Below are 57,671 nucleotides of genomic sequence, written 5' to 3' on the forward strand. Positions count from 1 at the left end.
ATTAAATCTGTTCGGAGATTGCTACTATTTGATTTTTGTAATTCTGGGAATTTGGGCAAAATAATTTCTTGATTGAGAGAGTGAGTTAATGCTATTAGGTAAGTAAAAGGACAAGTTTGAATGCAATTTGTATTTTTATCTAAGAGGGAAATATGTCCGGGTAGTTTGTCAACGTAACCCTGTAAAGATTGATTTAGGCTAGCAACATTTCTATGTATTCCTTGTTCTTGATTATCATCTTCATTTAAAATTGCACCAAAAATAAATAATGTGTTATTTTTTTTTATTGAATTTTTAAGAGATTCTGCAAGTGCTTTATCTTCATCTGTTGCGCGATCTAAGAGATAATCGATACCAATTATTTTGGCGTTATTTGCCGTCAATTTATCAATTATCTTTGCTAAATAGCTGCGATCGATAGGATTAAATTTGTCTGCTTTAACATTACCTTCATTGAGTGATTTTTCATCAACACGAACTACTAAGACTGGTGGTTGAGATACTTCTTTTGGTACTTGTTGGGTGATATGGCGATAAACTGCTTGTATTCCAATTTGCCAGTCTAATACAGTTTCCTGCACAGGTGTCAACAAGCTTAAAACTAATAACGTCAGGAAAGCCAATGATTCCCGGCGCGTTGGGAACCACTGCTTTATTTGGTGCTGAATCCCAAAGGGTTGCAACCGGAATAATTCAGCATCAGGATGGCGAAACAAGGAGGGAATTAAATAAGCACTGGGATAAGTAAGATTTTTTTCGATTTTTAGATAATCACACGCGGCTAATAATGCGTCATGAACATCTTGGTATAGAGCGATCGCATTCAAAAACTGAACAAATATCTCTTCTGCTACGCGATTATGTATTGGTTCGCGCATGACTGCAACTTGACTTAAACCCAATTCAATCAATTTACGAGCAATACTCAATCCATTGCAAGAATTGAACAATGCAAACTGCAATCCATTCTGAATAGCTGTAGTGAGTGGTTTTTCAATTTCACTTAATGATATAGTTGTATCTGGTGCAATTGATATTTGTCCTCCAGTCAAATTAGTTTCATTACCATGTCCAGCAAAAAATAATATATCCCAACCTTGTTTTGCAGTAAGCGTTTCCACTATTTCGCGTTTTAATTCATCAATATTTTTGCCTTGATTCCAACAAATAAAATGAAATTCAATCAGCTTTTGAAGGGATAATATAGCTTGTTGTTCTTTTTCAAAATTTAAACCTCTATCATCTCCAAAGATAGCTAACACTTTAGCTTTACCGGGACGATGTGGATATTTCTTTCCACTTGTTACGACATTAATCGGTTGACGTGCAATACGAACTTTTGCAGATGCAAACTGTGTACTAATTTCCCACGCCTCCCAAGGTAAATAGGTTAATTCTGAAGAATTACAACTAATAAAAACATCAGTAGCGGTAATTTTAGAGTTAGAATTTACCTCTTTGTTTATACCACTTGTGGTAATAGTTGAGCGAATTTCGTATAATTCTTTACTACGTAACCATTGATGAAATTCATATAAAAGTTTTGCTTCTGCTTGCACTAATTTTGCTTGCCAGTCAACAGTAGGTGGGGCTATACTGCCTACATTGACGACTTTTCCTCGCAATTCTTGTGTACTGTAAAAATTCTGATAGACTCGCTGCCATTCTTGATAGGATGAAATAATGGTTTCAGGATAGGGAATTTCGGCAGTTATTTGTTGTCCTGTACCCCACGAAAGTTGAAATAAACATTTTTTATCAACTTGTTGCACTTGGAGATAAAAATGACTCATGATTCAGCCTCTTCAACTAGCATCAATGCTTCTTGTTGTAACAGATAAGGATGTTTTTTCATGGTTTGTTAATTTACTTAGTGTCGTTTTTGCTCAGTATCCTTTTCCCTCCCCTTTCCAAGGGGAGGGTTAGGGTGGGGTAAAAAATATTTGATACATTAATCATGACTTATCAAACATCCTCTAAGCGATCGCAGCACTAACATTTCAATTTTGGTAAATTAACCTGGTTGCGTAATATCAAAGACGAATGGGGGTAAAGTGACTTCTACACCATCCGCTATACTCACACTCACAATAAATTTTTCATTCCAATCCCCAACGACGCAGGTATACAAATACGATTCAACTTGTTCTGGATTGACCCCTTTTTCTGTTAAAATACAAGTCTGGTCGCTGACTCGAAACTTCAAATTATGAGGTAGAGTATTTGGTGAGGGGACGCCTAAAACTAACAGCAAACTCCATGAGTTCGGGTTATTGTTTGTCGATAAATTCCATGCAACGGCGTATATTCTTAAAGGAATACCAGCTAAGAGAAAATTATGATACCCACACCGCGCTCCTGTTGGAATTTCTAAACCTTGTGCTTCTAGCTGCGATTTAATCGCTTCAAATTCTTCTACCGGGCTGCGGAATTCTCTAACAGGTGTCAATCTTGGTAATAATATCCATGAGAGCGATTCTCCTATTTCATCTAATTCATCCCATAACCACCGTCCTAAATTTATTGCTGGTTGTGTTATTAATTTGATAAAATCTGAAAGATAGGTTTGTAAGGAAGCAGAAGTTTGCGTCTCTATATTTTCTAACTCTAAATTGTTATTTTGCAATTTATATACCCATTCAAGCAATTCAGGAGAAGTTAAAACTGCGCGTCCCTGTTCCCAAGTTAAAATTTCCCAAAGTTCTTTTTCAGGTGCTTGTAACTGAGGTAATAATCTCACCAGTTCCCTCTCGCTCGCTGCTAACTGTTGCTTGCGATCGCTTGGTACAGTAGGTAAGGGAAGTGCTTCTGATTCTAGAACACGTAGATACAGTAATAAGCGCTCGCAGTCTTTTTCAAACCAAGTTAAAGGTATTTTATATGTCCAATCGAGTTGAGTATTTCTTTGGACATTCTCAAGATTCTCCCATAATTGTTGATAGTTAATAAAACCCCGAACCATCCCACATTCTTGTTCCTCTAAAACCTCCACTAATACATAGAAATGGGGAACATATTCCGGTAACTCGACGACTAATCTGGGTAAAGAAACTTGCTCTTCAAAGAGACTACCAACAGTAATCAGACAGAGGTTGAATTTACCAACTTGGAGGTTAGCAACACTAGATATTACATTTGCAAGTGCTCGATTTGCAATTGTAGATTCTTCCCAACTAACTGTCAAATTCTCATCCCGTTCTTCAAGCCATTTGGCGAATGTGAATAACCCTAAAGCGTTTATGTATGTTTGCCATTGACGTGAATTGTCTGGAATTTGGCTGCTAAGTTCTACCGCCTGATTCAATTCTTCAGACTCGAACAAGATAGATTCAGTTGGTAATCGTTCAAATTCCATTGACATTGTTAATATATTCATGGTATTTTTACTGGTACTTATTTTTGTGCTAAAAACCTGGGTTCTAATTTTCCCCTATCCGAGTAGTATTGATATTCAACTTTTTGCAAAGCCTTTCAGAAAAAGAACTCATTGCTGAGTGACTTTGTATACTTGCGGCTTCAACTTCTGCTTGGGATATGACATGAGTAATCTGTTCATCAAGCGCTTCAGTAATTTGCACTTCTAAATGCGCCAGACGTGTTAGAGTCAAATAATTTTGTGCTATCTCTAAGACAGACTCTTTCAATTTTATCAACATTTCCTGACGAACATCAGCACGAAATTCCTTAAGTTTTAATAGACGAGTGACTGCATCCTGTGCGCGTAAGCCTAATTTTTTAGCTATTGCGCTCATTGACAACCTTTCACAGTGAAATAAATGAAGCGCCTTCAGAAATTGATTTGCTTTATCTGCATCTTTTTTCTGTAGTTTTTTCACTCGCGATTGTGTCACTGCATTTAAGGCATTATCTAAACAATTCAACATTTGCAAGCGGTAGGTTTTCAAAAAATCTTTTGTTTCATCATTCTCTACAACTAGACTCCCCGAATTTGGAGCAGGTAATTGCTCAATTAATGTTGAATTTTCATGGAATTGTTCATCTAAAGAATCTGTATGAAATGAACCACCTCGTACATAAATTCGGTACTGACGTAGGTAAGTGGCAAGATGTTGTAACTTTTGCACCACTGATTTGGTCGATAAACTATAAATCCCCTTTGTCTCTAAAATCTCAGTCATTTCTTGTAATTGTTCAATTGTGGGTGGACTGCATCTTCCTCTGGTTTCTTTATTTGCTCGTTGTCGCCAGCGTTCAGTTCGGTAAATCGTGTGATACGCTTCAAGAAGTTTCTGTGCTTGCTCAATTTCTACTTTTGTCATTCCATGAAATTCTCCTAAAATATTTTGTAATTGTTGAGGTTTGGTGTCATTAAGTATTGCCCAGTCACTGACAAGATATAGTCCACACTCTAATAAATATGTATTAAGTTGCTTATGCTGTTTGACTTTTCGACTTGTCCAAGTACTAAGGCTACTTTTTTCAGGGTTAAACGTTTTTAAAATTTCCCTAGCAAAACATTGATAGGTAGTAGAAGGCTGCAAACCACCGTCATCATCAAGAACATACGGTAATAAATCGCGATGAGTAAAGCCGTGAAAATTACCAAATTGCTGTTCGAGACTTAAACACACTTTCTCAACTTGCCAAGAAATAAAGCAGAGTAAACAGCGTTGTGCTAATAAACTTTGTTGACTGGAATTATTATGAGATACCTCTAGTAATCGCTTTTGGATGAATGTATCTGATACTCGAGCTATATTGATTAAATCAGCTAAGGTATCAACAAAAAATGTCTTCGCTATCTGGATTTCTCTAAGTTGGCGATTTCCAGCGCTGTTAAGCATGACTAAAGTCCAGTATTCTACGTTGTTCATGACCTGGTTTTTAATTATGAGTTTTTACTTGGCTGTTCTCCCCAACTGTTGCTGTCATTGTTTTTTAACTCTGGTGCAGGTTGGGGATATGCATTTTTATGGAGGCTGGAGATGTTACGTAGCCCCTTTCAAGATGATTTTTCTGTAAAGTTTGGACTTGGTGTCAAGAATTGCATACCCCACATTCCTCCAGAAATATACATAGATGTAAGACAATAATCTAGTATTTCTACGCAAAAGCACTAGCGAGAGCTAAGTGTTTTTTATGTAACTCTGAATACCATAGAGGTGAACTATGAACTATCGGCTGAAGTTTGCTGTTTTGATTACGTCTTCCTTGCTTTTGTCTGTTGCTGTTCCTTCTCTACTAAAAACGGGCGAGACAGTTATCTCCCAAGCTTTTGCACAAACACCGACTCCTGAGAACCGTAAGGCGGAAGCGGATAAACTCTTCCAAGAGGGGGTACAGCAGTATCGACGTGGGGAATATCCGAAGGCGTTGCAGACTTACAACAGAGTGTTGGAAATGCGGAGACAATTGGGAGATAAAGCTGGAGTTGGACAAACCCTCAATAATATAGGACAGGTTTACAATGGGTTAGTTCAACAGGAAAAAGCATTAGAAGTTTTACAGCAAGCATTGACGATTCGCAGAGAAATTAAAGATCGTGTTGGAGAGGGAGAAACCCTAGATAATATTGGTGGGGTTTACCTTGCTTTGTTTAAAGACGAGGAAGCCTTAAAAACTTTACAGCAAGCTTTAGAAATTCGCCGTGAGGTGAAAGATAAAGCTGGAGAAGCGGTAACTCTGAGTAAACTTGGCTTTACTTACATTTTTTTAAAACAACAAGATAAAGGTTTGAAACTTTTACAAGAAGCGCTGGCTATACATAAAGAAGTGGGGGATAAATTCCAAGAGGGATTGACTTTATTTAGGATAGGGGCTGCTTACAACAATATAGATGATTATCCCAATTCTTTGGAGTGGTTCAATAAAGCTTTAGTGGTGAATCGCGAAGTTGGAAACCGTACTGGGGAAGGTAGCAGTTTGATGCAGATAGGGTTCGTTTATTTCAAACAAAAACAATATGTTAGTGCCTTGAAATTTTGGCAGCAAGCATTACCATTTATCCAAGTAGCAGGAATTCGAGATTTTGAAGCTACTATACTCACTAGTATAGGAGATACTTATTTTAATCAAAAACAGTATGATAAAGCTATTGAATTTTACCAACAAGCACTACCTATTGTTCGTGAGGTCAAAAAGAGGTCACAAGAAGCTTCCGTTCTCGCTAGTATAGGAGATAGTTACTTTTATCAAAAACAGTATGACCAAGCAAATAAATATTATCAACAAGCACTCCTTATTGCTCAAGAAGTAAAAAGTAAATCCCTTGAAGCAGATATTCTCAAGGTAATGGGAAATATTTACTATAATCAAAAACAATACGATCGAGCAATTAAATTCTATCAACAAGCATTACCTATTGCACGACAAGTAAAAAATAAATCCCTTGAAGCAGACATTCTCGCCATGATAGGGGTTATTTACTTTGAGCAAAAACAGTATGACCAAGTAATTAAATTCTACCAAGAAGCGCTACCTGTTGTACGAGAAGCAAAGAATCAATTACAAGAAGCTAATATTCTAACCGCCACAGGAGATGTTTACTTTATCCAAAAACAATATGACCAAGCAATTATTTTTTACCAACAAGCATTAGCCCTGCAAAGACAACCACTCAACAACCGTCCAGCACAACTGACTATCCTTACCCAAATCATGAGGGCGTATAATTTAAGTAGTATCTTTGCTACAGAACAAAAAGATTATTCTCGTGCGACAAATCAAGCTAACCAAGTCATTATCTTAGCTCCAGAAGCATTAAATATTTCCAGAGAACTGAAACAACCAGAAGTTGAAAAACAAGTTCTGGAGATACAAAGTAATGCCTATATTTGGATAGGGAATGGTTATATCGAATTAGGAGATTTACAGAAAGCGCAAGAATTTGCTGAACAAGGGTTAAAAATTGCACATCAATCTCACAATTTGACAGCACAAGATATTGCTGTATCTGTTCTGTCTAGTATTTCTGATGCACAAGGAAAGTATATTAATAAAATTGAATTAAACCAAAAAAAATTAGAAATCAGCCGCAAACTTCAAAACCCGGTCTCAGAAACATTAGCCTTGGGAGAGATTTCTGGTAGCTATATTATTCTCGGAGATTATCAGAAAGGCATGGAGTTTGCACAGCAAGCGTTAACTAAAATAGAAACAATTAACATTGCCAATTTACCTGAAAATATTCAAGCAAATGCTAGGCAAACAAAATCATTAATTTACTGGCTATTCAGCATATGTTATAATTGGATCGGTGAATATGATAAAGCTTTACAATTTGCCCAAAAGCGTTTTGATTTTGTTAACACCTCCAACAATCCAAAGTTAAAAGCAGAAGCATTAATTGGGTTAGCTAATGTCTATACTCAACAACAAGAGTTGGAAACAGCTATCAATTTTCTTCAGCAAGCCTTGGCGATCGGTAAGCAGAGTCAAAATTCTCGTATAGAAACGGAAGCTTTGAAACAATTGGCGCAAGTTTACACTGCGAATGGAAATTATAACAAAGCTACTGAAATTGCCAATTTAGTTTTAAAAATTGCTGATACAAATAAAAACATTCATTTAAAATTAGACTCTCTGATTATTCTGAAAGATATTTATATTGCTCAAGGAAATTACCAGAAAGCTTTAGAGCTACTAAAGCAAAGCTTAACGACTGCTAAGCAAAATAAAAATCCAATGAGTGAGTATAATTCACTAGCGTATCTAGCTGCATTTTACATAGAATTAGGAGAGTACAAACAAGGTATAGAATTCTCTCAACAAGCACTTGCTACATCCCAAAGAATGAAAAATTCTCAAGTAGAGGGAACGAGTTTGCTTTTACTTGGTTATGTATCTTTTTTAAAAGGAGAGCCTCAAGAAACTATTAGATTTGCTCAACAAGGACTAGCTATTTCTCAAAAGAGTAAACTGATTGGGCAGGAAATGATAGCCAATGTAGTATTAAGCCTAGGCTATGGTGATTTGAATAATGACCAAAAAGCGATGGAAGCAGCACAAACATTTTTAGCAATTACCAGGAAATCCCAAAGTCCTAAATATGAAAAAATAGCACTTACACTCTTAGGAAATATCCATCGCAAGTCTGGTAGAACACAGGAAGCAATACAAGCATATAATCAGGCTTTAGTAATTAAAATTTCAGCTAAAACTGTAGGTGAAAATTCAGGAATTTACGCCGGACTAGCTCGTATTTACCGCGATTTAAATCAACCTAACGTCGCGATCGCTTACTATAAAGATGCTATCAACAGCATTGAAGAAGTGCGTCGTGGGGTTAAAGGTTTAACGCCAGAAATACAAAAATCTTTCTTAAATGCAACGGTTGATTTTAATCGAGTAAAAACTGCTGATGTCTATAAAGAATTGGCAGATTTGTTAATTAAACAAGGTCAAGAAGCAGAAGCACAGGGGAGAAAAGATGACGCGCAAGTGCGATACGCACAAGCACAACAAGTTATGGATTTAATAAAAATACAAGAAGTAAAAGATTTTGCTCGTAATATAACTGGTAAACCACAATTACCACTAGCAAATGTCGAGAAGCAAATCCAGACAGGGAATCAAACAGTAATCGCTTTAGCCGGAAAAATCCGCGAGTGCGAACGGACAAAATGCCAACAACTTAGCCAACTTAATGACCAATTAACTGCATTACTGCAAGAGACTAACCGCAAGTTAAAGGAAATTGACAAAGAAATAGGCGATCGCCTCAGCAAAGATCCTAGCGCGTTCCGTCCCAACAGCCCAAAACCTCAGGAAGTCGTCAAAGCGCAATCTAATACAATCATGATTTATCCTTTTGTGAGAGAGGAAAAACTCTGGTTGCTGACGTATTTCGACAAAGGACGGATGGTTATAGAAGTTCCCGTGACTCGTAAAGAGTTAGACAATCAAGTCAAAGAGTTCCGCAAACTTATGGAAGAATGCGAGAAACGAATTTGTGGTTCCGCAGAGATTGCCAAAATTAAGCCTGTCAGTCAACAACTTAACACCTGGCTCATTAAACCCTTAGAATCCGAATTAAAGACTAATAAGGTAAAAAATTTGGTCTTCGCACTCGATAGCGCTATTCGTTACATACCAATGAGCGCTCTATTTAACGGCGAGCGCTACCTGATTGAAAACTATACTATTTACAACGTATTTTCCTCAGATTTAACCAACACAACCGACAAATTTCCACTAAACGCTTCTGTCTTGGCAATGGGACTCTCCGATGCTGCACCTCCCAAGTTTGGTTCGCTCCCAAACGTACCGCAGGAACTCAATGCGATCGCCAAAACTAACACTAGAGATAAGGGTATATACTCACGCCCCTTCCTCAATAATAACTTCACCTTCCTGACTTTGCGCGATAACCTAGCTGGACACAATATCTTACACCTTGCAACTCACGGTGAGTTTGTTCCTGGCAAAAAAGATGCATCATATATACTATCAGGAAAGGAAGAAATTTCAATTCTCAAAATAGCAACTTTAGGCTTAAGTGAAATTCACCTCGTGGTACTGTCAGCCTGTCAAACTGCGCTTGCTAGCTCGCTTCATGATGGTGTAGAAATTGGCAGTCTCGCTTATCATTTCCTGAATAGTGGTGCAAAATCCGTCATAGCTTCATTGTGGCAAGTTGCAGATCAAAGCACTGCTGAAACAATGCAAACTTTTTATAAGTACATGAGAACCAGCAGACAGCCAATTACTAAAGCTGAAGCACTACGTATGGCTCAACTCTCGCTACTTTATAGCAAAGAAGTCACACTGGAAGATATTAAACGTGGCGGCGGCATTATTCCAGAGGGAATACCAGGAAAACCAACTAAAAATCAAACCTCAAGAACAACTTATGCACATCCTTATTACTGGGCACCATTCATTTTAATTGGCAATGGACTTTAAAAATTAATATAGCATAACTAATACCAATAGTTATGCTATTGTTAGTTGTGGTAATATATCAGTCAATGATTGAATTAAAAATAAAACTTATGTTCAAACTTAAAGAAATTAGAAATTTGAGAGGTTTATCACAAAACGAGTTAGCACGTATTTGTGAGATGTCTGTCACCAATATTCAAAAATATGAACAACAAAAAATGCGTAGCATACCATTTGAAACATTGACATTATTTTGTCAAGCTCTTAATTGCCAACCAGGTGATTTATTTGAAAAAATTGAAACTTTAGAGGCTAATTAATTATGACGCAAGCACTACAAAAACTAGTCACATTCGATGAATTTGTAGAATTTTTAAAAACACAACCAGAAAATATTCGCTACGAATTATACGACGGTGATATTATTCAAATGCCACAACCCAAAGGAAAGCATGAAGAAATTATTGCTTTTTTAGCAGCGATTTTAGGATACGAATTTGTAAGACTTAAGCTCAAATACGGTATATCGAATAAGGCACTAGTACAGCCTGAAAATAAACACTCAGGATACTTTCCAGATATTCTTGTGATGAATCTTTCCAATTTAGTAAACGAACCACGCTGGCAAGAAGAGTCTATCTTAACTCAACATGAATCAATACCATTAGTGATAGAAGTAGTTAGTACAAACTGGCGTGATGATTATCACAAAAAGTTTGCTGATTATGAAGAAATGGGTATCCAAGAATATTGGATTGTGGATTATGCTGCTTTGGGTAGCAAGCTATTGATAGGCGACCCCAAACAGCCAACACTCACAATTTACTCTTTAAATAATGAGGGTGAATATCGTAGCAAACAATTTAGAGGAGACGACCGTATAGAGTCGTCAACATTTCCAGATTTAAATCTGACTGTAGAGCAAATTTTTTCAGCGCGTTATTGAAAAATCTGAAAAATGAACGATTATTTGAAGAAGGCATCTATGCTGGAGGCAGAGGGCATTTATGTTTCGTTATAGATGGGGATTCAACCCCCATCTAAACGAAAGCCACCAAATCAAGATGCGTGGTGGGGGACTTAAACCGCAAGGCTTCCCGCTGGTCGAGACCCTTGGGTTCGGGCAATCGGAGAAGGGATTTTCCCGAATGCCATCAGCACGGATGCCCTCTGCCTTTCTTGTTAAATTTCAGGTTATGGAACCACAAGAAAGACAGAGCATAGCTAATAACTTAAAAAGTTTGGAAGCAGAACAAAAAGCTAAAGGAGCCAATACAGAGGCGATCGCACTCGCCAAGACTAACTATTTTATACAACGAGAATTATAGGCTGATGCGTTACAGCAAGCTTACTCAGTAGAAAAGCCTTCCAGAGAGTTACTGAAGATACGTCAAGATATTCTGCAACAGATGAAAACAGAGTGCAACAAGTCGCAATAAGTAGAGAGTATTTCAATACTGTAGGATTTGCGAGAATTAGAAACCCGGTATCTTGGAGATACCGGGTTTCTGGGACTTCGACTATTGTTAACCGAGCAGTATTGGAGAGTATTTAAAGACCAGCAATCATATTTTTAGAAGATACTCAGATAAATTATCTGGGTATTTTTATGTTTTTCTGTGTGTTCGCAGTCCAGATTTTCAAAATATCTAAAAAACTTTGTTGAAAGAAAATATTTCCTAAAATTCTTAAAGAGCCTCAAGCCTTATTTTATAAGCATTTTGGGCTAATTTATCAGTTAGCTTACAAATAATTGCCAAAAAAGTCTCCAATTTTGGCATATCCTCTCAAACCTCAGAAATATATAAATACGAGCGAGCAAAGAGGAATCACCTCAAGTCAGAAATAACCTGTAATTCATGTATTTTAACAGGTTTAACCATTCGTCTTCTTAGAATTTTTCTCATCGCAAATATTAAGGAGTATACAACAATGAAGGCTCTCAAATCTTTAGGAACTATTTTTGCGGCTTCTGCGATCGCTTGCATTCCAATTTTATTTTCAACTCAATCAGCAAGTGCTGCAACTGGAATGGATGGAAGCTATATCGGAGTGGGAATTAACGGAGATGGAAGTGGTGTTCTACCTGCGGTGACAGGACGTATTGACTTTAAAAATTTACCAATTTCTATCCGTGCTACTGTAACAGGTGCTTGTGAAAGTGATGTCTGTGCAACTCTAGCGCTCCCTACAGTTACCTATGACTTTGGTGTGGCAAAAGATGTAAATATTTATGCAGGAGTCGGTGGTTCTGCGCTGACTGTAAACGATAGCGTTTCCTCAGTTTCCTTCGGTACAGGAGCAGTATTGCAAGGTGGTGCAGAAGGTGCAGTTAGCAAAGATGTCGTGCTGTATGCTGATGCAACTTATTTCATCAATGGGGGAGGAACACTTTGGAAAGCTGGTGTGGGCTATCGGTTTTAAAAATTTTAGTTAAAAAGAGATACATTTTGGCATATCCTCTTTTCCTCTAGAAATACATATCCCTGTGAGCGAGCAAAACATAATTTTAACGGGTGCATTTATTTATCTTAGTAAAACTTCATTCATCTAACATTAACCCAACATCAACAAATATCAAGGATTAGACAAAATGAAAAGCTTAAAATTAGCAGCAGTAATCGCAGTTGTCGGAACAATGCTTTTTATTCCCAAAACTTTTGCGGGTAGCCTAAGCGATTCTAATGCATTGCTTGTGACACAAGCAAATACTAAATTAAAACCCCAGTTAAAACTACCTAAAATCGAACCACTGTCCAAACTCAATTCTTCTCCCAAAGCTCGTAATGCTAATAATGTAGATGCGTTATTAACTCAAATATCACAAGATTTAGATAAAGGAGATTTTCAAAAAGCACTCGAAGGTTGTAATGCAGTCTTAAAAATTGATGCACATAACTTTGCAGCTTACTTCTTTCGAGGATTTACTTACACCCAATTAGGACAATATGAAACAGCAATTGCAGATTTTGAGCAAGCGATACGTATTGACCCTAGTTCCGCTTATCCTTACTTTGGCAGAGGATTTGCTCGCGTTCAACTAGAAAAATATCGCGACTCGCTTGCAGATTTTGAGCAAACCATCAAAATGGAACCAGAATTTGCTCACGCTTATTTTTGGCGAGGTATCGCTTTAGCGAATTTAGCTCAAACAGATGAAGCAAAATCTGATTTACAAAAAGCTGCCGAACTTTATCAAAAACAAGGAAACCCTGAAGCTGCGGAACAAGCTTTAAATGTGTTTAAAAAAATTCAAACGGCTTAAAAATTGTTTTTGCTGCTTTTGCCAGGACTTACTAGTTTTTGGCTCACGATTGAGCTTACGTCAACTCCCAAAAACCCGGTTTCTTCTGTGTTTGCTTAACGAAAAATTAGTCTTTTCTACGATAGAAACCGGGTTTTTCGCCCAACGAGTGAATACTGTACCGGCGCTCTAGCTTTTGGCTCACGCTCAAGCTTACTTCAGACGATGGACTATTAACAGCAAAAGAAATTCTCGATATGAAGATTACAAGCTTATGCCTACCACGCTCAAGGCAATATCAACCGTGCCATTGAAGTGAGAAATCGCAGTTTGGATATTAGCGATCGCAATCTCAATATTATCCTTGGTATCGGTTCAGAACGCCAAAAACAAAATTAACTGTTAACACCCAAATGAGGAGGAAGTATTTGTGAAACGTCTTATCTCCAGCATTGCTATAACCAGCTATCTTCTTGGTATTGGCAACGTAACAATTTTACCCCTGCAACACCAAGCTTCCGCGCAAGCCCAGAAAACTGATAAATTGTACTACACATTTTACGGTCAAACAATTCCTTTATCACTGCGCCAAGATACTGTAGCAGTGGCTTTTAAACCCGTAAGGACGCGAGGAAAAGCACTATTTCAGCAACTACAAGATGATTTGCGATCGCCTAGCAGTGGAACTCGCAGCACCAGTCAAGGAACTGGTTTAAACGTAGAGGTAAACCCTTTAGGTTCTAACTTTGCCTTAGTAAAACTGCCAACATCAACTCGTAGTTCTGTCGCAAACTTACAACAGCAAATCCAAAAGCAACCCTATGTCCAAGAAACTCTACCCGTCTTAACTCGGACTTTAGGTGATAGCCAGTCAGGAGAAACGCAACAAACAATTGTGCTACCAAATGAAATTGTCGTTAACTTTGAATCAAAACTATCAGAGAGCCAAAAGCAGTTAATTTTATTACGCAATAATTTAGAAGTTGTTAGACCGCTACGTTTTACTAAAAATCATTATTTAGTACGTCCTAAATCCGTATCTGGTACAGCAGTTCTTGCTGTTGCTAATCAATTAACTGATATGGCGGGAATACAGTCAGCAACTCCCAACTTTATTCAGTCCACATCCTACCAAACTCTAGTATCAGATTCATTAAAAGAAACTCCTAACGCCAACACACACCTGCAAAGTCTACTCGCCACCCTACCTCAACCCAAAGACACACCCCATACTACATCTTTACTACCCTTACAATGGCATCTCAACAGCACTCCTCGGAGAGGTCAGTTGTTACCCCGTACAGACATCCGCGCTACCGAAGCTTGGAAAAAAAGCAACGGTGGTCGTGATGTAGTCGTTGCGGTGATTGATAGCCTCATACAGTGGGATCATCCAGACTTAGTGAAGAATCTCTACAATTCTGGAAATAGCCCTGACAAGTTACCGAATGAAGAATACGGTTGGGATTTTTCTAGTGGAGAAGAGGGTGATGGAGATACCCGCCTCACCGTCGATGAACTTGCAACAATACAGGCGCATTTCCAAAATACGTTTAAGCTTTCAACAGAAGAATTACTTAAGAAATATGCGTCTCTTGCTGAGGTTTTAAAGCAGAAATTTCCTAGTGCTTCCAAGAGCGATATCGCACTTTTTCTCAAAAATTACATTCGGAATCAAGTTGCTAGTGAATTTCATGGCACTTGGAGCGCAGGTGTCATTGCTGCTAACTCTCAAGATAAGTCTGGTGTGTTAGGGGTGGCTCCCAATGCCAAAATTTTACCCGTGCGAGTGTTTGGATTGGCAGGTAAGATCGATTCCAATACTGCTCGGTTAAGGGAAATAAAGGGTAAAACAGTGTCAAATGTGTTCGCGTATTAAAAACGATAACTGAAAGCGGATGGGCAAGGTTATTTTTTGTCTTTGAGACTTTCGTACAAATCTATCCAGTTTTGTCTGAGAGAATGAATCGTATTTTTTAAGGTGTCGATTTGCATTCTTCGTGTAACTTGCATAACAGCATCAATATGAGCGGGGCTTCCAGCTTTCCCCAAATGCTTATATTTACTTAATTTATTAGGAGTTTGCGTAGGGAAAATCGGCATTTGAGCGTGCAACTTATAGTACCAGTAAGTTCCTTTTTGACCGCGTGCCTGGTAGCGCAGGACACAACAACCTTCGGGTGCAACTTCTCCTGAAGCTTGAATTTGTTGAATTTGTAGTTGTAGAGTAGCGATCGCTTGCTGTAAGAGTTCGGCTCTGGCAATAATATCGTCAGTTTTCGTAGGCATCAATTGGAATTGGGGAAAGATAGAGTTCTCGAATAGATTACGAGAACAAAAAGTGTTTTAATCAATATTATCTTATACGAAATTTCACTTCAAAACTGAGTGCTAATGATGCTAGTTAACTTTGAATTCAACAATCAAATCCTAAATCGGGCACAATTACTGCTGGCTCTTAACCAGATCATCCCTACCGAGTCGATTATGGCAGCGATTACAACAACGAGTAGTACCGCACGGCGTCAAAGAATACTTCCTACACACGTAGTAATCTCTCTAGTAATCGCCATGAGTTTTTGGTCCTCCGATTCAATCGTGGATGTATTGAAAAATCTCATTCAGGGTTTTAATTCTTTGCAAATCCCCTTTAAGAGACGTTTTAAGATACCAACATCTTCATCAATAAGTGAAGCTAGACAACGAATTGGTGCTGCTGTTATGACTCGTTTATTTGAAATTGTTGCAAAACCTTTAGCAACAATTAAAACACCAGGTGCTTTTTTGGGTGGACTGAGAATAATGGCTTTGGATGGCACAGTTTTTGATGTTCCTGATACAGAAACTAATGCTAAAGTATTTGGTTACCCTGGTTCTCGTCCTGGTACAAATCCGGCTTTTCCCAAAGCTAGGTTAACTTTTTTAGTCGAAGCAGGAACTCATTTAATTATCGACATATTTTGTTGTCCATATCGAATTGGAGAGAGAAAAGGAGCTTTAAAGCTATTAAGAAGTGTTGAGGAGAGTATGTTGTTAATGTGGGACAGAGGACTGCACTCATTTAAAATGATTCATGCTGCAATCAAACAAAAATGTCATATTCTTGGTCGCGTGCCATCTCATGTAAAATTTGAGTTTGTTAAAGCTTTTCCTGATGGTTCCTATCTAAGTTGGCTTGCTCCTGATGGAAAGTCAAGAAAGAAGGGAGCGACGAAAATACCTGTTCGTGTCATTGAATATATTATTGAAGTTGAGGGTGTAGAAAAGGTGTATCGTTTAGTAACTGATTTGATGGATATTTCAACTTTTCCTGCATTGCTCTTAGCCCAAGAATACCATCAACGGTGGGAAGCTGAGAACACCTTGGATGAGTTAAAAGTCCATCTGAACGGTCGTAAAATTCCTATCCGCTCGAAGAATCCTCGTGAAGTTATCCAAGAAATTTATGGTTGGTTACTAGGACACTATTGTATACGTTATTTAATGTTTCAAAGTGCAGCAATCAAGGGAATATCTCCCCTAAGTTTAAGTTTTACCAGTTCTCTAAGAGTTGTCAGACGTGCTATTCCTCAGTTTCAACAGCAAGTTAATCATTCTCTTGAGAATATGAATATATATTTTAGCTGGTTAATCTGGGAAATCTTAGACTTACAAATACCACCAACCTCAGGCAGAACTAATCCGAGGGTAATCAAGAAAACTCGTTCTAAATTTAAAACTAAAAAACGATGTCATAGAAATAATTATACTCCCCGGCAACAACTATCTTTTACAATTTTTACAACCGCTAGTTGACATCATCTAGTAGTAGAAGATAGTTGAACTAGATAGAAAATTAAAAGGGACAAGGTTTAGAGATTTTTTCAATTAAATATAAACATTCTTGAGAGATACTTGCTCATCTCTTGTGGGTTCATTTATACAAATTTCTCTCATTTTTGTTCTCGTAAATAAAACGAGAACAGTTTCTTCGGAATTTTAGGCTTCACTTTCCCTTAACCGAGCAGTATTGAGATCGATTCTGCATCGTTAATTGAAGCAATAGGTTATTCCAATGCACGCGGTGCAGATGTGATTAATATGAGTTTGGGTGGTTTGCTTCCAGATGAAGGATTAACCGAGCAAATTTTTGATGTACTGGATAATAATCCCAAAATAGTCATTATCGCTTCTGCGGGTAACAACAACTTAGATGGTGTTAGTTTCCCAGCAGCAATACCTGGTGTTGTGTCAGTAGGGGCAACAAATATTATGGGCAATCGCACCATGTACAGTAGCTACGGTGGTGGATTGGAAGTTGTCGCCCCTGGTGGAGAGTTAGCAACTTCTCCTAGTGGTGGAATTCTCACTACTGGAGGCACTTTCCTAGAAGGTTTTTGGAAAGGAATTAATCTGCCTGATTATGCATGGGGTGTGGCATTAGACCCGATGGGCAAATACGTACAAGTTCAGGGAACCTCCTTCTCAGCTCCGATTGTATCAGGTGTAGTAGCTCTGATGAAAGGAAAAGACCCACAACGGCGATTAAATCGAGATAGTTTTGTCAAAATTCTTAAATCCACTGCAGGTTACAGCGGGTTAACGCTGAGTAAGGCAGATATTAATCGTTACCGCTTACAAGCAGAGACTGGGTTTGGTGCAGCTGCCGATTTTCCCTTTGTCCGTCCTTCTGGTGTGTTTATTAAAACAAAACCTGTGTCGCCAGAGCAGTATTATTTTGGTAGTGGTTTGATCGACGCTGAGGCTGCTCTAGAGAAAGTGAAACCGTAATCAAATTATTTCATCATTGTGGATGTAGGGAAACCCAAGTCGTTCAATTCCCCTTTCTTGAGTAATACCGCAATGTTGTTTCTGGGAGTTGAAATAGTCGTAGCAATACAAACGTACTTATTTATTGATTTATTTCCAATTCAAAAATAAGGTGCATTTTACTCATTTATATAAAGTCGTTTGTGTAACATCTTCACAAACGATTCTGTTTTTTCTAAACTTAGTTAATTGTCAGTAAACTATTTTTATGTGTTGTCAATATATTTGCTGTTAAAGTTGGTTATATTGTAGTACAAGAGAAATTAAAGATTTTCATTGTTTAACATTGTTCTTAATCAAGTGGCTGTTGAAGCTAACTCTTGGTCGCAACGGGTTTTGGAGATGTCGGGCTTGTTGAATGAGCCTGCTGCATCTTAGATGGTCTTTGGGGTGGTGCATACCCTGCTATTTGGGAGCATTTGACAGTTGCGGTTTTCAAGTTCCCAACTTAAGGTGTTAAAAATTCTAAATGCTGTCCTGGTTGAGAATGCAATTCTTCGGGACTGCCTTGTATTTTGACTTGCCCTTTCTCTAAGAGTACTATAAAATCTGCTCGCCCAATAACTCTGGGGCGGTGGCTGATAAGAATTGTCGTCTTACCTTGTCGATCGTATAAAATTTTATCTAAAACTTCTGCTTCTAATATGGGATCTAGCGCACTCGTTGATTCATCTAAAATAAGTACGGATGGGTTGGCAACAAGCGCTCTAGCTATGGCTAATCTCTGCTTTTGCCCTCCGGAGAGATTAACACCAAATTCTCCTAATATAGTTTGATAGTTATCTGGTAGTTCTTTAATAAATTCGTCGGCTCCAGCAATTTGGCAAGCTTTAACGACTTGTTCAAAAGATGCATTGGGGTAGCTGAACCGAAAATTATCTAGGATAGAACGGCTCCAGAAATGAGTTTCTTGGGGAACTAATATCACTTGCTGTCGCCTGCATTCTAAAGATAAATCTTTCTGGTTGTAAATTCCATAGCAAATATTACCAGATTTGAGAGGATATAACCCAGCAATGAGTTTAGCTAATGTGCTTTTGCCACAGCCCGATCTTCCAATTAATGTAGTAACTTTACCTCCAGGAATTGTTAAGGAAAAATTTTCTAATAATTCGACTCTCCCAATATGATGAAAATGTATTTTCGTACAGATAATTTCTGTATCGCTAGGAATGTCTGCCCAAGGCTTGCGTTGTTCGTTTTGGTCTTCAGGAGTCGTGTCTATAACTTCTGTAATGCGTTGAGCAGCTGTTTGTACGCGAGTGAATTCTTCTATAATATCAATCAAGGTATCGATTAATATTGTCACGTTAATACTCATGCTGTTAAATGCCAAAAGCTGACCAATGCTTAATTCCTGCGCGATCGCTAAATTGCTACCCACCCAAAGTATAGCGATACTACCTACTCCAGAAATTAAATTAGAAAACACATTATTAGTAATTGCAATTTGAATTGTCCTAAAATTAAGATTAGCGAGACTACCAAAACGGTATTGGATTTCTTCCCAAGCCTGAGGTGCTGCATTGGCAGTTTTGAGGGTAAGTACGCCTTTAAAACTTTCTATTAATACCCCTTGATTTTCTGATTTTGTAACAATTATGTCACGAATTTGACGTTGTAACTTTGGTAAATGAATTAATGTCGTTGAAGTCATTAACAGAGCAATTGCTATAGCTAAAAAAAATAATTTTGAACTATAAAAATACATAAAGCCCAAGGATATCAACGCAACAAACAGTTGACTGGGAAGGTGGAGAATAACTTGAGAAGCTAACTGATTAATTTCTTCAATATCTCTAAGCCGACTAACAATTTCGCCACTCCGACGGGTTTCATAGTAAGTTAGGGGAAGGCGCAAAATTTGTCTGCCAAAATCCAAGATCAATCCTAATTCCAAACGTTGGGCAAATTGGGCAATTAGGTTAGTTTGTACCAGCTTTAAGGTACTACTAAAGATATTCATGACTGCGGCACTAATAGCCACACTCGTTAGAAGATGCGTATCATTCTGTACTAATACATCATCAGTCAGGATTTGAATGAGAAAAGGATTTGCAAGGGCAAGAAGCCCAATCACTAAGTTAATGACAATTGCCTCAGTCAAAATATTGCGATAGGGCAAAATTCGTGTTAATAATCTCTTGAAGCCATCAATTTTATCTGACTCTTGTTGATAAAAGCGGATTTCATCCGGTACGAGTAACAGCATGATGCGATTTGCCCAAGCTGTTGTTAATTCATCATGACTAATGTAGCGAATCCCTACGCCTGGGTCAGCAATAATATATTTTTTTTTCTTTTGCCCATACAAAACAACCCAGTGATAACCTTTCCAGTGGACGATCGCAGGTAAAGGGACTTCACTGAGTTTATCAATCAATTGAGGCGCTGCTCTGACTTGTCGGGCATTAAAACCAAGGCTTTCTGCGCCACGTCTTAAACCCACAAGCGTCGTACCTAGTTGTCCGGTACCAACAACTTCCCGAATGCGGCTTATTGCAAAGGTGCGCCCGTAATGTTTGGCAATTGTGGCAATGCAAGCAGCACCACAATCTTCTTCACCGTGTTGCAAGACTATTTGGTATCTCATTTAGTAGTTGCGGTTAGTCAAGGCATAGTGTTTTCAACTTGATTAGTATTCCCACTTTTAGCTTTTGTTGCTCAAAGCAGCGCTTCATCTAATCAAAGTTTTTTATGCCGCGACTGTACCGTAAATGATACATCCACTAGAAAGCGTTAACGAGCATAAGAACCGGATGCAGATGAACCACGCCTTGCACGTTTGTCACTATTGCCACCAACTATATTTGAACTCTGAGCATCGGTTAGTTCTTCAGTGAGTTCTAGTTCTTGCTCCTGAGTTGTTAGAACATTCAACAACTTGTTTTTTTGCATGCATAATTCTTCCTGGTTATGCCGCTTGTGTTTTTTAAAGAACATATTTGAGTCCTTATATGAGGATAAACAAAAAGTCAAAAAATGCGAATTTATAAGTCTTATAACTTCATTCTCTTCATGAAGCATATTTGCTTATGTCATCGTCTGTGTAAATTCTAATTCAAGAATCTCTGTTCAACAAGCTCCAAAAAAACACTTAATCAAAAGTTTAATTTAGAACACGTTTTTAAGAAAAATCCACTACAATGGCAGAGCTAGATTCTTCATACAACCAACCCTCAATGCTTGATGCAGATTCACCATCCGATACCAAAAACAGAGGTTTGCCGAATCCAGACTTTCTCCACTCTGCCACGCCAGAGGAATTTTTGCCTCCTATTAGCCGCTGGTGCTCTATTGGTGGCATTGTTCTCCTTGCGATCTTTGGTGTTACGGTGATACTTGCGAGTCTAGTAAAATATCAAGTTACAATTAAAACTCCGGCTATTATTCGTCCTAATGGGGAATTGCGTTTAGTGCAAGCTGCAACAGAAGGCACGATTAAAAGTATTGCAGTACAAGCAAATCAGGTTATCAAAAAAGGTGATATCATTGCCACAATGAACGATGACCGTTTGCAAACTAAAAAAAACCAACTGCTAACCAATATTGAGCAAGCTACACTACAACTGACTCAACTGAATGCTCAAATTCAAGCATTAGATGGGCAGAGAGCAGCAGAAGGCAAACGGACTCACCGCGCCATTGCCATAACTCAAGCCGAATTCAACCGCAGCCAATATGATGCCCAACAAAAGAAAGCGATCGCATCCGCTCAATTACAAGAAGCCCAAGCCAATTTAAAACAAACCCAAGTAGAATTACGTAAAACTCAGCTGGCTTTGAAATCAGCCCAAGCTAATTTAAAGTCCAGTGAGATTTTGTTAAAAGCAGCCAAAGCACGGCGAGATAGATATCAACCTTTAGCAAAAACTGGCTCAATTTCTGTAGATCAATTTCAAGAAGCACAACTTGCTGTACAACAGCAAGAACAACTCTTTATATTACAAACAGCCAGTTTTGAAGAACATCAAGAAGCTATTAAGCAGCAACAACAGGTAGTAAAAGCAGCAGAAGCAAGACTGGAAGCAGCATTTGCAAGTCTCGACTCCAATGATGCACATCTCACCATCTCTAAAGCGAAAATTGCGGAAGAAACCGCCGCAGTTAAAGTGACCCAAGCTAAATTAAATCAAGAGCGCGAACAACTGATCCAACAAAGAGTAGAAACTCAAAAACAGTTAAACCGCGAGAAAGAAGAACTTCAACAAGTGGAAGATGATATTAAAGCTACGGTTCTTCGGGCTACTGCATCTGGTGTAATTCAACAGCTTAAACTGCGTAATACCTCACAAGTTTTACGCCTTGGTGATGTGGTCGCTGAAATAGCACCATTAGATTCTCCATTAGTCATCAAAGCACTGGTATCTTCTTCTCATATTCGCAAAGTGAAAAAGGGTCAAATGGTGCAAGTGCGAGTTTTTGGTTGTCCTTATACCGATTATGGAACTCTCAAAGCTCAAGTGAGTTCTATTTCTCCAGATTCAGTCACGTCTAACAACACCATAACTGAAACAAGTGCCGTTTATGAGGTATCCATCCAACCAGAAAGCTTAGAACTCAAGCTAGGCGATCGCAAATGTATCATTCAATCAGGTATGGAAGCCAGAGCCGATCTTATTTCTTCTTCAGAAACAGTGCTCCAGTTTCTGTTAAGAAAAGCCAGACTGCTAACAGATTTGTAAATTATAAAAAATCCGATTTTATAAATCCTTTTAGATAAGGACGGGCTTTGACGCCCATCCCACAAGATGGAATAATTGATTTTTTGTATTTCTCTAATAAAATAGACATCTGGTGGAAAAGACGTAGGGGCGCAAGGCCTTGCGCCCCTACCAAGACTTTAAATTGATCGGTGCAATTGCCACCATACCTCAGTAACAGATATACTACTAGAGTCACAACTCTCTTGCTTTTTCCCATGAGTCTCATCATTTCTAATGAACTGGTTCAGGCTTCTGGACTTCCCGAATCAGAACTTTTACAGGAATTAGTGCTGTTGCTGTTTCAGGGTGAGAAAATTACGCTGGGTAGTGCCAGTCATTTTTTGGGGATGACCCAACTAGAATTTCAGGCTCTTCTGGCAAAGAAGAATCTTTGTATTCACTATGATGTGGATGAACTACATGAGGATGTGAAGAATTTGCAGGAATTGGGGTTGTTGTGATTATCGTTAGTGATACTTCACCGATCGCTAATTTGATTGTGGTTGGTCATGTTGATTTGCTCCCTCAACTATTTGGAGCAATTGTGATTCCAGATGTGGTTTATCTTGAACTCCTTGCAAATGGTAAAAATCACCCTGTAACCCAGACTGTGATGACGGTTGATTGGTTGAAGGTTCGCTCGGTGAGCGATCGAGCCCAGGTGACGATATTAGAACGTGAACGTAGGCTTGATCCAGGTGAGGCAAATGCCATTGTGTTGGCCATTGAGTTGCAGGCAACCCAACTACTGATTGATGAACGTTTGGGACGGACAGTTATATATAGGACTAGTACTACACGACGAAAGTTTTTCGACAGTTTTGGATACCTGTAGAGGCGTTATATGTAACATCTCTACTGATGGATTATTTATGTCGCGTTGTACTAGTATTTTATTTAAGCATTTTAGCCCATGCTTGTGGTGCGCTACCCAGTGACATTGAGATTTTGTCAAAATATCCGGTTGGCATTGCCCATGCACCTAAAACTTATTTCAAGCTGGCAATGGACATACCACCCATAACAGAATTTCGCCTTGCACGTATCAACGTGGGTTTAGCTACAGACGGAGCCGCCAGTAATAATACCTTAGATATTTGGGAATTATTGCGCTTACTGGCTTTGAGCCAAAAATCTCGCCAGGGGATTCCCCAGGTTTTACCTGTTCCAGAAGCCCTTTACATTGCCACACGTGAAAGCGCTCGTGTTTTTGGAATGGGGGAGCAAATAGGAATACTTGCACCCGGATATTTGGCAGACTTGATTTTGATTGACCTCACTGGTGTGCATCATCAGCCAAACCACAATATTCCCGCCAACTTGGTCTACAGTATGCACTCAAGGGACGTGAATACTGTGATTGTTGATGGCAAAATTATTATGCGTGAGCGTCAAATTTTGACAGTAGATAAAACTGAAGTAATTAGTCAGGTTCAGGCAATTGTCAAAAGATTCACTCAAATACCTTAATTTTCAACTTTCAAAGCGGCTCTTGCTCGGAAAAATAACTTTCACCCCCAAGATAGCGATCGTACTCCTTGCCTAGTCTAAACTCAAATACTCCTGCCCGTTCGCCTCAGGGAGATCCAAATAAAAAAATGCCCAACCTTCAATAGTTAGTTGGTGTACTAGTTGGCGCGTGGAGGTCGTCCCAGCCTGAAAGGCTGGGACGGTGTGTAGCTTGTTAACTCAGTACTGCTGAGTCATTTTGTCATGAGTTAGTCTAAACTCCAGTTATGAGGTATCCATCCAACCAGAAAGCTTAGAACTCAAGCTAAGCGATCGCAAGTCAGAAACCAAGACAGAAGACAAAGGTCGTACCGTGACTGAATTTCACTATGGTAAATTCCACCGTGTGATTCCTTTGGCATCTCGCGTTCAAAATACCAATATGACTGCTGAATACAAAGATGGTATTCTGAACTTAACATCAAAGTGACCCTTTAGACCAAATCTCCGAGCCTCCGCGCACCGTGAACGATGCGTTCGATGCGAACGGTGCGTTCCTGCACACGAAAGAGAATGAGGTAGTTTCTATGAACGGTCATTTGAAGCCCTGGGGCAAGGTCTTCCCGTCTTGGAAAAGCGTTCGGCATCTGCGCGATCCGATAACAGTGCGCTTCGATCTCCGCCAAGAACGAAAGTGCTCTCTCGGGGTTATCGCGTGCGATGTAATCCCCTATCTCTTCAAGGTCGAGTGCTGCTTGAGGTGAAAAGGAAAGCTGCATCACACCTCTTCTTGATTCGGCATCGCAGCATATTTTGCTCTCAAGCGAGAGAACACCAGATCGGCGTCTATGCTCGGCCCGCTCGAAATGCCCTCCTGAACGAGACGGCGAAGCTCATCAAGCTCAAGTGCCTCTACCTTACGCTTGAGCTTCCAGGCTCGGAGGGCCTCACGAATGACCTCGCTTGCACTCGAATACTCTCCGCTCTCAACCGCCGCCCGAACCACAGCGACCATCTCAGGCGGCAACGCCACGCTAATTTTTTCTACCGTTGCCATAGAAAAACTCCATGAAAGACTCTTTTTATGGTAGCAATTTTTCCCACCGCGTCCAAGCTCTTCCCAGAGAACAGTCCATCCCCGTAGAACGGTTCCTATCGCTGCGCTCTTCTGTTTTTGTGATTTTTTTCAAAAACAGCAGAATTTGATTCTGTCACTATTAAAGATTACACAATTCCTTTTAAACCATAGTAAAGACAAGCTAAGCTACCAACTATATAGACAACGCCAGTTGAGAAAAAACCGATCGCACGTCCAACAGAAGGACCGTATTTGGTAATGACACCGTAGGCGTAGAAAACTCGAGCTAATGTGAGCGTTCCTCCAAGAAGCCATACCAGCCAAACCACGGAGTGCATTAATTCCAGCGCAATAATGAACAGCAAGCCAATAGGTACGTACTCTGTAAAATTTCCATGAGCGCGAACTTTGCGTTGTAAAATAGATTCATCCATGGTTTTGTTAACGGACAACCCTTGGCTGATTTTTTCGACTGTCGCAACCCATGCTGTTGGATGCGCTAGCGGATCGGGTTGCATCAAAACATCCTCTTTTGACTCACCGTGCCAAATCCTAGTTCTTGTCCGTTCCATCACTACAATATAGGACAGAGCAAAGGCTATGAGACCGTTAAGTCCAATAAAAAAAGTTGAGATTGGAATCATGCTGGTGTTCATATTATTACAAAACGACATTAACTCTTGTCAGCTTTACCAATATCTACAGTAAAATGTTGATTTCTTATTTGTCTTGATATTACAGGACACAGAATTTGATATAAGATGCCAATATGGCTAGAAATGCAATTCTCAAAAAGTGATTGTGACGTCTTATGCGTTTGCGTAAGTTTGGAGTAAAGGCTTCTATGACAATGCCTCCCATGATAGCAATGGAATTTGTTGTAAATGCCATTCAGAAAGCTGTTCAACTGGGTATTGACCGACAAGTCATTCTTAAAATGGCTGGGCTAACAATTGAAGATTTTGCCAATCAAACTAAAGATTTTTCATTACCCCAGCACATTCAATTATTAGAGAAGCTCGCTGTTCTCAATAAAGACGATTTTTTTGGGTTGCATTATGGCTTTACGCATCACGTGTCTAACTTTGGCATACTGGGCTATGTTCTACTAAACTCTGCCACTGTTGGTTCTGCCCTAAATAGCTTGGTTCAATATTTTGGTGTATGGCAACAAGGTACTGAAGTTGCTCTGACACTTGATGGAAATACAGCATGGTTATCTTATCAAGTGACAGATGCAGGAATTCAAGTTCGCAAACAAGATGCCGAAACAGCGATCGCATTTGCTGTTAACAGCATTCGTACTCTCACTCGTCAACACTGGTACCCCAAAAGAGTGTGGTTAGAGCATAATTCTTCTAAAAATACTTCAGAATATGAACAAGTGCTAAATGCACCCGTACTTTTTAACCAACCTGTTAATGCTATTGCAATAGAATGCGAACTTCTCAAACAAAAAGTTCCTTTTGCTGATTTGAGTCTCTTACCTATTTTAGAAAGTCGTTTGCATCAGTTCTTCGTTGAGAAAAAAATAGATAATGAACTGGTAACTTTGGTGAGTCGGGCAATTGCTCGTTCATTGCCGCAAGAATGTCCGACATTAGGAGATCTAGCCTTTAGTTTGGGACTAAGCAGTCGTACTTTACAAAGGTATTTACGCGATCGCAACACCACATATAAGCAATTGGTAGATAAAACCCGATATCAACTATCGCTGATGTATCTTAAAGAACCTGAATTATCATTGACTGAGGTAGCTTTGCTATTAGGATACTCAGAGTTAAGCGCTTTTAATCATGCTTTCCGACGTTGGACAGGATTGGCTCCCAATAAGTACCGACACTTGATTGGTATGAGAAGCAAAGTTATTGCAAGATCGTAACATTTTTACTAAGAATGTCAAAGACAGCCTTAAAGCATCTGTGATAAGTTTAAGTGCATACGCAAACCCAGCTTGAGCAAACAAGTACAATGAAAATTGGTATTCTCGGTAGTGGCAATATGGGGCGCTCTCTTGGTATCCTTTGGGCAGAGCAGGGACATCAAGTCTTCTTCGGTGCTCGAACTACAGAAAAGGGTAAAGCTGTTGCTGAGTTGGTGGGACACAATACGCAGGGTGGAACGAACGACGAAGCTGCTGCCTTTGGGAATGTGTTACTTTATACTATTAGAGGAATAAATCCAGTAGAAGTCATCTCCTCAATTGAGATTTTCAATGGCAAAATCCTAATTGATTGCAACAATTTTGAGATTCCAGAAGGATTTACCTACCAGCCTATTGAGCAATCCCTAGCAGAAAAATTGGCTGCAGAAGTACCTAACGCTCATGTAGTCAAAGCGTTTAACACTTTTGCTCAGGAGATTTTTGAGCTAGCACCGACGCCTTTGAAGGATTATAAAGTCTCTGTTTTTGTTGCATCAAATAACGAAAACGCTCGAAAAACGGTGATGCAACTTGCTCTTGAAATTGGCTTCACTCCTGTGGACTGTGGAGAGCTACGGAATTCACGGTTAATTGAGGGATTGGGAGATTTTATTCGGTTCTTAATTATTGGTCAGAAGTTGGGACCATATGCAACGATTTCAGTTGACGTGCTACCGCCTGCTCAGTCGGAACGACTAGGCGGACGACAAAGTTCTAACCTTCGTTGAGATCGAGCCTACATTAATATTCATACTTCTCAAATATCCTCTTGGAGCGGAATCGGTATTTCCATTAGTTTCCACGCTTGATGTCGCCAGCCAAGCTTTTGTCGTACTTGCGATGTATCTAAAAGCGGCATATGCAACGTAAACTTGTACGTTGTGTTTTGCCAATGCCAAGAGATAACTGCTCGCAGAGTTCATAAGTCTTAATAACCCTTTTTTAATCGAATCAGATACTAGCCATTTTTCTAGGTACTCATCTCCTCATTTTTCCGATGTCAACTAGAGCCACAAAACGTCACCATTAATTTATAGCAACCGCAGACGAACGCGGATGCACGCAGATAAAAGAAAAAATTATCCGCGTCCATCCGCGTTCATCTGCGGTTCAAAATTCCAAATCAATCACTCCTTACAAAAACAAAATGCCCTCATCAGATATATCCAACACCCTACTAGCCCTTTCCAACAACATAGCAGAAACAGTCGAGCAAGTTGGAGGAGCCGTTGTTGCCATTAACTCTGGTTCCCGTAGTTCCTCAAGCGGAATTCACTGGCATAGCGGTATTATTATTACCTCAGACGAAGCACTTCACCGCTACGAAGAAATTACAACCACCCTATCAAACGGACAAACCGTACCAATTAATCTTGTAGGACACGATCCCAGTACCGATGTCGCTGTTTTTAAGTTACAACAAACAGAAATTCCCGTAGCAAAGATTGGTGATGCGACAACTCTCAAAGTTGGTCATCTTGTACTGGGATTAGCAAGAAGTAACGAAGGTGATATCCGTGCAGCATTAGGTACTGTGAGCGTTGTCAGTGGTGCTTGGCGGAGTATGAGCGGTGGAAATATTGACCAATTTATCCGTCCAGATATTACACTGTATCGTGGTTTTGCTGGTGGACCACTCGTAGATGCTGCTGGTTATGTAGTTGGGATGAACACATCAGGAAGACGGGGTACAGCTTTGACTATTCCTGCTTCTACAGTTAATCGAGTCGTTAACCAACTGTTAGCGAAGGGACGAATGACACGCGGCTATCTTGGTTTGGGTATGCAAGCCGTTCGTTTGCCAAATAATTTGAAAACAGCACTTAATTTAACTACAGCAAGTGGCACGATCGTTGTTAACGTAGAGCCAAATGGACCTGCTGACAATGCAGGTGTACTGATTGGTGATGTAATAATTACTTTCGATAATTCTGTTGTCAACGACACGGGTGATATATTAGCGCTTCTGAATAGTGGCGATCGCGTTGGGAAAACTGTCAAGCTACAAATTATCAGGGGTGGGGCGTTAGTTGAGTTAGAAATAGTCGTTGCTGAAAAATCAGTGACCAGTGACCAGTGACCAGTGACCAGTAACTAACAAAATGTTTCAAGATATAACAGCAGAGTTTGTAACGATCGCACAACAACTGCGTCAAAGTACTGTAAAAGTTCGCAGTAGTTCTTTTGGAAGTGGTTCCGGTGTTATTTGGCGATCTGATGGTGTAATTATTACTAACGCTCATGTTGCCACTCATCATAGAGCAGTAGTAGAACTGTGGGATGGGCGAGTGTATGAGGCTGTACGCATCAGTATCGATCCCACAAAGGATTTAGCTGTTCTCAAAATTGCCAGAACCGATTTACCTGTAGCAACTATTGGCAATTCCGATGCTTTACGAGTTGGGGAGTTGGTGTTAGCAGTCGGTAATCCTTTTGGTGATAGTGGCGCTGTGACCAGTGGTATTATCCATACCAGCAAACAGCATGTAGTTATGGCTGATATTCAGCTCTTTCCTGGTAACTCTGGAGGACCGCTTGCTGATTGTCGCGGACGAGTGATTGGGATTAACACCATGATTGCTTACGGTTTGGCTATAGCGATCCCCAGCCTTACAGTAGAGAACTTTTTGCGCGATCGCTATCCCGTTGTGGAGGCAATATGATTCGGGTGCTGGTAGTTGCTGCTTCCCCTGTGGTACGAGCGGGATTATCAGCCGTGCTCGCAACTCATTCCAAACTGATAGTTGTGGGTACTGCATCAAACTTGGATAATCTAGGGGGAGAAATTGAGCAACTACAACCCGATGTTGTACTCGTGGATTTGGGAAGTAATTTTCAACAATCAAGCTGGGAAAAACTGCTTTCTTTACAACAACAGCAAGATCCCTTCGTATTTCTCGTTCTTGCGGACGAACTTGATAGCATCGCTCTTGAAGCTGGGTTGCGTGGGGGTGTGAGGGGCATATTACCTCAAACCAGCACGGAATCAGAAATTATGGCTGCTGTTGAGGCTGTTGCTTTTGGGCTGGTGGTGCTGCACTTGGATGCTATGGAGTCTGTACTTGCGCTGAAAGGTGCGAGTGGGCGAGAAAAAGTTGTGGCAACTCCCGTACAAACATTAACACCAAGAGAAATTGAGGTTTTAGAAATGCTCAGTGCGGGAGTGGGTAATAAAGCGATCGCCAAACAATTGCAAATTTCCGAGCATACTGTGAAATTTCATGTCTCTTCTATTTTCCAGAAGTTAGATGTCTCTACCCGTACAGAAGCTGTAACTGTTGGTGTCCGTCTGGGATTGATTATGCTATAGATTTTGTAATATTTTTTAGCCAATTTATCACTCTTGAGTTAGAGTTTTTTTACTCTAATCTCGGTTATAAATAAGGTGTGGTCTAATGGGTCAAGCACATAAAACCACGCTACCTCAAAGTTAGTCTGAAGTGGTCTTATCTGGGCAGCATCTACCTTTATCTGTTTTGATTAAGTATTATTGAGGAGCAGTGTAACGGAGTATGAACTTAACAGGAGTGGTTGTTTCAAAACGGCTGAATTCACAGATTTTGTAGTGACTCCATTAGCATTTAAAGACAGTATTTGTAGATTTTTGGACTGAGTCAGCGATCGCTTGGATTGCAAGCTCAACCTGACAGATTGATAAGATTTGTTAATCAGTAATAAACTGCGTTTGCCATCTTGTTTTTGTACTGCCAATGCTTCTACAAAAGGGTGGTCGCTGGTTGTATGCATGACCGCTCCTATTAAGTATTTATTTGCCCAAGCAAATATAGTTGCTGGAGGTCGTAGTTGATTTTTTGGGTCAATCATACCGTAAATTCCATCCTTGAGATGCCAGGAAGTTGCCATATCAACGCCTGCATCAGCTAGGTGTTTCATAACTGAAGCAAACCAAACAGCCCCAATATGGTTGTGCTGTCTTGTTTCACCGGATGTCCACAAATAGTTAATATTGTATTCCCCTAGCAACAGAGGGACTGGGCGTTCTGGTATGTATTTCTTGGCGATCGCTCGAAAATCCTTGACTTGACGTGCATAATTAGGCGTGTAAGACATAATCCCATCAGTGGGTTGTTTTGCGTCTTTGCTACCATAACGATGCCAAGAGATAAAATCTACATTCGGTTTACAGGCTCTGAGAAAAGCTTCCAATCTTTTTGGATTGTCCCATGTCAGTGCTGGTCCCCCTATTTTAATTTGAGGGTCAACAGCCTTCATGGCTTTTGCGACTTTATTGTAAATTATCCACAGTTCATCTAACTTCCAAGCTTTATCGTAAGAAACTTCTTTTTCGTTCAACGGTTCCCAGTAAATAACTTTTTTTTGGAGACGACGGTTGAGAATTTCTACAAGTTGAGCACATAAAGTAGCATAGTTGTCATACTCGGACTTATCCAACAAACCGTCTTTGCTCTGAACCATCCACTTTGGCCAACCAGGAAGATTTTGGATAATAGTGGGTTTGTGAGGATAGGAAGCATCATATCCCGCTTTGATTTTAGCCACATTCCAAGTTTTGGTTGCAGCATCCGTCCAGCGATCGCACAATTGAGCGTGGTGAATGCGAATTAACTTAATACCAAGTTGCTGAATGTGATTTTGGAAGGTGCGATCGGCTGCACGTTCGGGAGACAAAATCTCATAGTCATTAGAACCAAAAGTAAATGGAGTAGACTTTGCTATTTGATTTGTCCAATCAATACTCACTTGAGCAGTCTTTTTAGATGCAGCAGTGGAAGATTTCCATAGCGTATCCAACACTCCAAAAGTGACAGCGCTGGCTGCAGTCAGTTTGATAATATCTCTGCGTTGCATAGAAATTTATGAGTTCGCTATGGGAACATGAGAGGGTTGGGAATAGGGCGTTGTTTTACTTTCCACTCCATTAATCACTAGACCAAAAATTTGGACATTATGTTGGATCAGCTGTGCAAAACTGTCATTGACAGAGTTTTTGTAGCTGCTATTGGGACGGATAACAAACAGCACGTTGGAAATAATAGTTGCCATCAGTGCAGTTTCACTTGTTAAACTTACAGGAGCACTGTCAACAATAACATAATCGTAATCCCCACTCTCTTCACAAGTTGCTAATGCCTGCTCAAAGTGTCCCCGTTTGAGCGTTTCCATAATCCTGCCTTGCTTGGGTAAGCTTGGAAGCAGATCTAAATTGGGTTGTACTGCAACTTGCCCTGCTGTAGATCCTGGAATATAACCCAAACGGCGGCTGAGTTCAGATCTGCGAAAATCTCCATCCACAAGCAGAACTCGAAAGCCCAAATCCACTAGTGCGTAAGCCAAACCTATAGTAACCGTTGTTTTACCTTCTCCCATAATGGCGCTGGTGACTAACAACCGACGATTATTGAGAGGCTGCAAGCTAATTGCAGAAGCAAGACGTTGAAACTCAACTTCTATTTCATGATTAGCCAGTTCAAATTTTGTAACAGAATGTTTGATTCGAGGAATAGTTTGCATCAGGGCGAACTTTCGAGCCTGTAAATCTTTGGCACTTAACAAAGGATTGCGACTTTCTAAAAATAAAACCAAGGCAGTACTACCGACAACCGATGCCAGAACAGCATTAATTATCATTAACATTTTTTTGGGACTGATAGGCTTGGAATCGACCTGGGGTGCATCTAAAACCTGTACATTTGGATATGCATCAAAGGCATCTATATTGTTTTGCTGGATCTGAGCCAGTAAACCATTATAAACACCAGCAGCAACGTCTACTTGTCGTTGTAGTTCTGACAGTTTTGCCTGAGTTTCAGGTACAGATTTCAAGGTGGCTTTCAGTTGAGCAATTTGACTATCAAATTGCCGTGCTTGTTCTTTAAGAGCACTAGCTTCGCTTTCCGCCAGAACAAGTTGTTGGATTAAAGCAGCGCGACCTTGAGGATAATTAGGTGCTACTGTAGTGTCTACTCTTCTACCATCTGCTGTTTGTGCAACGTATTGCTGTAGAATACGTTGTAATTGTTTGCGCCGTACAAGTAGGGTTTTGATTTCTGGATGCTCATTAGTAAAGAGGGATTGTTTCTGACGTAAAGAATTTTCTACCTCAGATAAACGCTGACGTACAAGCTGATATTCTTGGTTTTCACCCAAACTTAGAGAGCGAATTGCTGGATCTGGTGTTAAATTTAAGCGTGTTGAAAGCACTTTTAGGCGATTTTCATGAGCCTTTGCTGAAGCTAAGGCTTGCGCTCTAGCATTGATTAAACTATTGATTGTGGTAACAATACCTTTAATTTGTTCTTCGTTGTTGACTATACCACTAGCCCTTTTAAATTTTGCTAAGTTGTTTTGTGCAAAAGTTAATTTTAATTTGACTTGCTCTAGTTCTTGCTTATTGTATTCCTGGCGTGCTTGACTGTTAGCTTGCCGCAGTTCATTTAAACGTTTTTGATAAGTTTCAGTTAACACTACTGCTCTCTGTAATGCTAGTTCTGGGCTAGAAGCATTTACAGTCACCGATAAAATTGTGGATTGTTCCTCTGGTTTTACCGTGAACAATTTTTTGTACTGAGTAAGACTCTTAAATTTCTTTTTCTCAGGATCTGCTGCTAACACCCGCTCTAGCAAATTATCGCTATTGATGATAGATGCCTGTACATTCAGGGGATTGACTTCAGTGGAAAAACCAACTTCACCATTCCTTAAAGAACCAAGAGTTCCCAAACTTGCATCAAGTTTACTATTGGTTTTTGGCAAAATGAGTTGTGTGCCAGCAACCCAGACTGGCTTAGCAGTCACAAGCGCGAAAGCAGTGCTGAAAACAACCAACAGATTAAAAGCAATTAATAATTTCCATCGTCTAGTTACAATAGTCGCTATTTTATTCATATGCTCATTTTCATTTTTCCTGGTGTACGCAGTTCACGATGATTACTTAAAATAAACAAAATGTTCGTCTATTAAAGATAAATTTGACATTGGTGAATATACTGAAAAATAGGGATTTGGAATTGAGGATTGGAGATGCTGACTCAATACTGCAAGGGATACAATAATTGAGGTGTCAGAACCCCGGTTTCGCAGAAGTTATCGGGGTTCTAATTTCCGCTTATCCGAATAGTATTGGTCTCGTATGGGCGCACCAAAGGCAAGGGAGCATCCCAATTTGGAAAAAACACGCTTGTGATTGAAATCACGCCTATACAGACCAAGTCCGCCTGCGCGGACTTCTATATTAAGTCCACGTAGGTGGACTTTGTTTGTATAGCAAGAGAATTCTATTCTGAGGGCAATGTTGCTTATTCGACGAGAGTAATGAGAGCTACTTGAGACTTATAAAACAATTAGATAACGCGCTGTTTTTTGAATATCTAGCGTGAAAATTCGCGTGAGAAATTCTAGCCAATTTAAAGGGTGAAGCTCCTACCAAATAAAGCTGCGATGGGATGTGTTTCTTAGGAGCAAATGCTATTTACTTTTATTACAACAGCCTCTTAGTCTGATTCACTCCTCAAGACAGATGCGAAAGCAGATTTAATTGAACCTCCTGCTTCCTTGATTTTCTGGGCGATGGGTTGCTCATTATGTAAAAACACACGCGCACAGTTGCGTCCCGGCAAACCGGAAATTGAACCACCCGGATGAGTTCCAGCACCAGTAAGATACAAGTTACCAATTGGTGTTTTGTAGTTAGCTAATTCCGGCAACGGACGGAAGCAAAGCATCTGTTCTAAGGTCATATCGATGTGGTAATAATTACCTTTGTAAGTCCCTAACCGTTCTCCCAACTCAGCCGGACTTTCTACATGACGGGCGATGATTGAATGTTGCAGATTGGGCGAATACTGCGCCAGTTTATTAATCACCTTGTCTGCAACTTTGTTTTTCAGTTCATCCGTCCAACCCGTACCCTTTAACCCTGTACCCTCTGCACCAACAATTTGATAAGGGGCAAAAAACTCTATCCATAATGTGTGTTTGCCTTCTGGTGCCATCGATGGGTCAAGTCCGGTAGGCATCACCACATATATTGATGGGTCTTCATCAGGAATTTTGCCCAGAGTAATCAGACTATGGGCTTGTTCCACATGATTCACCGAATCAGCAATCAGAATAGAACCCATCAGATAATTATCTTGGTGATTGTGGTGGACAAAGTGCAACGGTTCAGATAAAGCACAATCGATTTTGAGGATGGTTTCATTGTTGTTGATGATGCGGCGGTCTAACCTTTCGCGCAAGTTGCCATCGCTATTATCGACATCGCTACTATCCATTAATTGCAGGAATAAGCGCTTGGCATCAATACTTGAAATTACACCTTTGTTGGCACGATATTCTTTACCACCAGCAACTCGCACACCAACAGCTTTAGCATCATCTACCAATACTTTTTCTACCTTTTGGTCGGTGAGGATCGTACCACCTTCAGCTTTTACCATCTTCACCAAAGCTTCGACAAGTCCGCCACTACCACCACGTGGTCTTGCCATACCGGGATTATGACGCAACATCATCATCATCGCCCCAAAGGACATAGCTTTTTGCGAGGGAGGGGAACTCAGTTCTGCTGAGAGTCGAGCCAGAGGTGCTTTGAGAAACTCAGAATCGAAATACTCGTTAATATTATCTGTGGCACTGCTGAGTAAAGTACGCAGTAAATCAAGGGTTGTGTTAGAGCCACCTAGAAGGGAAAATAAGTCTTGCAGACTATTGAGATTGTAATTGCCTGCAATATCAACAATTGATTTGGGTGGCGCATTGAAGAAAGGCGCAATCCCTGTGATAAAGCGTTGCCAAAAATCGGCATATTCAGCGTATTTTTCAGCATCACGCTGACTATAACGGGCAATTTCTGCACAAGTCTTTTCCACCGATTTGTGAGCTAAGAAATACTTGCCATCTGGATGGGGGCAAAAGGCAACTGGATCGCAGCTAAGATATTCCAAGCCGTACTTGTGTAGTTGTAACTCTTGAATAACTGGCCCTAAGAAAATAAACAGATGGTTAATCGCGCAAGGACTAAATTTAAAACCAGGTGCTTCATCAGGCATAAGTTCTTCAGTTGTAGAACCGCCACCAGGTAGCGATCGCCCTTCCAATAACAGGACGCTGTAACCAGCTTTCAGTAGGTAGCCTGCACAAACTAAACCATTATGACCAGCGCCAATAATTACAACGTCATACGCTTCCATGACTGTAGGGTGGGGAGTAAAGTATATTCCCTGATATTAGGAAGGGCTGAAGATATCTAAATCTTTCGTGGGTTATAGAATATTTATATATCTAGTAGTAGTATTTTTATCGCCAAGAAGTAAATTTCTTTTTAATCCACTTTTCTGACTATATTGTACCCAATCGAGAAACACTGCTTTAAAAATACGAAATAATTGCTTGATATCTTCAGCAGCCAATTGATCGATATCATCAATTGTTACGACTATTCGCCGCTGCTGCTGTACTAACGTGTCTTCTACTTCTTCTTTATTTGTGTGTTATTATATACAATAAATCTTAACAGGACTATATATCTTTAGATAGGTTTAAACCATTTATAAGTATAGATAAATAGAATTATCTGTCGATTCTAAGGTAGAAGTACATAAGCGGTTGTCCACTTTTTTACTGGCACATAATTAATATTGTTTGATTATGAAATTCCTTGTTGATGCGAAACAGGTAGAAGCAAATGTATTAGCTTTAGAAGTTTACACTCTTATCAACAATGGAAGATGTAACAATTTTTTTTATTGCCTAAAGTTTTTTAGAAACGGCATTCAAAAAATTTCAGAAGATATCATACAAGACAGCAAAGAGAGCGGCAGAGAATATCTGGACAATCCTCTATCTCTTGCATTAGAAGACCAAACAAGAAACTTGTTTACTAATTGCTTCTACCTTTTGCAAGATTGCCCTGAGAGTGGTACATGGTTCCTAAACGGCAAAAAAGATGAAGAAAACGGAAAGACTTTAGAGCGATTGAAGTACCTTTTATTTAAGCTTGTGGAAACAGATAACTCCCAAATCAATAAATTCATTTTTGATGGACTAACAAAAGCTTGTGGTTTGCGGTTAGAGCAGTTAAACATCAGTTCAAGCTATTTATTCAGGAATCCCCCCGTCCTCTTGCACCACAAGCTTTGAAGTTTCAGATCGATAAATATAGCTCTCTACAAAACTTTCATACTATTCCATTTAAACTAAAGTGACATAGGTATCACTTTCTGCCTAGGGGAATAAGGATGTTAGAATGAAGTTGGTATAATCTCATTAAGATAAATAAACAATGGATTTGGCTTGCAATTGATTGCACACGCCGAGAAATTGTCGGGGTATATATTGGCGATCGCTCTAGCCAATCAGCAAAATCGTTATGGCAATCTTTACCATTGTTGACAATCACTGCTACCGCACGGTCTTGAGGCTCTCCACACTGGAGCTAAACATATCCGTAAAAATGCTCATGACCGTGCGCTCCCTAATCTTAATATTGGTACTGACCGACATCCCCGATTGCAGTTGTATTTTGCGTCCGTTCGCCAAAAGCGACTGTTGTGACAATCGTACCTTAGCCGGAAATCTGTAGTACGGATAAATTTGGTCTGGTGGCAAAGCATCAGAGCCAATCGAAATGAGCTGACCTTTGATATCGCCAAATTCGCTAAAGGGGAACGAGTCGATTCGCACATCCACTGTCATTCCCTCTTTGACAAAACCAATATCTTTGTTGGTGATATATACCTTAGCGATGAGTGCATCATCAGGAACAACCTTAAGAATTGGTTCGCTAGAAGTGACAACAAATCCTGGAGTGTGTGCCTTGAGTTCAAAAATTGTACCAGCTACCGGGGAATTAATTTCTTGATATTTCAAATTCATCTGAGTTTGACTCAGTTGAGAATCAATTTCTGCTATCTTTTTGTGATTCTCAACTATGGCTTTTGTCAACTGAGAATCAATTTCTGCAATGCGTTTGTTGTTATCTGCAATCTGCTGTAGCCAATCTTGACGAGAGAGAGCAATTGTGTTTTGTAGCTTGGCTTGTGCTTGAAAAATAGCTGAATTTAAACGCGCCCGTTCCTGAACGAGTTGGTCAATTTCAGACTGACCGTTTCTCACTTCCTGTTGCTGTTTGAAGTATTGAATTTTAGAAATCACTCCATCTTGCATCAATGGAGTGACACTATTTAAAATGCCTTTGTTCATTGCCAAGGTATCAATAGTGGAAGCTTGTTTAATTTCAGCTTGTTGTCGTTGATGCTGCAATTGGACAATCTCTAACTTTGCTGCAGCAACACGAGCATTCAATTCAGCTTGGTTTGATTGCAGGCGTTCTTTTTGTTCTACTGTTAACCTATTGGGAGATCTCAAACTATCCAATTGAGCGCGATACACTTGGTTGTCAGCAATTAATGTTGCTCGACTTTTGGTAAGGTCGAGCATCTCTCTTGGGAGTGAAGGAGTGAGGGAGTGAGGGAGTGAGAGAGTGAGGAGATTTTTTTCCCTCCCTCCCTCTTTCCCTCGCTTTCTCCCTCCTCTTAATTGGGATTGATAGAATTGGTTTTCTTGAACTAAAGAAACACGTATTTTCTGTAAAGAAGCAAGTTGTGCTAAAGCTGTTGTAGGGTCAAGACTCAGGAGACGTTCTCCACTCTTTACGTGCTGTCCGTCCTCTATATGAATTTGTTTTACCACCCCACCTACAGGGGCTTGTACTTCTTTGACGGTACCTGTTGGCTCCAACTTACCTGTGGCTGAAACCGCTTCTTCAATTTTGGCTACGTTTGCCCAAATGATAGCACCCGCAGTGACTGCCATCAAACTCCATAATATTGCTCTTGACCACTTTCTTGGTTGAGTAAGAATTACGGGTTGGTCAAACTTGAGGAGTGAGGGAGGGAGAGAGTGAGGGAGTGAGGGAGTGAGGGAGTTTGGATTTTGTTTGATGGAAGTATCGGTGGCAATTTTATGGCTTGAATGTTTACCATTTCCATTTGAATTATTTCCTTTTCCATTACTGATATTCATAATTTTTCCTGTATCTATAAATAATGTGTCATTTAGAAATCAATATTGATATATTGTTTGTTATTGCTTTTGAGATAATCCATGGGAAGAGAACATATTAAAAACCATAAAGATTTAGAGGTTTATAAACTAGCATTTGATGCTGCTATGAAAATATTTGAGGAGTCTAAAAAGTTTCCAGTGGAAGAAAGATACTCTTTGACCGACCAAATTCGTCGTTCTTCAAGATCTGTCTGTGCTAACTTAGCAGAGTCTTGGCGCAAGCGTATGTATGAAGCAGCGTTTGTAGCCAAGTTAAGCGACTGTTCGGCTGAAGCAGCAGAAACCCAAACATGGATAGAGTTTGCTGTTCAATGTAAATATTTGGATGTAGAAGCTGGACGCGAGCTTTACAAAACCTATAATTCAATTCTTGCTATGTTAGTTTCCATGATTCACAACTCAGATAAATGGATAATACCTCCCAGTAACAACAAATAACTCTTACTCTCCCTCACTCCCTCCCTCCCTCCCTCCTTCACTCCCTCACTCCTCCCACCGCTTCTTGCTGTTGGTAGAGACAGTAGTACCGTCCCATCATCGCCATCAGTTCTGCATGAGTTCCCTGTTCCACAACGGAACCTTGGCTCATCATCAAAATGACATCGGCACTACGGATAGTCGCAAGACGGTGGGTGATGAAAAATACTGTTCTTCCCTTGAATGCTTGTGCTAGATTTAAACACACTTGGCGTTCGGTGTCGTAATCCAAAGCACTGGTCGCTTCATCTAGAATCAATAGTGGTGGGTTTTGCAGTACTGTACGAGCGATGGCAATCCGTTGTCTCTGTCCACCGGATAGGGCAGAACCCCTCTCCCCAACACGGGTTTCATAACCATTGGGTAAATTCATGATAAAGTCGTGAGCGCAAGCAATCTTGGCAGCTTCTACAATCTCTTCTGGAGTGGCATCAGGCATAGTCAGGGCAATATTTTCCTGAACTGTAGTATCAAATAACAGAGTATCTTGCAGCACCATGCCAATTTGACGGCGTAAGGAGTAAAGTTCGACCTTATTGATATCGTAGCCGTCAATTTTGATCCGACCAGAATCGAGTTCGTACAGGCGGGGTATGAGTTTGGTGAGCGTGCTTTTGCCAGCACCACTTTGTCCCACCACTCCAACAAACGTTCCTGCTCCAATATCTAGATTGATATTGACCAATTGGGGATTGGGACTCTTGCTAAAGCTGAAGGTCACATTCTCGTATTTGACATTACCTTGAATAGCTGGCATTGGGATATGGGAGTATGAGGGAGTGAGAGAGTGAGAGAGCGAGGAAAAATTCTCTCTCCCTCCCTCACTCCTTCCCGGACTCACTCCTCCTAGTCCAGCTATCTCGCTTTCAGTAGGATTATCTAGAATATCAGCAAGTCGTTCTAGAGATAATGCCGTTTCTTGGAAGTTCTGCCACAGTTGTATCAATCGTAACAAAGGACTGGTGACATAACCTGCAATAATACGAAAAGCAATTAGTTCTCCCAAAGTGAGTTGACCTTCAAGTACTAAAAAAGCACCAACCCACAGCAAGAGCAAGCTAGAAAGTTTGTTGAGGAAGTTGCTGAGGGAACTTGCGGTATTGCTCGTCAGCACGTTCTCAAAAGAAGCACTAATGTAACGTGCGTAACGGGTTTGCCACTGCCATCGGGAATTGAGTTCGATGTTCTGTGCTTTGACAGTTTGAATGCCAGAAACCACTTCGACTAAGTAGGATTGCGTTTCGGCATTGCGTTCTGCTTTGGTTCTGGTTTGGCTGCGGATGATGGGAGCAAAGATATATGTCAGCAGGGCAAATAGGGGTACTGTTGCAAGTGCTACGATAGTGAGCAACCAGCTGTAAATGACCATCACCGCAATGTAAATGACAGAGAAGATAGCATCCAAGACTACGGTTAGGGCAGTTCCCGTAAGGAAGGAGCGGATGTTCTCCAGTTCGTTGATGCGGCTTGAGATTTCACCGACAGGACGCTTCTCGAAATAGCGCAGTGGTAATCTGAGCAGGTGGTCGATGACCTCCGAACCCAAGCTTAAGTCGATGCGGTTGGTGGTATCGACAAAGAGGTTGGTTCTCAGCCAAGTAATAACCCCTTCCACCACAGCCATGGCTATCAATAGAAATCCCAACACATGGAGGGTATTGACACCGTTTTGGATAATAACTTTATCAATAATGACTTGGGTAATGAGGGGGTTAGCCAGTCCCAAGAGTTGTACAAATAAGGAAGCAATAAAAACTTCGATAAGTACTGTACGATGTTTTTTGATAGCAGGAAGAAACCAACTCAAACCAAAGCGGCGTAGTGACGTTTCTTTTGTAGGTTGCAGCAGTAGTACTTGACCTTCGTCCCCCCAAATATCGGCAAATGCTGTGGGGTTTAAACGTCTGATGCCCTGTTCTGGTATTGCCAAAACCAATTCTTTGGAAGTGGCTTTGTAGAGAATGGCGAAACTATCTTGCCAAGGGAGGAGTGCTGGTACTGGTAGGCGAGGGACACTGAGGGCTGGAACTTGTACTAGTTGAGAGGTGAGTCCCATCAGTTCGGAGATCGCACCGCACAGTTGAATGGAAATGCCACCCGTGCGCTGAAAGTTGTTGACCAAGGCACGTTTGATAACATCTCGCTTGAACGGCATTCCCCAGTATTCAGCTAGCATTTGGAAGCAGGCAACGGACGCATCCACCGGACCCCTGCCACGAACGTGAGGGTATTTGACCGATTGGGGGCTTGGTTCTTCTGGTTCCTCCGGGCGTTCTGGGGCGTAGGGTACATCTTGCCAGAGTGAGGAGTGTCTGAGTGTCTGAGTGTCTGAGTGAGGGGAAACAGTGTCCCCTGATATTGTTAGTTCCCGCAAACCAATGAGACGAACTGGTTTGTCAGCTTCTACTTTAATATATGCTTGTGGGTCATGAGAGTTGAGGCTACAACCTATAGCATAATTGGAACTACCGCCACTCACCAGCCACAGAAGATTGGGGTCTAGCTGTTGAAGTAGCGTTGTGCCTGGGGGCAAGTTGAGGACTGTAGCTGATGCGTGATGCTGAATTGCCAGTTCTTTAAGATTGGCATTCCCCTTAGCCCTTCTTTCTAGTTCTGCACCCAAGAGGTCATACACTTCAATTAAGGAAGAGTGATTGCTATATACATCTCTTAAGACTGGTTCGAGTTCTAAAAGTTCTCGAAAATCGGCTGCACTTAGGGTAAGACAGAGGGTTTCACTTGATGCGATCGCGGTTTCACTTGCAACACCCCTCACCAAGCTGGCAGCGCCTAATACCGCTCCTGATTTCAACAATTGCAGTGTTTCTGGAACTTTGGCTCCGGGTGCGTAACCGATAAGACGCGCTCCACCTGAGTAGATAATGACAATTTTATCGGGCATGGTTTCTCGCACAAAGATGGCTTGCCCCATGCGATAGCGTAGTGGTTGGAGTTTTGAGGCAATGCGTTCAACACTCCTGACATCCAGCTGGTTGAAGGGGTGGTGTTGAGCGAGAAAATCAATGATAGTGGTAGTGCTGGATGTCATCTTGTTAGGAGAACTGGGGTAGGTGTATCGTTAAGAATGGTTGGTTGGGCATTACGAACGGCTTCTGCAAGCATTGTCTCAAACATCTGATTGAGCAGAAACGCACGCATGGCATCGTCCAACTGGGCGCTGATAAATTTCTCCAATCGTAGGATGACTACCCATTCTCCTAACTTGGTTGGTGGTAGCAGTTCTCCCGGTTGGGAGGTGGAAAGCATTTTGGTGATGGTAGGATGGGGTTGTGACAGGGGAACCGGACCTAGCAATCCTCCTGTTTGTGCTTCTGCCCCTTGCGAGTATTCAAGGGCACATTCAGCAAAGGTCTGTTCTCCTGCTAGTATGCGAAAGAAGAGTTCTTGAGCAACTTCTATCTCAGGAGTACGGATGAGGGAATAAACAACTTTGTCTAATTGGGACTTGTTGTTGAGAAATATGGATTCAATCTTCGCTCCCCACGTGGCAATTTTAAATTTCTCAATCCTGAGTTCTTTTGTTGCTAGTGCTTCGAGTTGCTCAATTGTCATCCCATATTGCTGCAACTTTGTTTGGAGTAGTTCGGGTGTGGTAATTTGGTTCTTCTGGTAGAACTGCTCTTGGGCGCTCTTTTTCTCCTCCACAGTCAGTGTGACAGGAGCAATAGCAGAGTCAATCGTCATGGAGCGACATAACTGGGGAAGCATTTGGTACTCAGCTAGCAGGCGAAAAACCTCTGCTTCTGTGATTGTGCGATTCCCAAATTGGAGAATTTGAGCCATAGAGAGTTTGGGTAGATGACAGAGTGGGAGGATGAGGTGGTGAGGTGATGAGGTAGTGAGGTGGTGAGGGGGTGAGGTAGTGAGGTGGTGAGGGGGTGAGGTAGTGAGGTGGTGAGGTGGTGAGGTGATGGGGTGGTAAAATTCTCCCCATCTCCCCATCTCCCCATCTCCCCATCTCCTCATCTCCTAAACCTTTCACCAAATAGCAAGAGGGAGTGTTGTTTTTGGTACAAACTCCCAATTGCATGATGGCTTGTTGGTTATCTATATCACAATGATAAGTACACGGAATTTGGTTGTAAAGTTGGCAATTGAATGCGTGAAAATACTAAGTGGCTGCTCTATGAGTTGACAATGAGGATGTGGAAAGGCTACTGTACTAATCTGGAGTGAACTTTCGGGTTTGTCTATCCCAAAATGTAAATACACAGAGAGTTTTGAGCAAGCGCGTATAAAAATCCCACGCAGGGCACGGTGATCCAATGTAATTATTCACTCCCCCCCCTGCAAAATCCTCGAAACCCCTGATTTATCGTTGAGAGGTAGGGGGGAGTGTGAAAGGTTACATCCAATGGATCCAATTACCTACAAGTACCAAAAAATATCACCCGGAAGATAACTTGTCTGGTTACATTCGCTACTTTTCCTCTATATTGTTACGGTTCTGATTTTTTTCAAAATATCTGGATAGGAAATCTACGATCCATTTCCCCAGAGTCATGTCTTTAGATGTCCAGTTAGGAACTTGCTCTTCATCAATTCCAGCACCTAAAGTTTCTTCAAGAGATAATACAAGCTCTAGCATATCCCACCCAGGAGTTGGCAAGTTTATTAAGTGTCTAAAGCTATCATCTGGATACAACTTCTCAGGAGATAGTCGATAAGCTTTGCCTAATTCTGTTCGGCAACACTTCACTGTTTTTCTCGCCACCTCACCTGACAATTGCAGCCTGTGGAGAAATTCCTCATCGCTCATACCAGAACGCTGCAAAATCTCATCTAGCTTTTTAGATTGATTAAACCAAAAGTGCATAAACTCCTCCCTTGAGTTCTCTCTAATTACCTGTAGAGAAATATTGGTCATACGACTTTCGGATAAAAGATCCAGAAGCGTAGCCGACAGTGAAGCCGAAAAGAAAATGTAGTGTCATAAACGTGGTTGATTGTACAGATCGAAACAAGATAGCTCTATTTGCAGTGTAGAGTTCTCCAAAGGCTTGGGTCATAGCATTTCTTCTCCATATCGCTCCACGTACAAGCACATCATCTCCAATTGTCAAAGCTGTAGTAAAAGCTGTGCCAAGTGCAACTTCGTAATCTGGTTCTAATATACCGCCTGTGAAACCAAGTCCAAAACCTGCTAGCAATGCGGCTTGACTTCTTGAATGTGTAGCTATTGCTTTCCTGAACAATTGCCGTGCGCCAGTTTGAATAATTGGTCCTAACCCAGCTGGAGTCAGATAGATAGCCCCACCAAGCATAGCTCCAGCAGCAGCTCCACCAACTGCTCCTACTAATGCAAACTTCAAAGTTTCTTTGCTGAAGACTTCACCTGATTTACTATAGCCGTAGTATCCACCTCCTGCTGCACCAGCGAATGCACCAATAATTGCACTACCAGTCAACACCTCTGTTAATGTGAATTTTCCACTTGGATCAGTCCCGTTAACGGGGTTAGCATGAGTATAGATGTACTTATGTAGCGTCAAAGGTTCACCCAGCCTACCTTCATAGGTATCCCGTCTAGTAAACCGCCCAGTTTCAGTGTCGTAGTACCTAGCCCGTAGATAGTAATCACCTAAATTGGAGTCATACTGCTCGCCAGCAAACAGATACTTGTTACTTACACTGCCAGTAGAATTCAGCAGTTCCCCGTATGCCTCATAGTTGTAGGTGTTTACAACACTACCACTTGCATCAGTGAGCGCTCGCGTGCTGCCCAATCCATCAACATGGTAGAAGGTGCTCTTGATGCCCTGTTTCTGGGAAATCAAGTCCGAGCCGTAAGTATAGGACGCTTGCACCGCGCCATAGGGGGAATACTCTTCCAACACTTGACCGTAGGGCTGAACAGTATCAATCAGATAACGAGTTTCTTGATTGTTCACTATCGATGCAACCCGAATACCCTCATCGTTGTATCGATACTGCATTGATTGAAGCACGACACCTGACGAATTCTTAAGCGTTGCGGTACTCAAACGGTTCTCGTAATCCCAGGTATAGGTGGTTGTAATGCCGTTTTCGGTCTTTGTTAAGGTATTTCCATTGTTGTCATAGGCATAACTAGCAATAACTTTCTGATTGACTTTTTCGTTCTCTAGCCGATCGTTGGCATCGTAAGTGTACACCGTATCTGTTGTGACAGCATTCACGGCTTCACTTTTGGTCTTGCGGTTACCTACCTTATCATAGGTGTAGTCGTAAACTCGATTACCATTGACAGCATCGGTGATTTTTTCTTGAGTTAACTGATACAAGTCGTTATAAGTGTATTCAACAATTCGTCCGGTATTGTCTTCCACCTTCCGTCGATTGCCCACAAGATCGAGTGTGTAGGTGTAGGTGGAGATAATTTCACCACTAGCTTTTTTGTTTTCCAAGACCCGCAGGCGATTGAGCTCGTCATAGCGGCGAACTTCTTGTGTACCGTTGGCAAATTTTGTCAGAAGTAGATTGTTCACCCCATCGTAGTCGTAGTCTGCTGTGACGATGTTGTTCTCAATCACTTGATCGAGGCGATTGCGCCGATCAAAGGTGTAGTTCACCGTACCACTGGGTGTAGTAACTGATGTGCGATTGCTAGCAGCATCGTAGGTGTAGCTGATGCTTCGGCTGAATCCACTGATGGTGACAGTGTGCTGTATGAGGCGATCGCGTTCATCGTAATCACTGTCTGTGATTGCCGTTGTCACGCTACTCGCATTTATAAACTTAACAACGTCCTGTAGCCCGGTGTTTGTGTAGGTGTAGGTGACCTTTGAGCCATCCCCAAACAGCTTTGAGGTTATGCGGTTTTGGGGGTCGTAATCATAGGTAATGGTACGGCGATTGAAGTCGGTGTAGGTTTTGAGATTGCCTACCGCATCATAGGTCGTGTCAGAGCGTTGACCCATTGGTAGAATCACTGCTTTGCGCCGACCAAGCTTATCGTATTCATACTGGGTACGGCGATCGAGAGCATCTTCCATCCAGATTAAGTTCCCGACCTCGTTGTAACCATACTCAGTCCAATCTCCAAAAGCATTTTTCACCCCTGTCAATTGACCCAGCGCATCGTAGCGATACTCTGTGGGCTTCCTGTTTTGGTCTGTAGTCGCAATCCTCCGACCTAATGCATCATACTCCTGAGTGGTGTAACTCTTATCGTGGAAGTGGGTTTCTTTGAGCCGTCCCAAGTCATCATATTTATAAGTAGTAGTGTAGTTGAGCGCATCTGTTTGAGAAACAAGCTGTCCTGCCAAATCGTACTTATAAGTTGTTTTGGGATTATCAAGTGGGTTTGTAGGGGTATCATCAGCGTTCAGGATTTCAGTCTGGCGACCAGCTGCGTCGTAACGAAACTCAGTACGATTGCCAAGCTCATCAATTTGCGCTTTTACCAACCCGTCCGTGTAGTAGATGGTTTCGGTTTTAGGATTGTCCCATAGTTCTGGTGAAAGATTCTGGTCATCTGGTGTCTTATCAGGATAAACCGTAAAACGTAAGCGACCAACTTTGTCATAAATATATCTCGTCACCCGCCCCAGTTGGTCAGTGGTCTCAATTTGACGACCCGCCGCGTCGTACTTAGACTTTGTGCGGGGATTGTCGTCTTTCGTATTGGTCGTTTTGTCGGGGTAGATTGTTTCAACAAGCTCGCCTTTGTCATTGTAGATAGACTCAGTGCGTCGAGTGAGCGCATCAATCACCGCAGTTTGCCGACCCAGCTTATCGTACTCGTAGGTCGTAGTCCAGTTTTCGGCATCGGTCATTGTCTTGAGGTGTCCCTCTTTATCATACGTCCACTGAGTCAACAGTGTTTGTACGCCAGTCGGTGTTGTTCTTGTGCGAGTTTCAGTCTTCTTGTTGCCATCACCATAGTAGGTATAGGTGGTAGTACGGTTTAACGCATCTGTGACAGTTTCTACATTACCAAAAGCATCGTAGGTAAATTTTGTGGTCTGCTCATTTGCATCCCTGACCGACTTGAGTTGCCCACTGAAGTCATAATCGTAAATTGTTGTCTTTTGAAAAGCATCTAATGTTGAGCGCAGATTGCCCTTGCGATCGTAAGTATTGGTAGTTGTACGACCCAACGGGTCAGTCTCAGTTAACAGACGACTCCTGTCGCCGTAGGTATATATAGTTTTGTAACCTGAAGGTTGCTGCTCAACAATCTTTTTCCCTGTGGCATCTGTGGTATAACGAGTGACAATACCTACTTCTTCTGAAAGCTTGTTGCCAAGAACATCGTATTTGTATTGGGTAGTCAAGCCAATTTGGACGTTATCATTTGGGTTAAGGTCTGAGCGGTCTGAGATGACAGTGTCTTCTAGAACATTGTTATTATCGTCATACTGCCGCTTGGTAATCTTACCTTGAGCATCAATCTCAGTCACAACATTGCCCCAAGCATCATATTCGTAAATTGTGGGATGACCTAGTTGATCTCGTACAACCTGTCTGGAGTTGTTGGGGTCATACTCCATTTCTACCTTTTTGCCATTGATGTCCTCAATGTACTTCAGACGACCTGTTACCGAGTCGTAATCATTCCGTACTCCAGTTCTACCAAGTGGGTCGATGATATTGTCGAGATAATGCTGCTTTTTACTGCCGTACTCGAAACGAGTTGTATTGTTCTCCCTGTCGGTAACAGCAATCAAATCTCCTTTGGCATCATAGTCATACTTGATGAGGTAGCCCATTGGATCTAGTACTGACGCAATTCGCCCAATAGCATCCCTCTCGAAGGTAATTTGCTTGCCAGTGGAGCTATAAATCCCCCCATCCGTATAGGTCAGCTTGTTACCATTGGTATCTGTAACTGTCAACAAATCACCCGTATTGGCATCAATTTCGTAGACAATCCCATCTTTGGTCGTCAGCACATAAATGCCACCAAAGTTGATATCGGCGGGGTTATAGGGTACTCCACCATTTAAGCCCACGTACTCACTACTACCAGCTTTATGAAGAATCCGTGCATTTTTCACACTCAGCGTACTGGTAACACCTTTATCGCCAACGAAAGCAGGACGGTAAACAGCCGCATCCGGACTTCTAGCGATCGCCGCCGCGAGTTTAAATATGGGGTCTAGGGTGGGTTTAAAGGTAAATGCTTCCCGCTTACCCCCTGGCAATGTAATGTAAACCCGAGTCTCATCACGGAATGCACTTTGATACCCCAATATCTGGTCTTCTTCAGATGGAGGTCGCAGCGATGTCCGCAAGTCGGTATCCCTAAACTCCATCCTCCAACCATAGCCAAAGTCGTCAGTGGTGTTGGCGGTCAGGGTATCGTAAGTACGGGTTAGGGTAATGGGGATGCCAGTTACTGGAATCTCGAGGTCAGTGAAAGACAAGCGGAAATTACCGAGTTTCAATTCGCCTGCAACATCAATTGTTTCTTCGACAACTCTGCCATTGCCAGAAGCATCATAGGCACTCAGCCGCAGTCGATAAGTATCGTTTTGCAGCAATGAGGGGTCAAATTTACCTAGGATGTCGTTACTAACTGTCTTGGTGCCACGTGCAATTTCCTGAAATTCCCCACCCGCAAGCGGTGCTACCTCAAGGATGTAATTTATTAAGTTATCATCACTGACGGTACCGATAATGTTAGTCGGTGCGGTCACGATGCCGTTAGGAATGTTATTTAAGTTCAGGCTAATGTTGGGTGGGGGATTGTTGGGGTTGGGATTGGTAACCAAAACGTTCCATGTAGCGGATTGTCCCTCATTCAATGCCGTGTCAGTTGCTTTGGCTATGGCAGAAATATTTCCGGTTTGGGTCATTTTTACCTTTGCCATGCCGTTGGGATCGAGTTGGACGGTTGTGCCGTTCACCAACAGTTGCAAGGAAGCGACCTTAATATTGTCTGTTGCCCTAGCTTGGAATGTGACTTCTGACCCGACTGTGGCAGAATCTGTATTGGCAATCAAAGTGACTTGAGGTTTGATAGTATCGGCAGCAACGGTAATGTTAAACTCGTGCAGTTTGCTACCACCATTGTCGTCACTGACGGTAACCGTAACCTTATGGGGAGTGGTAGTGGTGATTTGACCTAGTGTGGGAGTCCAGCGCAATCGACCGAACGCATCAATCTTCATGCCCCTGTCAAGGGATGCAGTGTCAAGGGAATAACTTAAGCTATCTCCCTCTGCATCCGTGGCTTTGATATCGTAGGCATACAAAGTATTTGGCGTTGCACTAGTAACAGGCGTCGAGGTCACATTTGGTGCAGTATTAGACCGTGAAATTAAGGTAAAGCGTTGTAATGCGCTCATTCCACCAGCATCAATGACTTTGACAACCACGTCAGAGGTAGTAGAGAATGGACTCGCCCAAGTTACCAACCCAGTTGTGGAATTGATGGTCATCCCACTCGGTCCACTTTGCAAGTAGTATGTCAGTATGTCGCTTGCATCCGGGTCAGTCGCTTGAATTTGGTAGCTGTAAGGTTTGCCAACTCCCGCTTTAAAATTAGGTGTGGAAGTGATGCTTGGAGCATTGTTGATAGGTGTCGTACCTACCACTATGTTGAAAGTTTGGCTGTTGGTCGCACCATAAATATCAGTGACGATCGCCTCAACAGAGACGGGTTGTGCGGCTCCTGGAGTCCATTGAATCACACCAGTGTTGCTGTCAATGGTCATGCCAGTTGGTTTGTTATTGCCCAAACTGAAAGTGAGAAAGTCATCTTCTGGGTCGGTGGCAACAACTTTGTAGGTATAGGGCCGCTCGATGGCAGCACGGGTGATGGGAGTAGAGATAATTTGCGGTGGTACGTTAACTCCTCTTGTTGTGATGCTAAATTCTTGAATGGAGAAACCGCCAAGTGCATCAACAACTTGTACCACTACCTCACGTTCTCCTACTTGGTCAAGTCTTGGCGTCCAAACCAGAATGCCGCGTTCCGAGTCAATGGACATTCCCTCTGGAGCAAGATCGAGTTTCCATGCCACGGAGTCGTTGTCGGTGTCAAGAGCGGTTAAGTTGTACCGATAGGTTGTGCCAACAGTTGCGTCTAATGGGGGGATGGAGGTGATGGTTGGTGGATTATTGGTGCGGTTGGTCGTGCTGACGACATCAATACTAAAAGATTGGGTTTGGATACCACCTCGCCCATCACCTAAGAGGATCTTAACTGGGTTAGCACCGAGTGGGTTGACTTTGGCATCGGGAGTCCACAAAATTTTGCCCGTGCTGTCGATGGTCATCCCAACAGGGGCAGTTGTTAAGGTGTAGGTGAGGGGGTCATTGTTGGGGTCGCTAGCTTTGACCGTGTAGAGGTAAGATTGTCCCAAAGCAACGCGATTTCTTGGCGTGGAGGTGATGATCGGAACTTGGTTAGAAGTGCTGGAGACGGTATTGATACTAAATTGGTGCTTTGTGACTCCCCCTTTCCCATCGCTAGCAACAACAGTAAACGATTTTTGACTAGTAGCGGTTGGCTTCCAGGAGAAAACTCCCGTTTTTGAATCAATAGCGGCACCGTTAGGGCTTTCCAAGGTGTAAGTAATGGGGTCTCCTTGGGCATCGACAGCAGCGAACTGATATTGGAAAGTGGTGTTAACGGTTGCTGTCAGTTCTTGAGTGGGTACCAATGTAAAGACTGGAGCGGTGTTGGCTGAAGTGACTTGAATTTGGAAGTATTGCAAGTCAATCTCACCCCTACCGTCAGCAACCCGAAGAATGACATCAAATTTACCAACTTGATCGGGAGTCGGTGTCCAGACGACAACGCCAGTTGAAGCATCAACCGTCATGCCTTCTGGTTTCAATGGCAGATCGTAGGTGAGAAAATCGGGGTCAGGGTCAGTTGCTTTTGCTTTGTACTTGAGCAGTTCGCCTACCTTAGCAGAGACAGGTGCATTTGTTTTAAAAGTCGGCTTACTATTTGGAATTGTTGTTGCAGGTTCGGCAAGTCCAAAATTGCTATAGTGAGATTCACCACTAGTAGTGATAGTAGGAATGTAATATCCAGCAGTGGGAGCGGTTCGCGTATAACCATTCGGCATGACTTGCCGCACCGTGTAAGTACCAGGCAGCAAATTAGTGAAACTATATTGACCTGTTTCCACAGAGACAGTTTGTGGATTGTCAGACATGGAAACCGTGTTAGGCTCTGCCGTGTCAAGAATGCCATTGTTGTTTAAATCCAAGTACACGGTCACGCCTGCTATACCAGGTTCTGATTGATACCTTTCGTCTTCTCCGTTGAAAATGTTGATGATTTCTTGGGCTGACGTCAATTGTTGAGCTTCTGGGTCAATGTTGCGAAGTTGATTGATATCAGATCCATTCCCTATACCAAAGGCTTTGAGATTAACTCCCTTGGTTTTCAGACTATTGACAACTGTAATATCCAGCGGACCATATCCATCTGAGAGGAAGATGATATTGCCCTTACCTGAAGTTGTGCCCAAAGCAGTAAAGATTGACTGAGCTAAATTCAAGGGTGGTGTGAAATCTGTGCTTCCTTCGGCTGTAAAGGTAAGTGCTTCTCTAATGTCTAAAATTCCGTTGTTATTTTTGTCGGCAGTTGGGGTAGTAGTAAACTGGACACCAGTCGTCACTGGGTCCATGTCAAGAGCTATAGCGTAGCTATTAAACACAATCACCCCAACACGAGCTGTTTTGCCACGACCTTTGTCAATTAATTGCTGGTTAAAAGCGACCACACCAGCTAATTCCGTATCCAAAATGCTTAAAAAAGTGCTGTTAGCAAATTCGTTTAAGTTAGCAGTCGTCCAATCGATGTCGCGCCCTCCAGTACTTCCGGAGTTATCAACAACCAACAGAATATCTGGTGTATCTCCCTGAATCAAGCTAATATCCGGTATGCGATTGCGGTTGAGGTCGTTCCATACCAGACCCTCAATTTTACCCAAAGCGTTGGATACATCTACTGCAAAGCTTTGCGTGTCAAATCCACCGCGCCTATCTGTCACCTGAACTTGAAAGTTATACTTGCCAATTACTTGGGGAGACCACTGGATTTCTCCGGTATTTGCATCAATAGCTGCTCCAGGAAGCGGATTTATCAGACTATAGGTAAGAGAGTCATTGTTAAAATCAACGGCTTTGACTTGATATTTATACTGTTTGTCTTTTAAACCAAAGCGAGTTATAGGTTCGCTAACGATCTCTGGAGCACGATTAAGAGGGTCTATCTGAGTCTTGACTTTAAAGACTTGCTGTGCGGTTCCTCCCTTGCCATCCGTTACAGCTAAAATTACGTCATAAGTATCCAATTGATTGCCATTGGGCGTCCAACTCACCACTCCCGTGCTGGGGTTGACTGTCATCCCCTCTGGCTTGTTGACCAGGGAAAAGGTCAATGTGTCGTTATCAGCGTCTTTGGCGATCGCCTGATAAGTGTAGTTTGTATTAATTGCTGCATCAACTATTGGAACGCTCGTAAAAACAGGGGGTCGGTTGGGTGGTGCATCGATGACAGAGAGCGTGAACTGTTGCGTTGTCACTCCACCACGACTGTCGTTGGCTTCTACCAGTATCGTGTGGTTGCCTTTGTTGGTAGTGAGGGTGTTCCAGCTAATCAGCCCAGTTTTTGAGTCAATTGTGGTGCCAACAGGAGATGACAGCAGTTTGTAGGTTAAAACGTCGTTATTGGGGTCAGTGGCATCTACGTCATAACGGTATTGCTGACCCCCAATGATTTCCGTTACGGGTTGGCTCTGAATTGAGGGTTTTTGATTTAACTGCGCCAGTACCACTAAGTCATAAGTAAACTGCTTGCCTTGAGGGTTGTAGAATGTTAGGGAACGTTGGTTAGTCAGTTCTAGGGGTTCTACTTTGCCATCACTGACTAACTTGCTGAAATCATAGTAAGGAATCCCCTCTGGAGTCATTCCATCGGGTTTGTACAGTGTTACAGTGGGGTCGCTAATGTGGGTAACGCCAACAAGCAACGGACCATCAACGCTGTATTTGCCAGTGTTGCGAAGGGCTATGTCTGTATGCAATAACTTGGTGTCAGCGTTAAAGCTCGTGCGATGGTATTCAGGTTTGAAGCTATTGGAGACATCTGCCAACAAGTTGAAGTTAGGCGTTGTTGAAGTGCTGGGCAATGTCTGCGTACCAAAATCTTTCTGGACAGCTCTTAACGTGCCAACTGGTGCGGGATTGATGGCAAAACTCGTAATGCTGACGTTTGTTGTCGTATCGTCATCGTTGTTGACCAAGCGGAATATCAGTTTGGCGTTGGTCAAAGGTTTAGTACCAGTTAAGTTCAAGCTAACAGTACGGGTTGTACTGTTGTAAGTCGTACCCGCACCCAGGGCAACGGCTTCACCTTCAGTCCAGTTGAAGAAAGCATCTCTCCCATTAGAAACAGTATGCACCAAGGAATTGCCTGCTTCATCGACTAAAGCAACCTCAAAAGCATCTTTAATCGAATCTAAATCCTTGGTGTCGAAGATGGGATTGATGTTAAAGCTGATGAGGGAAGGATTGGTCGGAATTGTGAAAGGAATCGTGTGAGTGGTTGCAAAGTTCTTTCCTTCTGCCAGGGAGAAGTTGGGAATTACCGAAATGGGGAACGATTGGATTGAAGAAGCTTTCCCAACATCTTCTACTTTTAAATCAATATTAAAGATACCACTGGTGGTGGGAGTGCCGCTTAAGGTGGCAGTGCCATTACCGTTATCCACTGACTTGAGCCAGCTTGGAGGGTTAATAGCGGTAATTTTGCGAGTATCTCCCGTATCTTGGTCGGTGGTGGTGATGCTATATGAGTAGGCGCTACCTATAGTCCCCGTGTATGTAAAAGGTTTGCTCGTAAAAGTGGGAGCTTCGTTAACGTTAGTGACGTTAATGGTAAAAATCTGACTTTTGGTTAACCCATCAAGATCGGTACTGCGAACTTCAATACTGTGCTGCTTGAGGCTTTCATAATTGAGTAACGTATCGTTAGCAACTTGCAACTGATTGCCAACAATTTTAAAGCGCCCGCCCCCATCGTTGACCAAACTATAAATGTGATTGTCTCCCACATCCGGGTCAGTGCTGCTCAATTGACCGATAACAGTTCCAATGCCACTATTTTCTGCTACTGTGTTGCTGGTTAAGTTAATGGCAGTAGGTGGGCTAATACGTTTGATTGTGGTGGAGAAAGTTTGCTGATTACCTGCTCTATCAGTAGCCCGTACCGTGAAGGGATTATCTCCTATTGTCAAAGAGACATTGGTGAAGGTAAATTTGCCAGTGCTATCGGCTGTGGCTGTCGCTCCCGTTTGCTCCAACTTTACGCTCGCGCTGGCTTCGGTTTGACCGACTAACATTACCGTACTAAAACTGGTTCTCTTGTCGCCAACCGTACCGGAATCAGACGCCGCATCTAGATTGAATGCTGGTTGAGGGGGAGGAGTAGTGTCAAAAGTAAAAGTAAAAGATTCTTTAGATACTGAAATCAACTCTCCTTCGTCCCGTCTTGTTAAGACATACAAGACGTGTGTGCCATCTGGTAAGGAACTGCCATAAATCGTATTTAGCGCTGTGCGGTCAAAGATTGTGACGTCGGTTGGTTTCATCTCCGGCAAAATATTGACATAGTTGGCTTCAGGAGTGTTATTAAAACCTGCTTTCCACTCATAAATTTCTTCAGGATAGGGGACACTCACTCTCGTTGTTGGATCAGAGGTAATCTTGTCAGTATTCGTAGTCCCACCAGGAGCAGTATCGTTAACTAAGGCAAACGAAGTGATCTTTGGTGGTTCAGAACTTAAGGAAGTGGAACCCGTGCTTTCATCGTATGCACCCGCGCTCGAAGTTGACAAAAACTGTTGGCTGGTATTGGTAGTTGTTAGGGTATCCGCTTGGGAACTGCTGACGAGTGGGCTAGCGTTCTCACCACCCGTAAGGATATCTTTTTCCTGATGACTTTTAAACTTCTTACGTTGGGATGGAATGCGATAAATATATGGCTGTTGCTTGAATAGTAGCGGTTGGTCGAAGGGATTGAGGGCTTGAGTGTTGGAGTTAGTTATATCCTCTGTATTGTCGCTTGTCGTGTCTGCTTTCTTTTGGGGGTCTAATTGGGAGGTCAGGAGGTCTGCGCCACTCGGAGTCTTAAGCGTTTTTTGCCAATCCAATAAAGATGAATCATCACCCAACGGTGCAACTAAAGATGCACTTTCTAAGAGAGATTGTGGCAGCAAACTATCATTATTGTGAGATGCACCGTTGGTGAAAAAGCTGACAGGACGAACCATAACTAAACCTTTGCTAGTGAGAAATGATTTTGTGTTAGTAATTAGACTTAATATGAGATTTCCGCCTATTTATGAGCTTGAAGAGTCAAGCACGTATGCTCTTTTCCTCAAGCCCCTTCAGACAGCAATGATTCTTGCTGATTATTGAATTGATTTAATTCTAAAAATGTCCAGTGCTACTCGTTGATAGTTTCAATACGCTTGCAGCATCTAGAGTTTTCTTGACGTTCTTAAGCTATTGCAGTCGGTCTCATGGTGAATAAATCTGGGACTGTAGCAGGAGTCTCGGAGATAGTTTCAGTTATACGTGCAAGAAACTTGTTATTAATTAATTCAGAGTATCCCTTTAGGTCATCTGTCCAATTTCCAATAGCTTGATGCAGGCTGTTGATTTTTTCGGCTCCAGAATCACCGCTCAGTTCGTAGCTAAAACTGCCGCCAAACATGACAATTGGAGTGGTTGTTTCATCTTCATTACGCAACGCTGCTTCAGTGATACTGAGGTAAAGGGGAGCACGTTGAAATTTGTAAACCAAGTTGAGTGAAGCTCGCATGAGTTCTTCTCCCTCGGATTGCCAAACACCTTGTGAGAGCAGGGTTTCTACCACATATTTTCTCGCGGCATCCTGAGAGCCTGCAAAAGAAACGTATCCTCTAAAATTAATACCTACAGCTTCAAAGTCCATCTTTGGCAGGGCTTGTGCGTATTTGCCAGCAATTTCAGGGATCGAGATATCCAACAAACTCCTGTCACCAAGCGGTTCTATAAACGCAACTTGGTTCGGTCCGGCGGTCATGCTAATGCCATTGACGAAGTTTAACTGAGCGGAACTGTTTGTATATCTTGGCTGGTGGGCTAGCTCCCAATCTTTGGGAATGGTATCGGTGTATTTGAGAAAGTCCGTGTTTGCTGTGGAAAGGGGATTGCTTCCAACGGCTGCAACAATGACGAAATCAGGAACTATTAATTTTGGGCTCATGGGATATCTCTTTTTAATCAATACCTAGATTTTTTAGCATTCTTGTCTTTATCAGCACGCAAATCTACACCGGATAACTGTGGAATTTTATCCGTTTTCCCAGTTCCAAATGTCTGGCACTTGAATCTAGATAATGAATACAAGTATTTCTGTGCGAATAGAGTTGACTCAATTACCAAAAAATTTTGAGTTATTTTCATTATTATTTATAAATCCAAAAACATGGAATAGCAAGCGCCATTTCAAGAAATTCACCTCTCCTCCTTAAAATTCAGTAGAAAACCTGAAGTCATTGAAATGTTTTTAAAGTTCTTTTAAACCCTTTATAGTTTTTTTTAAATTTTGAAATAAAGGGAATTTGGTCAAGAATGCGTAAAGCTATAACTGTTTTGACATCACCAAAATCTCCCCTATTGCACCCAACACCAATGTATAGTTCTATATTTTATCAATAATGGCATACTGCGCTTTGAATATCCCGGATGCCAACCGCTCTCGGTCTAAACTGCTCGTCATCTCAATCACCATGTCCAGCATATTGGCAAATCCCAACAGAGGACTATCCCCAAGTTTCAACTGTCCCCTATCAAAATAAAGCGTTGTGGTATTCCTGTGACCGAACATCAGCACTCCCAACTGTTTGGAGTGGCTGCATTCCAAACCCTGTTGCTTAATTCTGAATCTTGGCTTTCTTGTCTCCCGCGTCGGAACGCAAGTGCGTGTCCGCTCTTAACAAGGCAGTTTTTAAAACATTTTCTTAAAGGTACTGTTTTAAGATTCCTATATTTAGGATTTGTTTGTTGTATCTATATAGCTTGTTCTGTCATTATTCCCTGATAATTCCTTCCAGGAAGAAACGTATTGAGGGT

41 protein-coding genes and 2 pseudogenes (2 of these 43 only partly in view) are annotated in these 57,671 nt (G+C 41.6%); 21 read left to right on the top strand and 22 right to left on the bottom strand.

What is annotated here, in order from left to right:
- From WA1_RS06395 to WA1_RS06405, 3 genes are all read right to left on the bottom strand, one after another.
- Window positions 1–1,793 carry the 5' portion of a CHASE2 domain-containing protein gene (locus WA1_RS06395; protein WP_066612762.1) on the bottom strand. It extends 670 nt beyond the left edge of the window, so 1,793 of the gene's 2,463 nt are visible here — the first part of the coding sequence; its start codon is at window positions 1,791–1,793; the stop codon falls past the left edge of the window.
- 221 nt (window positions 1,794–2,014) lie between these two features.
- A complete protein-coding gene (locus tag WA1_RS06400) occupies window positions 2,015–3,376 on the bottom strand; it encodes a DUF1822 family protein (RefSeq protein WP_026135332.1) in 1,362 nt (453 codons plus the stop codon).
- Window positions 3,377–3,419: 43 nt separating this feature from the next.
- Window positions 3,420–4,835, bottom strand: coding sequence for a hypothetical protein (locus WA1_RS06405; protein WP_017749601.1), 1,416 nt, complete (start codon window positions 4,833–4,835; stop codon window positions 3,420–3,422).
- Between the two features lie 295 nt (window positions 4,836–5,130).
- Here WA1_RS06405 and WA1_RS06410 point away from each other — a divergent pair, with 295 nt between their 5' ends.
- The 7 genes from WA1_RS06410 to WA1_RS06440 all read left to right on the top strand — a co-directional run bounded on the left by WA1_RS06410 (window position 5,131) and on the right by WA1_RS06440 (window position 14,966).
- Window positions 5,131–9,864 (top strand): tetratricopeptide repeat protein, encoded by a 4,734-nt coding sequence (locus WA1_RS06410; protein ID WP_017749600.1) that lies wholly within the window; start codon window positions 5,131–5,133, stop codon window positions 9,862–9,864.
- A 65-nt stretch (window positions 9,865–9,929) separates the two neighbouring features.
- On the top strand, window positions 9,930–10,163 hold the full coding sequence (locus WA1_RS06415; protein ID WP_017749599.1) for a helix-turn-helix domain-containing protein: 234 nt from the start codon (window positions 9,930–9,932) through the stop codon (window positions 10,161–10,163).
- A gap of 2 nt (window positions 10,164–10,165) precedes the next feature.
- Window positions 10,166–10,789, top strand: a complete 624-nt coding sequence (locus WA1_RS06420; protein ID WP_017749598.1) for a Uma2 family endonuclease — start codon at window positions 10,166–10,168, stop codon at window positions 10,787–10,789.
- Between the two features lie 61 nt (window positions 10,790–10,850).
- Window positions 10,851–11,171, top strand: coding sequence for a hypothetical protein (locus WA1_RS56675; RefSeq protein WP_017749597.1), 321 nt, complete (start codon window positions 10,851–10,853; stop codon window positions 11,169–11,171).
- A 604-nt stretch (window positions 11,172–11,775) separates the two neighbouring features.
- Window positions 11,776–12,267, top strand: a complete 492-nt coding sequence (locus tag WA1_RS06430) for a hypothetical protein (RefSeq protein ID WP_017749596.1) — start codon at window positions 11,776–11,778, stop codon at window positions 12,265–12,267.
- 169 nt (window positions 12,268–12,436) lie between these two features.
- The gene (locus tag WA1_RS06435; RefSeq protein WP_017749595.1) at window positions 12,437–13,108 is read left to right on the top strand and encodes a tetratricopeptide repeat protein; all 672 of its coding nucleotides are present in this window, start codon (window positions 12,437–12,439) and stop codon (window positions 13,106–13,108) included.
- 409 nt (window positions 13,109–13,517) lie between these two features.
- Window positions 13,518–14,966 (top strand): S8 family serine peptidase, encoded by a 1,449-nt coding sequence (locus WA1_RS06440; RefSeq protein WP_066612765.1) that lies wholly within the window; start codon window positions 13,518–13,520, stop codon window positions 14,964–14,966.
- Between the two features lie 29 nt (window positions 14,967–14,995).
- Here WA1_RS06440 and WA1_RS06445 read toward each other — a convergent pair whose 3' ends face one another.
- Entirely contained in the window at window positions 14,996–15,376 is a 381-nt protein-coding gene (locus WA1_RS06445) for a hypothetical protein (protein ID WP_017750188.1), read from the bottom strand.
- 105 nt (window positions 15,377–15,481) lie between these two features.
- Between WA1_RS06445 and WA1_RS06450 the strand changes: the two genes are divergently transcribed.
- Window positions 15,482–16,882 carry an IS4 family transposase gene (locus WA1_RS06450; RefSeq protein WP_026135398.1) on the top strand — a complete coding sequence of 467 codons (1,401 nt, stop codon included), beginning with the start codon at window positions 15,482–15,484 and terminating at the stop codon, window positions 16,880–16,882.
- A 237-nt stretch (window positions 16,883–17,119) separates the two neighbouring features.
- Complete coding sequence (locus WA1_RS06455; protein WP_272819413.1) at window positions 17,120–17,857, top strand: S8 family peptidase; 738 nt, start codon at window positions 17,120–17,122, stop codon at window positions 17,855–17,857.
- Window positions 17,858–18,344: 487 nt separating this feature from the next.
- Here WA1_RS06455 and WA1_RS06460 read toward each other — a convergent pair whose 3' ends face one another.
- Window positions 18,345–20,489, bottom strand: coding sequence for a peptidase domain-containing ABC transporter (locus WA1_RS06460; RefSeq protein WP_066612771.1), 2,145 nt, complete (start codon window positions 20,487–20,489; stop codon window positions 18,345–18,347).
- Window positions 20,490–20,635: 146 nt separating this feature from the next.
- Window positions 20,636–20,794 (bottom strand): hypothetical protein, encoded by a 159-nt coding sequence (locus tag WA1_RS56680; protein ID WP_017748994.1) that lies wholly within the window; start codon window positions 20,792–20,794, stop codon window positions 20,636–20,638.
- Between the two features lie 248 nt (window positions 20,795–21,042).
- Between WA1_RS56680 and WA1_RS06465 the strand changes: the two genes are divergently transcribed.
- From WA1_RS06465 to WA1_RS52350, 5 genes and pseudogenes are all read left to right on the top strand, one after another.
- Window positions 21,043–22,581, top strand: a complete 1,539-nt coding sequence (locus tag WA1_RS06465) for a beta-barrel domain-containing protein (protein ID WP_017748993.1) — start codon at window positions 21,043–21,045, stop codon at window positions 22,579–22,581.
- A gap of 236 nt (window positions 22,582–22,817) precedes the next feature.
- Window positions 22,818–23,063, top strand: a complete 246-nt coding sequence (locus tag WA1_RS06475; protein ID WP_017748991.1) for a UPF0175 family protein — start codon at window positions 22,818–22,820, stop codon at window positions 23,061–23,063.
- Complete coding sequence (locus tag WA1_RS06480) at window positions 23,060–23,437, top strand: PIN domain-containing protein (RefSeq protein WP_017748990.1); 378 nt, start codon at window positions 23,060–23,062, stop codon at window positions 23,435–23,437. Before WA1_RS06475 ends, WA1_RS06480 begins: the two co-directional genes overlap by 4 nt.
- Window positions 23,438–23,463: 26 nt before the next feature.
- Window positions 23,464–24,072 (top strand): amidohydrolase family protein, encoded by a 609-nt coding sequence (locus tag WA1_RS06485; protein WP_017748989.1) that lies wholly within the window; start codon window positions 23,464–23,466, stop codon window positions 24,070–24,072.
- Window positions 24,073–24,382: 310 nt separating this feature from the next.
- A pseudogene (locus WA1_RS52350) lies at window positions 24,383–24,532 on the top strand (Hsp20/alpha crystallin family protein); the annotation flags it as partial.
- Between the two features lie 13 nt (window positions 24,533–24,545).
- Here the strand turns inward: WA1_RS52350 and WA1_RS06490 are convergent.
- The 3 genes from WA1_RS06490 to WA1_RS06500 form a co-directional block, all read right to left on the bottom strand.
- On the bottom strand, window positions 24,546–24,830 hold the full coding sequence (locus WA1_RS06490; RefSeq protein ID WP_017748988.1) for a type II toxin-antitoxin system RelE/ParE family toxin: 285 nt from the start codon (window positions 24,828–24,830) through the stop codon (window positions 24,546–24,548).
- Entirely contained in the window at window positions 24,830–25,108 is a 279-nt protein-coding gene (locus WA1_RS06495; protein ID WP_017748987.1) for a type II toxin-antitoxin system ParD family antitoxin, read from the bottom strand. Before WA1_RS06495 ends, WA1_RS06490 begins: the two co-directional genes overlap by 1 nt.
- Window positions 25,109–25,275: 167 nt before the next feature.
- Window positions 25,276–25,773 carry an MAPEG family protein gene (locus WA1_RS06500; RefSeq protein WP_272819084.1) on the bottom strand — a complete coding sequence of 166 codons (498 nt, stop codon included), beginning with the start codon at window positions 25,771–25,773 and terminating at the stop codon, window positions 25,276–25,278.
- A gap of 200 nt (window positions 25,774–25,973) precedes the next feature.
- Between WA1_RS06500 and qhpR the strand changes: the two genes are divergently transcribed.
- From qhpR to WA1_RS06525, 5 genes are all read left to right on the top strand, one after another.
- Entirely contained in the window at window positions 25,974–27,011 is a 1,038-nt protein-coding gene (gene qhpR / locus WA1_RS06505; RefSeq protein WP_158516602.1) for an AraC-like transcriptional regulator QhpR, read from the top strand.
- A gap of 89 nt (window positions 27,012–27,100) precedes the next feature.
- The gene (locus WA1_RS06510; RefSeq protein ID WP_017748984.1) at window positions 27,101–27,781 is read left to right on the top strand and encodes an NADPH-dependent F420 reductase; all 681 of its coding nucleotides are present in this window, start codon (window positions 27,101–27,103) and stop codon (window positions 27,779–27,781) included.
- A gap of 419 nt (window positions 27,782–28,200) precedes the next feature.
- Window positions 28,201–29,133 (top strand): S1C family serine protease, encoded by a 933-nt coding sequence (locus tag WA1_RS06515; RefSeq protein ID WP_017748983.1) that lies wholly within the window; start codon window positions 28,201–28,203, stop codon window positions 29,131–29,133.
- Between the two features lie 22 nt (window positions 29,134–29,155).
- The gene (locus WA1_RS06520) at window positions 29,156–29,716 is read left to right on the top strand and encodes a S1C family serine protease (protein ID WP_017748982.1); all 561 of its coding nucleotides are present in this window, start codon (window positions 29,156–29,158) and stop codon (window positions 29,714–29,716) included.
- A complete protein-coding gene (locus tag WA1_RS06525; RefSeq protein ID WP_017748981.1) occupies window positions 29,713–30,363 on the top strand; it encodes a response regulator transcription factor in 651 nt (216 codons plus the stop codon). Before WA1_RS06520 ends, WA1_RS06525 begins: the two co-directional genes overlap by 4 nt.
- A gap of 170 nt (window positions 30,364–30,533) precedes the next feature.
- Here WA1_RS06525 and WA1_RS06530 read toward each other — a convergent pair whose 3' ends face one another.
- The 4 genes and pseudogenes from WA1_RS06530 to WA1_RS59450 all read right to left on the bottom strand — a co-directional run.
- A complete protein-coding gene (locus WA1_RS06530) occupies window positions 30,534–31,883 on the bottom strand; it encodes a GH39 family glycosyl hydrolase (RefSeq protein WP_017748980.1) in 1,350 nt (449 codons plus the stop codon).
- Window positions 31,884–31,889: 6 nt separating this feature from the next.
- Entirely contained in the window at window positions 31,890–33,920 is a 2,031-nt protein-coding gene (locus tag WA1_RS06535) for a polysaccharide biosynthesis tyrosine autokinase (protein WP_017748979.1), read from the bottom strand.
- Between the two features lie 605 nt (window positions 33,921–34,525).
- Complete coding sequence (gene crtO / locus WA1_RS06540; RefSeq protein ID WP_017748978.1) at window positions 34,526–36,226, bottom strand: beta-carotene ketolase CrtO; 1,701 nt, start codon at window positions 36,224–36,226, stop codon at window positions 34,526–34,528.
- A gap of 72 nt (window positions 36,227–36,298) precedes the next feature.
- Window positions 36,299–36,514: pseudogene (locus WA1_RS59450) on the bottom strand (P-loop NTPase fold protein); the annotation flags it as partial.
- Window positions 36,515–36,683: 169 nt separating this feature from the next.
- Between WA1_RS59450 and WA1_RS06545 the strand changes: the two are divergent.
- Window positions 36,684–37,175 (top strand): hypothetical protein, encoded by a 492-nt coding sequence (locus WA1_RS06545; protein ID WP_017748977.1) that lies wholly within the window; start codon window positions 36,684–36,686, stop codon window positions 37,173–37,175.
- Between the two features lie 261 nt (window positions 37,176–37,436).
- Here the strand turns inward: WA1_RS06545 and WA1_RS06550 are convergent, their stop codons facing one another.
- Window positions 37,437–39,059 (bottom strand): beta-barrel domain-containing protein, encoded by a 1,623-nt coding sequence (locus WA1_RS06550; RefSeq protein ID WP_066612773.1) that lies wholly within the window; start codon window positions 39,057–39,059, stop codon window positions 37,437–37,439.
- A gap of 81 nt (window positions 39,060–39,140) precedes the next feature.
- Between WA1_RS06550 and WA1_RS06555 the strand changes: the two genes are divergently transcribed.
- Complete coding sequence (locus WA1_RS06555) at window positions 39,141–39,539, top strand: four helix bundle protein (protein WP_017750217.1); 399 nt, start codon at window positions 39,141–39,143, stop codon at window positions 39,537–39,539.
- 37 nt (window positions 39,540–39,576) lie between these two features.
- Here the strand turns inward: WA1_RS06555 and WA1_RS06560 are convergent, their stop codons facing one another.
- The 8 genes from WA1_RS06560 to WA1_RS06590 form a co-directional block, all read right to left on the bottom strand.
- Window positions 39,577–42,627, bottom strand: a complete 3,051-nt coding sequence (locus tag WA1_RS06560; protein ID WP_066612776.1) for a peptidase domain-containing ABC transporter — start codon at window positions 42,625–42,627, stop codon at window positions 39,577–39,579.
- Window positions 42,624–43,382, bottom strand: a complete 759-nt coding sequence (locus WA1_RS06565) for a peptidylprolyl isomerase (RefSeq protein ID WP_017748974.1) — start codon at window positions 43,380–43,382, stop codon at window positions 42,624–42,626. Before WA1_RS06565 ends, WA1_RS06560 begins: the two co-directional genes overlap by 4 nt.
- On the bottom strand, window positions 43,315–43,629 hold the full coding sequence (locus WA1_RS56685; RefSeq protein ID WP_158516603.1) for a hypothetical protein: 315 nt from the start codon (window positions 43,627–43,629) through the stop codon (window positions 43,315–43,317). The genes WA1_RS06565 and WA1_RS56685 overlap by 68 nt, the downstream gene beginning before the upstream one ends.
- 390 nt (window positions 43,630–44,019) lie before the next feature.
- Window positions 44,020–44,415: a hypothetical protein gene (locus tag WA1_RS06570; protein ID WP_017748973.1), complete on the bottom strand. Its 396-nt coding sequence runs from the start codon at window positions 44,413–44,415 to the stop codon at window positions 44,020–44,022.
- Window positions 44,416–44,437: 22 nt separating this feature from the next.
- Window positions 44,438–55,822 carry a putative Ig domain-containing protein gene (locus WA1_RS59460; RefSeq protein ID WP_017748972.1) on the bottom strand — a complete coding sequence of 3,795 codons (11,385 nt, stop codon included), beginning with the start codon at window positions 55,820–55,822 and terminating at the stop codon, window positions 44,438–44,440.
- A gap of 230 nt (window positions 55,823–56,052) precedes the next feature.
- Window positions 56,053–56,802 (bottom strand): hypothetical protein, encoded by a 750-nt coding sequence (locus WA1_RS06580; RefSeq protein WP_017748971.1) that lies wholly within the window; start codon window positions 56,800–56,802, stop codon window positions 56,053–56,055.
- A gap of 438 nt (window positions 56,803–57,240) precedes the next feature.
- The gene (locus WA1_RS06585) at window positions 57,241–57,462 is read right to left on the bottom strand and encodes a hypothetical protein (RefSeq protein ID WP_272819085.1); all 222 of its coding nucleotides are present in this window, start codon (window positions 57,460–57,462) and stop codon (window positions 57,241–57,243) included.
- Window positions 57,463–57,588: 126 nt separating this feature from the next.
- Window positions 57,589–57,671, bottom strand: the end of a protein-coding gene (locus WA1_RS06590; protein WP_017748969.1) for an O-antigen ligase family protein. The gene runs 1,288 nt beyond the window's last position; the window shows 83 of its 1,371 coding nt (coding positions 1,289–1,371); the start codon falls outside the window, past its right edge; the stop codon is at window positions 57,589–57,591.

The sequence above is a fragment of the Scytonema hofmannii PCC 7110 genome (genome assembly GCF_000346485.2).
GTDB classification, from domain to species: Bacteria; Cyanobacteriota; Cyanobacteriia; order Cyanobacteriales; family Nostocaceae; genus Scytonema; species Scytonema hofmannii.

What these genes read in the sequence shown, in the direction of transcription:
- WA1_RS06400 (WP_026135332.1), bottom strand. Translation starts at nt 3,376, where the DNA reads ATGAATATATTAACAATGTCAATGGAATTTGAACGATTACCAACTGAA.
- WA1_RS06405 (WP_017749601.1), bottom strand. Translation starts at nt 4,835, where the DNA reads ATGAACAACGTAGAATACTGGACTTTAGTCATGCTTAACAGCGCTGGA.
- WA1_RS06410 (WP_017749600.1), top strand. Translation starts at nt 5,131, where the DNA reads ATGAACTATCGGCTGAAGTTTGCTGTTTTGATTACGTCTTCCTTGCTT.
- WA1_RS06415 (WP_017749599.1), top strand. Translation starts at nt 9,930, where the DNA reads ATGATTGAATTAAAAATAAAACTTATGTTCAAACTTAAAGAAATTAGA.
- WA1_RS06420 (WP_017749598.1), top strand. Translation starts at nt 10,166, where the DNA reads ATGACGCAAGCACTACAAAAACTAGTCACATTCGATGAATTTGTAGAA.
- WA1_RS56675 (WP_017749597.1), top strand. Translation starts at nt 10,851, where the DNA reads ATGTTTCGTTATAGATGGGGATTCAACCCCCATCTAAACGAAAGCCAC.
- WA1_RS06430 (WP_017749596.1), top strand. Translation starts at nt 11,776, where the DNA reads ATGAAGGCTCTCAAATCTTTAGGAACTATTTTTGCGGCTTCTGCGATC.
- WA1_RS06435 (WP_017749595.1), top strand. Translation starts at nt 12,437, where the DNA reads ATGAAAAGCTTAAAATTAGCAGCAGTAATCGCAGTTGTCGGAACAATG.
- WA1_RS06445 (WP_017750188.1), bottom strand. Translation starts at nt 15,376, where the DNA reads ATGCCTACGAAAACTGACGATATTATTGCCAGAGCCGAACTCTTACAG.
- WA1_RS06450 (WP_026135398.1), top strand. Translation starts at nt 15,482, where the DNA reads ATGATGCTAGTTAACTTTGAATTCAACAATCAAATCCTAAATCGGGCA.
- WA1_RS06460 (WP_066612771.1), bottom strand. Translation starts at nt 20,489, where the DNA reads ATGAGATACCAAATAGTCTTGCAACACGGTGAAGAAGATTGTGGTGCT.
- WA1_RS56680 (WP_017748994.1), bottom strand. Translation starts at nt 20,794, where the DNA reads ATGCAAAAAAACAAGTTGTTGAATGTTCTAACAACTCAGGAGCAAGAA.
- WA1_RS06465 (WP_017748993.1), top strand. Translation starts at nt 21,043, where the DNA reads ATGGCAGAGCTAGATTCTTCATACAACCAACCCTCAATGCTTGATGCA.
- WA1_RS06475 (WP_017748991.1), top strand. Translation starts at nt 22,818, where the DNA reads ATGAGTCTCATCATTTCTAATGAACTGGTTCAGGCTTCTGGACTTCCC.
- WA1_RS06485 (WP_017748989.1), top strand. Translation starts at nt 23,464, where the DNA reads ATGGATTATTTATGTCGCGTTGTACTAGTATTTTATTTAAGCATTTTA.
- WA1_RS06490 (WP_017748988.1), bottom strand. Translation starts at nt 24,830, where the DNA reads ATGCAGCTTTCCTTTTCACCTCAAGCAGCACTCGACCTTGAAGAGATA.
- WA1_RS06495 (WP_017748987.1), bottom strand. Translation starts at nt 25,108, where the DNA reads ATGGCAACGGTAGAAAAAATTAGCGTGGCGTTGCCGCCTGAGATGGTC.
- WA1_RS06500 (WP_272819084.1), bottom strand. Translation starts at nt 25,773, where the DNA reads ATGATTCCAATCTCAACTTTTTTTATTGGACTTAACGGTCTCATAGCC.
- qhpR (WP_158516602.1), top strand. Translation starts at nt 25,974, where the DNA reads ATGACAATGCCTCCCATGATAGCAATGGAATTTGTTGTAAATGCCATT.
- WA1_RS06510 (WP_017748984.1), top strand. Translation starts at nt 27,101, where the DNA reads ATGAAAATTGGTATTCTCGGTAGTGGCAATATGGGGCGCTCTCTTGGT.
- WA1_RS06515 (WP_017748983.1), top strand. Translation starts at nt 28,201, where the DNA reads ATGCCCTCATCAGATATATCCAACACCCTACTAGCCCTTTCCAACAAC.
- WA1_RS06520 (WP_017748982.1), top strand. Translation starts at nt 29,156, where the DNA reads ATGTTTCAAGATATAACAGCAGAGTTTGTAACGATCGCACAACAACTG.
- WA1_RS06525 (WP_017748981.1), top strand. Translation starts at nt 29,713, where the DNA reads ATGATTCGGGTGCTGGTAGTTGCTGCTTCCCCTGTGGTACGAGCGGGA.
- WA1_RS06530 (WP_017748980.1), bottom strand. Translation starts at nt 31,883, where the DNA reads ATGCAACGCAGAGATATTATCAAACTGACTGCAGCCAGCGCTGTCACT.
- WA1_RS06535 (WP_017748979.1), bottom strand. Translation starts at nt 33,920, where the DNA reads ATGAATAAAATAGCGACTATTGTAACTAGACGATGGAAATTATTAATT.
- crtO (WP_017748978.1), bottom strand. Translation starts at nt 36,226, where the DNA reads ATGGAAGCGTATGACGTTGTAATTATTGGCGCTGGTCATAATGGTTTA.
- WA1_RS06545 (WP_017748977.1), top strand. Translation starts at nt 36,684, where the DNA reads ATGAAATTCCTTGTTGATGCGAAACAGGTAGAAGCAAATGTATTAGCT.
- WA1_RS06550 (WP_066612773.1), bottom strand. Translation starts at nt 39,059, where the DNA reads ATGAATATCAGTAATGGAAAAGGAAATAATTCAAATGGAAATGGTAAA.
- WA1_RS06555 (WP_017750217.1), top strand. Translation starts at nt 39,141, where the DNA reads ATGGGAAGAGAACATATTAAAAACCATAAAGATTTAGAGGTTTATAAA.
- WA1_RS06560 (WP_066612776.1), bottom strand. Translation starts at nt 42,627, where the DNA reads ATGACATCCAGCACTACCACTATCATTGATTTTCTCGCTCAACACCAC.
- WA1_RS06565 (WP_017748974.1), bottom strand. Translation starts at nt 43,382, where the DNA reads ATGGCTCAAATTCTCCAATTTGGGAATCGCACAATCACAGAAGCAGAG.
- WA1_RS56685 (WP_158516603.1), bottom strand. Translation starts at nt 43,629, where the DNA reads ATGCAATTGGGAGTTTGTACCAAAAACAACACTCCCTCTTGCTATTTG.
- WA1_RS06570 (WP_017748973.1), bottom strand. Translation starts at nt 44,415, where the DNA reads ATGCACTTTTGGTTTAATCAATCTAAAAAGCTAGATGAGATTTTGCAG.
- WA1_RS59460 (WP_017748972.1), bottom strand. Translation starts at nt 55,822, where the DNA reads ATGGTTCGTCCTGTCAGCTTTTTCACCAACGGTGCATCTCACAATAAT.
- WA1_RS06580 (WP_017748971.1), bottom strand. Translation starts at nt 56,802, where the DNA reads ATGAGCCCAAAATTAATAGTTCCTGATTTCGTCATTGTTGCAGCCGTT.